Genomic DNA, 57,671 nt, shown 5'->3' with positions numbered 1-57,671 from the left:
TCCCCTCTCGAACTGCGTTGATAAAATCCCGACTGACCTGAGCATTGTTGTCCTGTTCGGACAGAACGGAATGCTCTTGCCCGCCAACTGACATAAATCCCTTTAAGATATCCAGGCGGTAAGAATCCCTATCAGTCACCGCGAAAACATCAAAGATCCTCTCGCGTGAGTAATAGGATCCCGTGCACACGATCGATTGATGCTCATCCGTTTCGACGATTGCAGCCAGTTCCATCGGAATACCCGTTTGAGGAAGCGGTGGCGGCATTATCGAGAAAGACCGCGAAATCCGGCTGGCGGCGGCTTCGGGATCGCCACCACCGCAAAGCCACAGTCCGACATCGACCAGATGGGCGCCGTGGTGCCAGAGGAGGTTGTCTGTCCAGGTTCTTCGAAGACCGGTTGAGCCGATATTTTCAAGGCGGTGGAGAAACAGCCGCGAGTGAACGTGGCGGATTCTTTCGGTGCCCTCAGCAACCCTTCTGCAGAGTTCAATATGCTCGCTTCGAAAACGCATGGGGTGCACGACGCCGAGTGCCAGTCCTTTTTGTTCAGCCTTGGCAACAACCGCTTCGGCGTCTTTGTAGTTCATGGCGAGCGGGATCTCTACGAGCACATGTTTTCCCGCGTCGAGCGCTTCAATAGCCATGGCGGCATGCGTTGCGCTCGGCCCTGCAATAATGACCACGTCGATATCAGAGGCGAGCGCTTCCGCGTAGTCCACGGTCCACTTTCGATAGCCAAACGTCTGCGCAAACTCCGCGGTGTCATCGGGTTCGCGCCCGACCAACGTATGGAGCACGCAATCCTCCTCCTTCAGGCTGTCGGAGTGCCACGTGCCCATCATGCCATGGCCAACCATACAAACCTTCATGGACACCCCTCGCGCTATCGACCTGCAATATATTGGAATATTGAAATATTGCTTATAGATGAGTCAAGTAGCCCACCGTCGAAAGAACAAGGCGAAATGTAAGATGCGAAAGAGAGGTGACGAAGCGGGTGCGGCTAAAGCGTTCGAGATCCGGTTCGAAGCAAGTGTCCCCGTCTTAGTTCAACTGACGATAAAGGCGACCGATATCATCCGCCGTCGAAGTAGGTCGTAAGCTTCTCCATCTGTCCATTGACCAGCATGACGAATGCACGAACCAGCGCCTTGTTCGGTTCGTTGATCGAGATGAAAAGCTACGGTCGACCCATCGATCATTGTGTCACCGCTGGCGTTAGGGACAGTCGGCGTGTCCTGCAGCCAGTTGAGCGCGGTATACGCTGGGTGTGCAGCCCTTGGCCGCAGTGAACATGGTGATGAAGGCCGACGGCGTACGGTAACCCAGAGCCTCTGATATTACGCGAACCGAACGGCCTTCTGACAGCATAGCAACAGCGCGTGACAGCCGCAGTTGCTGCCGCCAATCCTGAAACGTCATGCCCAGATCACGAAGGCATCTGCGCGCCAGGGTCCGCTCGGTGGCATTCACATGGCGCGCCCAGTCGGAAAGCGACCTCCTGTCGCCGGGATCGCAGATCAGGGCTTCGAGGACCAGCGACAGGAAACGATCTTCTGACAACGGAAGGAAATCGTCGCTTGCAGTCCCTTCACTCAACTGGTCGAGCAGCACGCGAAGGAGGCGCTCGTTCTGGGGCCTTCCAACATCAAAGCCTCCTCGCCTGCGCAATTCCTGGAATATAGCGTCGGCAATCGGACTGACCGAGATAGCCGTGGCAACTGTTGGCAGATTTTCACATAAGCTAGGGTCGACATCGATGAGGGCATAGGATGTTCCGGGCACGGCCCAGGCAAGATGCTCCGTCGCCTTGGGCAACCACAAACCGTAGTCAGGCGGCGCGGCGTATCTCCTTCCCTCCACCTTCAGCTCGATTGCTCCGGCATAGGCATACACGAACTGGCCCCATGGATGGCGCTCCATTGCGAAGGTCGTGACTTCGGATATTTCGACAAGCCTGGCGACGACGTCGCCCAGATCCAGGTCGGCACATTTGCAAAGTGAACGGGTCATAGCGCTTTTGTCCGATTGCAATGATCCAGTGTCCGGATTTCGATATCCGCTTTGCACTATAGACCATTGTGAAACTGCGCGACAGGAGGATTACATGTCTGCTTTGCATGCCCTTGAACAGGTTCCACGCCTCGATCTGCGGGGCTTCGTTTCTCCGGTCCAATATCTGGAGCGATTTAGTGCCGCCATCGGCGCCGAGGTCTGGTGCAAGCGCGATGACATCGGCTCAGTCGGGCTTGCCGGAAACAAGGTTCGTAAACTCGAAGTCGAACTGGCCCACGCGCTCTCTCAGGGGGCGACACATCTCGTGGCCGAAGGCTCACGTCTTTCCAACGCAACCCGCGCTGTGGCGGCGGCGAGCGCCGCGCTCGGGCTGAAATGCACCTTGGTGCTTTGCCATGACGATCCCAAACAACCCGTCGGCAACCTCATGCTCGACGGATTGTTGGGCGCCGAGCTCAGGTTCGTTGGAGATATCGATTGGCATGAACTCTCCAGGAGGGCGGCTGGCGTCGTCGAGGAGTTGGAGCGTTCTGGTGAGCGCGTCTACCGGTTACCGATAGGATGTGCGTCGGAGCGAAGCTGCCTCGGCTTTGCCATCGGATTCAACGAGCTCCGCGACCAGATGATCAAAGCCGGACGCCCGGCCGGAACCATCGTGCATGCCAGTTCGTCGGGGGGCACCCATGCGGGCCTGGTCCTTGGCAATGCGCTTCATGGATCTGAGTGGAATATTCGCGGGATCGTCGTCGCAGGGGAGGTTTACCCTGACGTCGTTGGGCAATATCTTGCTTTTGCGCGCGGCGGAGCAGACCTTATTGGCGCCCATTACGAACTTCGGCGAGAGGATATCAAGCTCACAGAGAAATATCTTGGTGAAGGGTACGGCCGTCCGTCGCCCCGTGTCTACGACGCGATCGATCTATTAGCAACCACAGAAGGGATACTCACCGACCCGGTTTACAGTGGGAAGGCGATTGCCGCCATCGTGGATCTTGCGTCGAGAAACGAACTGAAGGGGCCGATCGTGTTCTGGCATACCGGCGGATACCATGCGCTGTTCGATCCACATTACGCGAGGAATGTTTGGTCATCGGTCAATCGGTTGGCGCAGATAGAGTTGTAGCGCCGGGATAGCAGTCTGCGCCCTTTGCGCAGACTGCTCCTCTATAGCCCGAAATATGAGATCATCAGATCGATCTGAGCGTCCAGCATCCCCGCGCCGTATCGAACGTCGCACCCTGCGGAGACGGCCGCCTTCAGCAACGGGGTCTCTCTCGGTTTCATAACGATGTCGGCCACGATCATTCCAGGCCGAAGCAGGTCGGTATCCAGTGGAAGCGGATCAGTCTCAGGATGGAGGCCGCAGGGCGTTGCATTTACGACCAGATCGGCATCGGATAAAGCGTTGCCCGAGACCGCAACATCCAGATCTCCATATCGCCTGCTGATATCATCCACCAATGCCGCTGCTCTATCCCCGTTTACGTCTGTAATCCTCAATGAGGCACAACCGCTACCGGCAAGTGCGAATGAGATTGCCTTCCCGGCGCCTCCGGCGCCGATAACCAGGGTTTTGCGTCCCTTCGCGTCGTGGCCGCCATTCAACATGCCGCCAAGGAAACCGTCACCATCAAGGTTGGTCGCGACCATTTTTCCCGCGCCGGTCCGGCGCACGACATTCACAGCGCCAAGCGGGCGCGCCATCTCATCGACTTCGTCGGAAAGTTCGTATGCAAGCTCCTTGAAGGGAACGCTGACGACGATCCCACCCAGATTCTGAGTGCGCCTTATCGCCTCCCAACCGGTCTTGAAGTCCTCGGGTGTAAAATGGACTGGGACCATAATGGCGTCGATCCCTCGCGCTTCGAATACCGGATTGATAATCTCCGGTGTCCGGACGTGGTGGATCGGATGAGCGATCATGTAGAAAGTCTTCGTGCTGCCAGAGATCATTTTCGGCCTTCCCGATCTATCGACTTCCCCGCTACCCGCCTTGTTGGGCAATTGCTGCACTAACAGTTCACTGATCACCGGAAGCCCCAACAGCCCCATGGTCGTAAGCGATCAGTAGATCCTTCGCATCGATCTGGTCGCCCGGGCGCACGAGAACTTCCGCGATCTTGCCATCCCGCTCGGCGTGAAGCGCCGTTTCCATCTTCATCGCCTCGATGGAGAGCAACACATCGCCAGCCTTGACCTCCTGGCCTTGATTGACGAAGACGCGGCTGATGACACCCGGCATAGGTGCCCCGACATGCGACGCGTTGCCAGGTTCGGCCTTGCGGCGCACGGCAGAGCCGGAAGCACCATGCGTCCGATCCGGCACCTTGATACGGCGCGGCTGACCATTGATTTCGAAAAACACCGTCACCATGCCCTTGTCGTCAACGCCGGACGAAGCCTGATTGACGATGACCAGCGTCTTGCCGCGCTCGATATCGGCAAACAGTTCCTCGCCATCCTCCATTCCGTAGAAATAGGCATGGGTGGGAAGCACCGAGACCGGACCATAGGTTTCGGCGGTGAGCGCGAAATCCGTGAATACCTTCGGATACATCAGATAGGACGCGAACTCGAAATCATCGACCTTGCGCTCCAGCTTGGTCTCGATGGTCTTCCGTTCGGCATCGAGATCGGCATCCGCCAATAGTGAACCCGGACGAACGGTATAGGGCGCTTCGCCCTTCAACGCTTTTTTCTGCAGGGCTTCCGGCCAACCGCCGGGCGATTGTCCGAGATCGCCCTTCAGCATGGAAACCACGGACTCCGGGAAAGAGACCTCGCGCTCGGGATTCCGTACGTCGGCCACTGTCAGGTCCTGGCTGACGATCATCAGCGCCATGTCACCGACGACTTTCGAAGACGGCGTCACCTTGACGATATCGCCGAACATCCTGTTGGCATCGGCATAAGCCTGCGCCACTTCGTGCCAACGGCTTTCGAGACCCAGCGAACGCGCCTGCTCCTTGAGGTTGGTGAACTGACCACCCGGCATTTCGTGCAGATAGACTTCGGACGCCGGCCCCTTGAGATCGCTTTCGAAAGCCGCATACTGGTTGCGCACGGCCTCCCAATAGAAGGAAATGCGGCGAATCCATTCGGTATCAAGGCCCGTATCGCGTTCCGACCCGGCAAGCGCTTCCACGATCGAACCAAGGCACGGCTGCGACGTATTGCCAGAGAAGGCGTCCATCGCGGCATCGACCGCGTCGACGCCCGCATCCACGGCGGCAAGAACCGTCGCTGCCGCAATTCCTGACGTATCATGGGTGTGGAAATGGATCGGCAGACCCGTTTCTTCCCGCAGCGCCTTGAACAGAACCTTGGCGGCAGCCGGTTTCAGCAGGCCCGCCATATCCTTGACGGCAATAATATGCGCGCCCGCGCGTTCCAGTTCCTGGGCGAGATTGGTGTAATATTTCAGGTCGTATTTCGGACGCGCCGAATTGAGGATGTCTCCGGTGTAGCAGATGGCCGCTTCACAGAGCTTGTTTTCCTCCGAGATGGCATCCATCGAGACCCGCATATTCTCCACCCAGTTCAGGCAATCGAAGACACGGAAAAGATCAATGCCGCCCTTTGCGGCCTGACGGACAAAATACTTCACGACGTTATCCGGGTAGTTCTTGTACCCGACGCCGTTTGCCCCGCGCAGAAGCATCTGCAGCAGCAGGTTGGGAGCACCTTCGCGGATCAGCGCCAGACGCTCCCACGGGTCTTCTGTCAGGAAGCGCATGGAAACGTCGAATGTCGCACCGCCCCAGCACTCCAGCGACAGAAGCTGTGGCAGCGCCTTGGGATAGGCGCTGGCGACGCGGACGATATCATGGGTGCGGACGCGGGTCGCAAGCAGCGACTGATGTCCGTCGCGCATCGTCGTGTCCGTGACGAGTACCCGCTTTTCGTTGCGCATCCAGTCTGCGAAACCCTTCGGGCCGAGCTTGTCCAGCAACTGCTTGGTGCCGTCGGGCGTCGGCGCATCGATATAGGGCACGATGGGCTTTGCCGCCTTGTCCGAGGGCCTTGCGCGTCCCTTGGTTTCCGGGTGGCCGTTCACGGTCACATAGGCGAGATAGGTCAAAAGCTTGGTAGCGCGGTCCTGCCGTTTGACCTGGGCGAAAAGCTCGGGCGTCGAATCGATGAAGCGCGTCGTATAGGTATTGTTGCGGAAACTGTCATGGCCGATGATGGCCTCTAGGAATGTGAGGTTGGTCGCCACCCCGCGGATACGGAATTCGCGCAAAGCGCGATCCATACGGTTGATCGCCTCGTCAGGCCGCGGCGCCCAGGCCGTCACCTTCACAAGCAACGGATCGTAGTAGCGGGTGATGACAGCGCCAGTATAGGACGTGCCGCCATCCAGACGGATACCGAAGCCTGAAGCGGAGCGATAAGCGGTGATACGGCCATAATCCGGAATGAAGTTGTGTTCCGGGTCTTCCGTCGTAATGCGGCACTGGAGGGCGTGGCCATTCAGGCGGATATCCTCCTGCCTCGGCACCCCGGATTCCTGCGTGCCGATGGCCGCGCCTTCCAGAATGTGAATCTGCGCCTTGACGATATCGATACCGGTGACGACTTCCGTAACGGTATGTTCCACCTGAATGCGCGGATTGACCTCGATGAAGTAGAATTTGCCGGTATCGGCATCCATCAGATATTCGACCGTGCCCGCACCGATATAATTCGTGGCACCCGCAATCTTCAGGGAGTAGGAGGCGAGCTCCTGACGCTGTGCTTCGCTCAGATAGGGCGCGGGCGCACGCTCGACGACCTTTTGATTACGCCGCTGGATCGAACAATCACGCTCGAACAGATGCACGACATTGCCGTGCGTGTCGCCGAGAATCTGGCTTTCGACGTGACGCGCACGCTCGACCAGCTTTTCGAGATAGACTTCGTCCTTGCCGAAGGCGGCCTTGGCCTCGCGCTTGGCTTCCGTCACCTCGCGGGCTAGGTCTTCCTTTTTACGGATGGCGCGCATGCCACGGCCACCACCGCCCCAGGAGGCCTTGAGCATGACGGGATAACCGATCTCCTCCGCCATACGCTCCACTTCCGCCATGTCGCCCGGTAGTGGGTCGGTGGCGGGAACAACAGGAACGCCAACCGAAATCGCGAGATTGCGCGCTGCAACCTTGTTGCCGAGCTGGCGCATCGTATCCGCCGTCGGTCCGATGAAGGTGATGCCCGCCTTGTTGCAGGCCTCCACGAATTCGGGGCTTTCAGACAGAAGACCGTAACCGGGATGAATCGCGTCCGCTCCGGAGAGCTTCGCAACGCGGATAACCTCCTCGATCGAAAGATAGCTCTCGATCGGTCCCATATCCTTGGCGAGATGCGGCCCCCTGCCGACCTGATAGGACTCGTCCGCTTTGAAGCGGTGCAAAGACAGCTTGTCCTCTTCCGCCCAAATCGCAACGGTTTTTATCCCGAGCTCGTTGGCTGCCCGGAAAACGCGGATCGCAATTTCGGATCGGTTGGCAACAAGTATTTTTGTGATTGGCATGACGTCTCCTTGGAGGAACTCGTTGCCCGAAACGCATGTCACACCCCTCTCAACCTGCGCGGCCTCAGAGGTGATATCCGCAGGCTCCAATTCTTCAGTGGAGTAGATTGCGGCAAGTACACCTTTCATCTCGCGAAAGGCAAAGGAGTTCGCTCGTTGATACCTTTACCGGCTACTTTTCGAGTGTCGGGTCTTCCGCAAACACGCCGCCAACGGACCAGTTCTTGCGCTCAACGTCCATGAACACGATCTGGACATCGTCCGGTCCGCATTTGGCGATGCGGGCCAATTCCCGGGTAAACACCGAGGCAACTTCCTTCTTTTGCTCCTGGCTGCGGCCAGAAAGCCAATCGACACGTATGACGGGCATTTGCTTCTCCTTAAATCTACGATCCTGCAGCGAGACCGGTTCAGATACCGATAGCCTGATAAGCGTCGGCGATCTTCCTGATGGCGATGACATAAGCTGCCGTTCGGAAAGTCTTGATTTCCGCAGATGAGCGCTTCACCTCGGCAATCTTCTGGTAGGCGTTGCGCATCACGTCCTCCAGCCCCGACCTGACCAGATCGATTTCCGCGCCGCCCTCCAGGAATTCGTCGCGGATGTCGCTCGGAAATGACCGCTCAGTCATCGCTTCGAGAGCGTGTGTGATATGGAGATTCCTGCGCTCACGGCGCCGGCGCTCCATCAGCCCGAAAGGGATGTGTGTAATGTTTTTGACCCATTCGAAGTAGCTCACCGCTACACCGCCGGCATTCACGAAGAGGTCGGGCAGAACGACCACGCCGCGATCGGACAACTGTCGCTCAGCCTCGAAGCTGATGGGTCCATTTGCTGCTTCAGCGATGAACTTTGCTCGAATGCGGCCGACGTTTTCAAGCGTGATGGCGTTTTCCATAGCCGCTGGAATGAGGATGTCGCACGGAAGTTCGAGACCTGCGGCCCGGTCGGTATAGCTCTGCGCCCCCGGAAATCCAAGGATAGTCCCATGTTCACCGTGGAAGCGTTTGAGCTCTTCTATGGCCAGCCCGTCGGCATTGGTGACGTATCCATCGCGCTCAACGACCGCGATGATCCTGGCACCATCGTCTTCACTCAGGAATTTGGCTGCGTGGTACCCGACGTTGCCAAATCCCTGGACGACAACGGACATGGTCCGCAAATCCCGGCGCCCGTCTATGCCGTTTTCCTGGGCGTCGCGCAGGTAACTTTGGATAGCGTATTGAACCCCCCTGCCCGTCGCTTCGGTTCTTCCTGCGATCCCGCCACTGGCCAGTGGCTTGCCGGTAACGCAGGCGTTGGCATTCATGATGTCGGATGGACCAGTGCGCTTGTATTCATCCGCCATCCAGGCCATGGTCTGTTCACTTGTGCCCATGTCTGGCGCGGGGACGTTTCGGCCCGGGCATATGAGATTGCGCTTAGCGAGTTCCTGGGTAAATCGGCGCGTGATACGCTCCAGCTCATGGGCATCCCATTCGGTGGGATCAATTTTGAGCGCACCTTTCGACCCTCCGAACGGTACGTCGACGACCGCGCACTTCAGGCTCATGAGCGCAGCGAGCGCCTCGACTTCTTCCTGATCGGAGTGGATCGAGTATCGAATTCCGCCTTTTGCCGGCTCGACATGCTCACTGTGCACCGAGCGCCAGCCGGTAAAGCTAAACATTCTGCCGCGCAACCGGACGCCGAAACGGACTGTGTAGGTCGAGTTGCAAGCCTTGATCCGCTCGGCAAGCCCCTCGGTAAGGGACAGATGCGTCATAGCATTATCGATATAGGCCTCAACGCTCTGAAGAAATGGCGCGTCGATTTGATCGGGCTGAGGGATGGTTGCAGTATCCAATTGTACGGTCCTCGAGGTTGGGGTCGCGGAGCTGGCCAGGGACAAGCCCTTCCGCTCTGTTGAATTGCACGCGGGTTCGATCAGGTCGCCAGCCTCTGGCACCATAGGGAAAGAAGCGGCTGCGACGCGCACCGCATCGCAAACTCACGACCTGCGGCGCAGACAATCGGGGAACCGATCTGGTGGCTCTTCCACTCACCGCTGATCGATTTGTACTCTCCAGGCGAAAGAGGAAACATCACCCGCGGCAAGCGCAGGACGTAGTCCGGAAAGCGGGTGTATGGCGCCATGATTGTGATGCCCAGCAACACCTTGTCGCTACTATCTGTCTTGGGCGCCCCCAAAACGGCATGAGCGTGGTTTCGCTCGAAATTGAGGCTGGCAAACGGACCGCTCTTTGCCGAATACCAGACGAGGCCATCTTCAAGTTCATCCAGCGCTGCCGCCAGGAACTGAGAGTTCGGGCCTTCGTTAGCCAAACTGTTCAACGCGGTGTTAAATTCGCCGCGGAGCCGAAACTCGGGCTGCAAGCGTGGTCCGGACACGCTGCGAACGCCACTGGCCTGAAGAAGATTGAGCATCTTGCAGGCTGGCAAAGTGCCGGGTACGTCGGGATTTTGACCGAGAACACTGTTCTCCATGGCCCTGATGACATGTTTGAGAGCCTTGGGCCGCTTGCCCCGGGAACCTTCCTCAATATGTATCTCCGATATGGATGGACCGAAGAAATGATCCGTGCTGGTCGCTTGAACCGGGTCGGCCAACGAAAGCATGCGCGTTCCTCATCATGGCTTGTACATCGAGCGGCAGACCGGGCCCCGGACAGCGGATGCAAGGGCTGCACCGGGCGAACCTACGGACCCATCCGTTTGCCGGCCGCGTCGCCAGAAACGACGCGGCCGGCGCCTGATCAAGCGAGGGCGGGCTTGTCCCAGAGATTGAGGGACTGGCCGATGCCGTTCTTCTTGGCGTTCTCATACATTTCGAAGCCCCAGCTGATGTCGAAGACAGCCATGCCGCAAGCGATGAAGATGACCCGATCCTTGGCGCTTTCGCGGCCCGGCTTCTTGCCGTTGACCACGTCGCCAAGGCCGGTCGAGTCTTTGAGAGCCGGCAACTTGCCAGCGTCGATGAGACGGAAGAACGGACCGCCAATCACGCCGCCGTAGTAGGCATCCTTGTTGCCCGAGGCGATAGCGTCCTCGACATAGGCTTCCTGAAGCGGCGTGTGATCGTAGACGATCGTCGCCCCAGTGAGGAAGGACTCGTCCGTGTTGAACGGACCGGAAACGAGGATGGTCGCGCCTTCCTTGATCCACTCGTCCTTGAAGTAGAGCGGCTTGAGGCGCGAAGCCGCCACGGTGATGACGTCGATGTTGCGGAAGCCTGCCTCGGCCTCGTCGACGCCGACGGCCTTGACCTTGTAGGTCTCCGCGACCCAGCGCGCGAGTTCATTTGCCTTGTCCAGGAACACGTCGAAGCAGACGACTTTCTCGACGGCGGGAAGCTGGGTCATGATGGCGGTGAAGCAGGCCTTGTTGATCGGACCGCAACCGACAATGGAGACGATCTTAGCATCCTTGTTGGCGAGGTGCTTTGCCGCGACGCCCGGTACGGCGCCTGTGCGCGCGGCGCTGAGCAGGTTCGCTGACATCAGCGCCATCGGCGCGCCGGTTTCCTTGTCGTTCAGCATCATCGTTAGGATCGAGCGCGGAAGGCCCTTCTGGGTATTGGCATGGTTCGAGCCGTACCACTTGTTGCCGCAGACGTCGAAGCGGCCGCCGAGATAACCGGGCATGGCGGCGAAACGCCGGTCCGGGCCGGCGACGGGCATGTTCGGGAACTTCGTTTCCTTCGGAAAGACGATGTTGAGGCCATGGCTGTTGTGGTTGGCACCGCCCATGAGGTAGTCGCCCTCGCCCAGCAGGCTGAAAGTCTCCTCGCAGATTTCCACGCAACGCTTTGCGTCGTTGACACCGGCGGCGATCATGTCGGGTTCGGAAAGGTAGAGAAAGTCGATTTTCGTGGTCATAATGGAGCTCCCTATGGATGAAGGTTCGATCGGCTGATTTCTTGATCGTCAGAATTTTAGGAGAGGCTTGATGTCGTAAAGGCGGCATCCGGCGCTGCGGGCATTGGCACGCATCAGGAAGTTCAGCTTTTCGATGCGCTCGCCGGAACGAGGCGCGCCGTTCTTCTGAAACGGAACCTGAAGTCCGACCGAGAAATCCATCACGACATCGTCAACGACACCGCCGGAGCGCCCTGAGGGGACGGAAATTATGCCATGTTCGCTCGCGTAGCGGTGAGCGTCCATCGCTTCTGTGATCGTGCCGACCTGATTGGGCTTCAGGATAAAGCCGCCGACAGCTTTGGTTTCGAAAGCGCGCTTGAGGTATTGGAGCTTGGTTACCGTTAGGTCGTCACCAAGGATGATCGTCCGGTCAATCTCGCGGTTTGCTTTAACATAGCCATCCCAGTCGTTCTCATCGAGGAGGTCCTCGATAAAAACGAAGTCGTATTTTTCCGTCAGGCGCTTGGCGTAAGCGATCAGCTCGTCACTGGTCACGCGTTGCCCTTTCAGAAGATACGTACGGCTCTCAGCGTCGAAAAACTCGCTCGACGCGCAATCGAGAGCGAAAGCGATGCGCCCGGTGTAGCCGCAGGCGTCGATAGCCTGCTGCATGAGATCGAGAAGCACTTCCGGATCGTCCGAGGGCGCTGCGTAACCGTAAGAGCTAGCGACCTGCGGTTTGTGGCCGAGGTGTCTGGTGAGCACGTGCGAGAGCTCCTGGAAAACGGTAACCGCCATCTCGATCGAAACGTCGATACTGTCCGTACCGTAGGGAACGATCAGGAACTCGTTGAAGGACTGGATGAAACCGTCGTATTTTCCGCCATTGATGACGTTGAAGCAGGGAACAGGCACAGTCTTGATCGTACCGCCCGCAATGTGGTCATAGAGCGGAATGCGCAGCGCATCGGCCGCAGCACGGAAAGCCGCGATCGATACCGAATATATCGTGTTGCCGCCAAGGCTCCCCTTATCTGGCGTACCGTCGATCGCGATCATCTTCTCGTCAATGGCGCGCTGATCGAAGACGTCCATCCCGATGAGCGCTGGTGCGATGATCGTCTCGACCTTCTGGACCGCCTTGTGAACACTAAGGCCGCCATAGGTCGACTTGTCGCCGTCGCGCAGCACGAAGGCTTCGTGCATGCCGACCGAGCTCCCGGTCGGAGCCGCGCCGCGGCCGACAGCACCGCTTTCGGTGCGGATTTCCACCTCTACCGCTGGGCGGCATTTGCAGTCGATGATCTGCTGGGCGAAGATTGAGGCAATCCTGTCTTCCATGTTACTGGCCCTCCTTCAGGGCTGGTACGTAAAGAATGTTGAGGTCGCACAGGTTGGTGCCGGTGTTGCCGGTGAAGACAGCGGAGCCGATAGCGTCGAGCGCCTCGAAACAACTGTGCTCGCGCAGCGTCTGATGGAGATTGATGCCCTTTCCCGCAGCAGCCGCCAGACTGGCGGAATCGGTGATGCCGCCGGCCACCTTGGCCGTCCCGTCGGTTCCTTCGCTGTCAATCGACAGAAGGCACGCGCCCTTTGTTTTCGCGGCGGTGATCGCAAAGCTGATCGTCATCTCCTGGCCCGGTCCGCCGTGCCCGCGGATGACGCTGTTGTCGAGAATCTGAGTCGTGACCTCGCCAGAACTGAGCAGCACGCACGGCGCCTTGACCGGGTTGCCGTAAGTCTGGATCTCACGCGCCATCGAAGCGAAGAACGTGCCTGCGTCCTTGCTTTCACCTTCCAGGAAAGAAGAGACGATAATGGCAGGAATACCCATCTCCTCACAGATTTCCTTGGCGGAGATGCAGGAATCCGGCAGGGTGTTGAGCAAGAAATAGGTGTTGTTCGGAAAGGCCTTCGGCGTTTCCTTGTCCGGCCCGGCATTCATCAGGTAGTCGACGACGCTCTTTGGCAGGCGGTCGGCCACGTCATAATTGACGATGGTAGCGCGCGCATCATCCAGTGTCGTCGCATCGGGCCCAATGGGCGTGCTTTTATAGGCAGCGTAGGGGACGGCGATGTCACCGGTTGCCGGTGAGCCGACGGCATCGCTGATGCCGAAGCCGATCAGCTCCGCGCCCACGTCCTGAATGCGCTTGGCGAGCATGCCCCCGTTCAGCGCGGATATGTGCCGGCGCACCGCGTTGATTTCGTAGATTCCGGCGCCGGATTTCAGCAGTACGTCGGTCGTGTCGATCTCGTCCTGCAGCGAAATACCGTCGATTGGGCAGGACATCAAAGCGGAACTGCCACCGCTGATGACTCCGATAAAAAGGTCGTCCGGACCCGCCTGGTCGATGATCTCGATCATCTTCCTGGATGCCTGGTAGCCTGCCTCGTTCGGCAGAGGATGGCCGCCAACGTAAACCTCGGTCTTGTTGAAACGATCGGTTTCCTCGTGGATCTTCACGATGGCTATTCCGCGCGTGAGGCGGTCGCCAAGGACGTGATCCACCGCCATGGCCATGTGGTTGCAGGCCTTGCCCGCACCAAAGAGGTAGATGTTGCGCTTCTTCGACAGGTCCCACGACTTCGTGCCGATGTGCAGGATATCGCCCTCAAGTCGCATGATGCTGCGGATGCGCTTGTAGCTATCGAGCCGCTCAAGTGTCCGGTCCGCGATTTCAAGGACAATCTGGCGTGACGCCGCATCCCCGTGAGCGGCAATCTCGTCAGCGTTTCGAATTTTGTTCGCCCTGAACATCCGGACAGCTCCTCCGACTTGTTTTGAATTCGTAATTGCGATCAGGCCTTTTCTTGAGGCCGGCCATTTTCATACGCTCATAAATAGCCTAAAAGGCTATTGTCGACAATAGCCTTTGCGCGGGAATTCGATATAGTTCTCTTGTTCGCCCCTTGGGGGAGCGTTAATGTTGAATTTCAAGCAACTGTGGGCCGACGATGACGCAAATGAAGCTACCAAAAATCGAAAAAATGCCAGCGGACGTGCGAGCGCTTGGCGTATTGAGATCCCAAATCGTGGACGGATCGATCCGACCGGGATCGCGCTTGACAGAGGTCCAGCTTTCGGAGGGCATGGGTCTTTCCCGTGCCACTGTCCGCACGGCGCTGCATCAGCTTGGAAAAGAAGGGCTCGTCAGTCTCGTTCCCTACACGGGTTGGACGGTCGTTGAACTCACCCATCAGGATGTTTGGGAGCTCTACACGCTACGAGGTGCTATCGAACGTCTGGCGGCACAGTTTGCTGCGACCAATGCCGACAATGAGGCGATGTCGCGTATTGAGGCCGCATTTGACCGGCTGAAAAATACAGTGACGGAGAGCTCTGAAACAATTGCTGAGGCCGATTTCGGTTTTCACAAATCGATCATCGACGAGTCCGGGCATAGCCGCCTAAAACAACAATATAAGCTGATAGAGCAGCAAATCCGCGTGTTCATCCGATCAAGCAATCTTCTGATAGAAGATCCCTTGGAGATTATCGTCCAGCATGAACCGATCTGGAATGCTATCCGTGAACGGGATTCGGTTCTTGCTGGGACGTTGGCTGAGCAACACAACATTACAGAAGGTCAAAAGCTCACCGGTTCGTTATCACGTCCCGACGGCGACTGAGAACGCCGCTATTCCCGGACGCGCGGGAGTAGCGGCGCTGCTTAATAGTGATCAGGATTAGAACGGTCGTCTCGTCGGAGCTTCGTTCCCGCTTCGCCCCACCAGGAAATCAAAATCGAGCCCCTTATCAGCCTGCAAGACATGCTCAACAAAGAGGCGCTCGTAACCGCGCTTATGGCTGATGGGCGCAAAGGAGGCTTGCGACCGCCGCAGTTCAAGTTCGTCATCGGTGAGATTGACCGACAATGTGCCCGCCTCGACGTCCAGCGAAATCAGGTCACCATCACGGATCAGAGCCAGCGGACCACCGATCGAGGATTCGGGCGCAACGTGAAGCACGACCGTACCATAAGCCGTGCCACTCATGCGGCCGTCCGAAATCCTGACCATATCGGTGACGCCCTTTTCGAGAATATGCTTGGGCAAACGGATATTTCCAAGTTCCGGCATGCCCGGATAACCTCTGGGGCCAATCCCCTTCAGAACGAGTACGCAGGTCTCGTCGATATTCAGAGACGGATCATCGATGCGCTTGTCGAGATCTTCCACGGATTCGAACACGACGGCACGGCCCGTATGTTTCATCAGGTGCGGACTTGCGGCTGATGGTTTCATCACAGCACCGTTTGGTGCAATGTTGCCCCTGATGATGCGCAGCGCGTTCTGCGGCTTGATCGGTTTGTCGAACGGCGCGATGACGTCGTGGTCAAGGCTTTCGACGCCAGCGAGTTCCTCCCGCAGCGTCGTTCCGCCTGCGGTACGCGCATCAAGGTTGAGCCTCTCCCCAAGCGATGCCATGACGGCCGGCAATCCACCCGCGGAGAAGAATTCCTCGACGAGGTACTTGCCGTTCGGAAGGATGTTGGCAAGAAGCGGGATTGACCGGCTGTTTTCTTCGAAGTCGGCAAGGGTCAGTTCAATCTCCAGGCGCCCCGCCAAAGCCAGCAAATGAATGATTGCATTCGTGCTCCCGCCGAGGGCAGCGTTGACTCGGATTGCATTCTCAAGCGCCGATCGATCGACGATCTTAGAGAACGCCAGATCTTCTCTGACCATCTCGACGATTCGCCGACCAGACAACTGCGCGGAGCCCTTCCGACGCCCATCAACCGCGGGAATGGCAGCAGATCCCGTGAGACTGAGGCCGAGGGCTTCTGCGATACAGCCCATCGTCGTTGCCGTCCCCATCGTGTTACAGGCGCCGTTACTGCGCGACATTCCGTATTCCGACGCAAGGAAAGCGTCCTTCGTCATACGCCCTGCCTTGTATTCGCCGTGCATACGAAAAATGTCGGAACCCGAACCTACCTGCCGCATCCCAACGCGACCGCTCAGCATCGTCCCACCGTGCACGACGATGGTCGGGAGATCGACGCTGGCTGCCCCCATCATGTAGGCGGGCGCCGTATTGTCGCATCCTGTTAGCAAAACCACGCCGTCGAGCGGGTTTGCGCGAAGTGTCGCCTCGAGCTCCATACTCATCATATTGCGGAAAAGCATTCCGCTCGGACGCATGATGGAGTCGCCGATCGACATAGTGGAAAACACAAGCGGGAAGCCGCCAGCTTCGAGCACACCGCGAGCAACCCATTCCGCCAGTTCCGTGAGATGGGCGTTGCAGGGGACCAGATCGGATGCCGAGTTGGCAATGCCGATTACGGGTTTGCCCTCGAACATATCTGGTAGCGCACCACGCGCCTTGAGGTGGGTGCGGTGCTCATACCCGGTATTGTCAATGCGCTTGAACCATGCCTCGCTACGGAGAGGTTTTTTGTCGACGGTCATCATGTTCTCCATTCGAAGCACCCCTCCCCGCCATCTTCGAGAGCGATGGGTTGCATTCACTATTCGTCGGAACGGTATTGGCGAGACGCCGCAGATTGCAGCGCCTCGCCAGACTGTCGCTATTTCTTGATTTCGCCCGCGAGCTTGTCGATGTATCCGCTCGCGATGCGGTCGACTTCGCCGATCGCGGTCTGCTCCTGGATGAAGAAGTTCAGCGACTGGATATCCGAATACGAAGCATCACGACGCAGGCCAAACGCGATGCCCTGCTTCGAGATAGCAGGCTCGGGGTTAAGCGTCACCCAGCGATCCTTGCCCGTCGCTGAAAACAGCGTGTTGCTGTCGCTGTCATCGACGAGGATGTCGCCTCTCCGTGAAGAGAGCGCCAGGCGAGTGGCGTCGATATCGGGCAGGCGCAGGATCGTTGCATTCTTGATCTGGCGCGTAAGTGTTCCGTCGATTGCCGTGCCCGACATGATGATGATCGTCACGCCGGCGACGTCGAGATCTGCGATAGACTTCGGTGCCGTGGAAAACTTCGGATTTGCCTTGTCGTAAACGCCGGAAACTTCGTACTGAACGACCGGCTGACTGAAGGCGATCGCCATAGCCCGCTTGGGATTCTGGTTCAAAGCCATGGACAGGTCCCAGCGATTGGCCTGCAAGCCGGCAACGATGTTGTCCCAGGTCGTGTCGACGATTTCAGCTTTTACGCCAAGGGCGTCCTGAGCAAACTTCTTGCAGAGGTCGACGAATGTACCGCTGTATTCGCCGCTTTGAGGATCGCGAATAACGTGCGGGGGCGCGACTGCCGCGCCGCAACGGAGCGTTCCGCGCTTCTGGATTTCCTGCCAGTAACCTTCGGCAGACTGGGCATTGGCCTGACCTGCTCCAGCGAGAACTGTTGCGCCGAGGATCAACCCGGTGATGAGCTTCGTAAGTTTCATTTTAACACTCCCAATTGTTGCTGCTGTTCCGTTGATTGCTTTTATTCGCATGCATCTGTTCGGTGGGTTCTGCTGGGTTGGTTTCCTTTCTATCGTGTCCAATCGGCGCTCGGCCTGGCTAAAAGCGATCTTGGCACCGATTGCAATTGTCGACAATAGCCCTTTAGGTGTTGCGGGCAGAATTTTTTCCGTGCAATGCTCTGCACTAGAGACCCGGCCGGCTCCCGTGATGTGTCGGGACGCCGGTTGCTACCTGCTGTGTTAGTCCGCTGGTCGCGCGGCCGCGCTCATATAGGACGTATAGACCAGCCAGCCCGCATCGATCGGCATGGTGATCCCAGTGATGGCGGACGCGGACGGAGAGCACAGGAAGAGGATTGCATCTGCAACCTCCCTCGGCTCGACGAACCGTCGCAGCGCGGACCTGGAAATGACAACAGAGGGGTCGCGTTCGCCGCGATCGATGCGGCTCTTCATCGCTTCGGTCATCGTATATCCAGGCGCTACCGCATTGACACGGACACCCTGCGGACCAAGTTCGGCGGCCATGATTTCGGTCAGCATCTTCAGCGCCGACTTGCTCATGGCATATGCCGGCTGTGGCCAGGGCTGGAAAGTGGTCAGCGAGCAGAGGTTCACAATCGATCCGCCGCCCGATTGCGCCATCTCTTCGCCGAAGGCGCGCGCAGTGAGCATCGTTCCGCGAAGGTTGACGTCGATGATGCGATCGAACTCTTCGACCGGCATCTTCGTCACCTTGGTGGCGTTCTGCAAAATGCCGCCAGAGTTCACAAGTGCCGACACAAGTCCATGCTCTGCATAGACCGCCTCTTTGAATTGCCTCACCGCCTGCTCGTCGGACACATCAAGATGACGGTAGCTGACCGCGGCACCCAATTCGGCAGCGATTGCCTTTCCCCGTTCGTCGTTGATGTCTGCGATAACAACCCGCCAGCCGGCAGACACGAAGCCGCGCACACTGGCCTCGCCAATCCCGCTTGCGCCGCCGGTGACAACCGCGAGCGGCGAAGAGGTTTGTTCATTTGTACTTGCCATTGCTGATCTCCTTAAAAATCTTTTTTCATGTCACGCTATGCGTGAAGGTGGGTGGCTTAACGGAGGGCCCGTTTGCCTTGAGGGTTCACACTGCCATTTTGACGAGCAGGCGCGTTTCCGCGGCATTGACCAGTCGCGTGAGCACCCAGCCGATAACAAAGTAGACGAGAGCCGCGGTGGTCAGTACCTCGACAGGTCTCGCAGTCACGTTCGATATGTTTTGAGCCGTGTACATAAGTTCGACCACGCCGACTGCCGAAACGAGCGCACTCTCCTTGAACAGGCTCACCAGGTTCGACATCAGGTTGGGAATGGCGCGTACGATTGTCTGTGGCGCGACCACATACATCATCTTCGAAAAACGGCTCAGACCAAGCGCTTTGCAAGCATCGTGCTGATCTTGCCCGATCGATCCCAAGGCAGCCCGAAAGGACTCGCTGGTGATCGCCGATGTATAGAGTGTCAGGGCAATCACGGCCGAGATGAAGGGACTGAGCTCAACGTCGAGAATGATCGGGAAACAGAAGAAGACCCAGAACAAGGTAATCAGGACCGGCGTACCGCGCAGCACCTCGACATAGAGAGAGCAGGCCCAGCGGACCGGTCGAACGTTGGACTTGCGTCCAACACCGATGAGAAAGCCGAACACAACGCTTGCCAGTCCGCAAAGCACCGTAATCTGGAGGGTCAGAACGAGCCCTTTGAGCAACGCCGGACCGTATTGCAGAACAACAGAGAAATCGAGATCTTGCATGATCTTACACCTTGTTCATACGCTCCAGCCGGTGTTCAAAGAACGCGGCTAGACGACCAAAGGGGATCGCGACAACCAGATAAAACGCCGCGAGGAAGGTAAACGTCTCGATTGGGCGGTAGGTCTGGGTCGAGAGCTGCTTGCCCTGATACATCAGGTCGGCAACACCCACGAGTGCAACAAGCGAGCTTTGCTGAAAGATACCAATCGCATTTGTGATCAGGACCGGCGTCGCAGTCCTGATTGCCTGGGGTAGCACGATGTATCTGGTGTAGTTCCAACGGCCGAGGCCAAGTGCGACACCAGCATCCCTTTGCGCTGCGGGAATGGATTGGATGGCAGCCCTGAATGCTTCACCGTTGAACGCCGTCTGGTTCATTCCGAGGATGAGGACCCCCATGAATACCGGCGACCACCACACCTCGAAGATCATCGGTATACAGAAGAAGAACCACACGACCTGAACGAGGACGGGCGTACACCGAAACAGGTCGATATAGAAGCGCGCGATCCACCGTATCGGTGCGATGCGGGCATTCGAGAGCAGGGCTAGAGGAAACCCGGCAACAAGCCCGATGATGTTTGCCCACACCGTGAGCTGGAGGGTGATTTTTAATCCCTCCAGAAGCGCGGGCCAGGCATTGAGGACGAAAAAGAAATCGATGTTTTGCATGGTCGTTCGTCCATCTCAGCGATCTGCATGCAGCACGTTGTGGATGAAGTCACGCGCCCTGGCGGTCTTCGGCGCACGGAAGAATTCGTCAGGTGGAGCGTCATCGGCAACGACACCGCCATCGCAGAAGACCACTCTAGTTGCGATCTTCTTTGCGAACCACATATCGTGCGTGACAATCATCATCGGCATGCCGCCGTCCGCGAGCTCGGTCACCATGCTAATCACTTCGTTCACGAGTTCCGGATCGAGTGCCGATGTCACTTCATCGAACAGCATCAGTTTCGGGTCGAGCATCAACGCCCTTGCGATCGCGACGCGCTGTTTTTGACCGCCGGAAAGAGCAGCCGGATAGGCCTTGGCCTTGGCCTTGAGCCCAAACCGGTTGAGCAATTCGAGTGCGCGCGCTTCTGCCTCATCACGCCTCACGCCACGTGACCTAACGGGCGCAAGAGTGAGGTTACCAAGCACGGTGAGGTGAGGAAAGAGCGTGTAACTCTGAAAAACCATGCCGATCTGCTTTTGCATTTCGGCGTTAATGGTCGTTTTTTTCGGCGCGCCGGCGATATAGTTTTTGCCGTCGACTTTGATCTCACCGCCCTGGACATCCTCGAGCCCCATGACGCAGCGGAGAAGCGTACTTTTTCCTCCGCCGCTGGGACCGATTACAAGCAAGCGGTCAGTTTTCTGCATGTCGAGGTTCAAGCCATTCAGGACTTTAATCTGTCCCTGCGCATAGCTTTTTTGCAGGTTTCGTATCGAAATGAAGCTTTGGTCTGTCATCAGGGTCTCCTGAATCGAAGCCTGATCCAACAGGCGGTTAGGGAACGTCCGACCCACAAGCTCGCGGGCCAGACGCGATATTAGCGCGGGCCTACGAATGGGCCACAACGCTCGATGGCGATACGCACAGTCTCTTCTGGATCCCGTTCCCACCAGTCCAGTTCAGAGAAAAGTTCCAGCTCGAACGGACCGTCGTAACCGATGTCATCAAGCCATCCCCGAATGGTAGCGAAATCAATCACCCCATCGCCCACCATGCCACGATCACGGAGGTTCCGCGTCGGGACTAGCCAGTCGCAATAGTGGAACGTGTGGATGCGGTCTTTCCCGGCACGGCGAAGCTCTCGCTCAAATGCGGGGTCCCACCAGCAATGATAGACGTCCGCGACCAGGCTGGCAGCTTTGTCACCTAACTCGTCGATAAGATCATTGGCATCCGTGATCAGGTTGAGTGCGCTGCGATCGCCACAATACATCGGATGCAGCGGCTCAAGTCCGAGTTTTACCCCTGAGGCCGCCGCGTAAGGCGCGAGTTCGGCAAAAGCATCGTGAATGCGCCTGCGCTGGGCGGGCAAGTCTTTGTCACCCTGCGGCAAGCCGCCGATTACCATGACGACGCAGGGGGCGCCGATGGCAGCCGCCTGGTCGATGATCCGGCGGTTCTCATCGATCTTGGCTCGGTAAGCTGCCGGATCGGTTTCGCTGACCCATGCACTCGTGCAGAGCGAAGCAACCCACATCTGTGCGTCGCGCAGGTGCTTGGCGGTTTGTTCGACGCCATAATCGTCGAGGAAGTTCCGCCACACCGCTATACCTCTGATTCCTTGGCGCGAATAGCCTTCGATCGCCTGAGGCATGGTCCATGTGGGGGTCGTGATCTGATTGATCGCAAAGCGCGTAAGATCGTACTGGGTCACGCGAAAGCCTCCTGTGCGCGTCGTGCGCCGGTTGCTGCTGCATTGATGGTGATACCGTCTTCTTCGAACACGATGCCGTGGTGTTCACGGGCAAAGGCGGCAGTGATTTTGCCATTCGAGAGATCGTCGGCGATGAGCTCGAGCGAGCGCTTTAGCGGATCCCCGTAGCCGCCGCCGCCAGCCTGTTCGTGGCGGATCACGACATCGCGGCCGATGGTGCGGGTGATCTTGGCGGGAAGGCGAGTGTTTTCGCCCTCCGGATCAAGGATATTGACGCAAGGTGCTGCCGGCTTGCCGCCGAACAGGCCGTAGGGCGCATGATCATGCCGGTCCGCGCGAATCTGCAAAACGGCTTCCTCGGCGAGGAGGCGGTAAGTGCGGATCAGGCCGAGGCCCCCGCGATACTCTCCGGCTCCGCATGAATCGGGGCGCAGGCTGTATTCGTCCATCATAAGCGGATAACGGACCTCTAGCGTTTCCACCGGCAGGTTCGACATGTTCTGCGAGGGGTTGGTGACGCCCTCGACCCCATCCTTGTTCCAGCGGCCGCCCCAGGCGCCGTTGATCATGTCGACCAGAACGAATGGTTCGCGGGTTTCTTTATCCCAGCCGCCGAAGGCCAGAACTGTGTTGCCGCCCTCGCCCGCCGCCATGACCTTTTTGGGTGCGATCTGCGACAACGCTCCCAGGACGGTGTCAACCACGCGATAGCCGGTTAGAGCCCGGGCTGCCACCGGCGCCGGCATCTGCGGGTTGAGGATCGAACCTCCCGGCGCGGTGATAGTGATGGCGCGATACACGCCAGCATTGTTCGGCACCTCCGCGTCGAGCGCGCAGCGCACGGACAGATAAGTTGCCGACTTGACGAAGGATAGCGTCGAGTTGATCGCGCCCTTAACCTGCGGCGAAGACCCCGCGAAATCGACATCGAGGTGATCACCCTTGACGGTGAGCTTGACCTTGATCGGGATTGCGTCCGTTGAAAACCCGTCGCCGTCGATGAAATCCTCGAAATAGTAGTCGCCATCCGGCCACGAGCGGATAGCGGCACGCGTGAGCTGCTCGCCGTAGTCGATCAGGTCGTCGAAATAGCTGTCCAGCTCATCCGCACCATAACGCTCGATCAGGCGGAGCAACTCACGCTCGCCGAGATTGCAGGTGGCGAACTGCGCTTCGAGGTCGCCGAGGACCAGTTCCGGCAGACGCACGTTCTTGGTGATGATGCGTATCAGCGTATCGTTGAGAACGCCCTTGTCGTAAAGCTTCATCGGCGCAATACGAAGACCTTCCTGGTAGATCTCGGTCGAGTCCGCTGCATTCGAGCCGGGGACGCGGCCGCCGACGTCACAATGATGCGCAATGACCACCGAGAATCCACGAAGCGTATCGGCGTGGAAGATGGGCCGGATCATGAAGATGTCCGGAAGATGCATGCCCCCTTCATACGGGTCGTTGAAAACGATCACGTCGCCGGGAGCCAGGTTGTCGGCGTACTTTGCCATGATGACGTCCATTGCATCCGGCACGGCGCCAAGATGCAACGCGACCGTTTTTGCCTGCGACAGGATGCGCCCATGCTTGTCGCAAAGCGTGACGGAGTAATCGAGAACGTCCCGGACGATCGGGGAGCGTGCGGTGCGCATGACGGCGAAGGCCATGTCGTCGACGATGGTGTCGAGCGCATTTTTGATGACAGCGAAGGTGATCGGATCGTTGGTTTTCTGGGCCATGAGGCTGTTCCTTCCGAAAGACTCAAGCAAGTGTGGCGACAACGTTGCCGAAGGCGTCGAGGTCAGCGGTGGCACGCGGAGGTATGACGATGGTGGTGTCCGGGCTCTGAATGATGAGCGGTCCCTGCACGCCACCCTTGAAGGTGCTGCGCTCGTAGATCGGCGTATCCACCCAGCCGTCCGTGCGAGAATGATAGATCTTGCGGCTCGTGGCTTCTGCTGTGGCAGTGTCCGGCGCATGCGGAACGAAGCTCAGCCGATTGCCCTGATTGCCGCTCGCGTTCAGACGAATGTTGACGATCTCAACCCTATCGTCCGAGGCATAGCCGTAGATCCCCTTGTAGGCCTCAAGGAACGCCGCACGAAGCAGATCGCGATCGCGCTCTGTGACCGTTTCCGGCAGAGCAATCGGGAGTTCGAAATCCTGGCCCTTGAAGCGAAGATCGGCCTCGAAGCCGCATTCGATTTGTTCGGGGCTGTAGCCTTCTTCGGCAAGCGAGGCTACGGCCTCCGCACGCATGTCCCTGAGCAGGCTGTTGACTTGGTCGATCGGAAGCTGGTCCAGCATGCCGTTCAGGCTGCGCAGGAAGTAGCGCTCCACCTTGGCGGCCAGCATACCGGTCGCCGTGAAGACGCCGGGAGATTTCGGAAATATGACGCGGGAGATGTTGAGCGTACGTGCTAGGTCGCAGGCGTGCACCGGGCCAGATCCGCCGAAGGCAAGGATCGCGAAGTCGCGTGGATCAACGCCGCGTTCTACTGTGACTGCCTTGATCGTGCGAGCCATGTTGATGTTGACCACTTCACGGATGCCGAAAGCCGCGTCCTCGATCGACAGGCCCAGCCTGTCGGCGAGGTCGCGCTTTATGGCCGCGCGAGCACCTTCAACGTCAAGTTTCATGCTGCCGCCGGCGAGCGCTGAAGGCAGAAAACCGAGGACGACGTTGGCGTCCGTGACGGTCGGCGACTGCCCGCCGATACCGTAGCAGACAGGGCCAGGATCGGCGCCAGCCGACAGCGGGCCCACGTGCATGAGGCCCCCTTCGTCGATGCTTGCGATGGAGCCCGCACCGCTGCCAACTTCGGCAACGTCGACGGTCGGCACGCGCATGAGATAGCCGCCGGCCTTGATGAAGCGGCTCGGCGTCGAAATACCGGCGCGGAACTCGTATTCGTTGGCACGCGACAGTTCGCCCTTGTGGATTAGCGAGGCGGAAGCGGTTGTTCCGCCCATATCGAAGACCACGAGATCCTTTTCACCCATGGCCTCGCCGAGACGGCCAGCGCCAACCACACCGGCGGAGCGGCCCGAGGAAATGAAGAAGACCGGCTTTTCCTGCGCCATCTTAGCGCTTGAAAGGCCGCCGTTGGAGTTGCTGATCAGGAGGGGCGCCGAGACGCCGATTTCCCGCAGTCCGTTTTCGAGACGTTCGAAGTAGGCGCGCAGCGACGGCAGGACGTAAGCGTTAACCGCCGTCGTGGAGGTGCGCTCGTATTCGCGGATTTCCGGCAAAACGGAAACGGACGCGGTCACCCACATGTTCGGGAAGTGCTTGTTCATCACCTCGAGCGCGCGCGTCTCGTTTTCCGGATTGCGGTAGGAGTTCAGGAAGCAGATAGCGACGGATTCAACGCCCTCGCTTTCGAAGAAGCGGCCGATCTCGATAACTTCCTGCTCGTTGAGCGGCTTGAGCACACGACCGTCGGCGGTCGAACGCTCGTCAACTTCCAGGCGGTAGCGGCGCGCAATCAGGGGCACGGCCTTTTCCCAGCTCAGATCGAACATGGTCGGCGTGCGAACGCGGCCGATTTCTAAGACGTCGCGAAAGCCCTTGGTCGTGATGAGGCCCGTCTTGGCCCCGACCTTTTGCAGAAGCGTATTTGAACCGACTGTCGTGCCATGAACGACTTCAGCCACCTTGCTAACGTCCAGGCCGGCCGTCTCCGTGATTTGACGAATACCGGTCAGGACAGCCTGTTCAGGCTTGGCGGGTGTCGAGGGGACCTTCGTGAAAAAGGTTTCGCCAGCGTCACCAAATAGCACCAAGTCGGTGAAAGTTCCGCCAATATCAACGCCAATGCGTGCGTTGTCCATCGTTTGCCTCCTGCGCATCCGCGCCGTTTATCGGGTCAAGTTCTCCCGCAGCCGGGGTAAACCCCGTCCGTTGGGTGGTTTGTAGGTGAATTTTCTTGGTCAGTGAGAGCGGACTGACGTATGCCAAGGGATCGACAGCCGCTCTATCCCTTCCATGATGTTGAACAACAGCGATCCCATTGCGATGAGGAGCGCCAGACTGACGAACAGGCCGGGCGTGTCGAATTGCCCTTGTGCCGAGAGAATTGCGAATCCGAGCCCTGAGGAGCCGCCGACAAACTCACCGATGATTGCGCCGATCAGCGCTAGCGAGATCGCCACCTTCAGCCCGGCGAACATGCTCGGCAAAGCACAGGGAAGCCGGATTTTCGTGAGAATTTGCCACTTGCTGGCGCGGCCGACGCGCGCCAGATTGATCATGTCGGGGTCGACGGATCGAAGGCCAAGTACCGTGTCGATTACGATGGCGAAGATCGCAAGCATGACCGCAATGGCGATTTTCGGTTCCGGTCCTATACCCATCCAGACCACAAAAAGCGGTGCCAGTGCGACTTTAGGCACTGAGTTCAGGGCCACGAGGAAAGAAAATACTGGTCGTTCAAGCGTCTTCGACGATACGATGACGATTGCCAGTAGAACCCCGAAAACTGTCGCAAGAAGAAAACCAATCACGGTTACGGCCAAGGTCACCCCTGCATTGTACAAAAAGAATGATGGCATTCTCCAGAACTCCGCCCAAACCGCCGAGGGGGACGGGAGCAGGATCGGCGAAATCGCAAAGAACCTTACGGACAGCTCCCAGACAGCCAGTGCGGAAACCAGCATAACGAAGCCGGGAAGTAAGCGGGCGGCGATTGATGTCTTGTCACGCATTCTTGAAAATCCCCAGCTTCGTGAACACCTGGCGGATGTGACCGCTATAACGACCAAATTCCGGGGTCTCCCGCACTGACAGTTCGCGCGGACGTGGGAGGTCGATATCGAGGATTTCGACGATCCGCCCGGGATGCCGATCAAGGATCACCACGCGATCCGAGAGGAAAACTGCTTCGCTGATGCTGTGCGTGATGAAGAGGATCGTCTTGTGCGTCTCCTGCCAGATGCGCGCCACCTCCACGTTGAGGTCGTCACGTGTCATGGCGTCAAGCGCTCCGAACGGTTCATCCATCAGGAGAATGTCGGGATCTGTCAGGAGGGCTCTACAGATTGACGCTCTCTGGCGCATACCACCTGACAATTCCCATGGCCGTTTATTTTCATATCCACCAAGGCCGAAGCGAGCGAGTTGCGCGCTGGCACGCGCCTTCATCTCAGCAGTTACCTTGCCCTTGATTTCGACCGTGAAAAGAACGTTTTCGAGTATCGTGCGCCAATCGAGGAGCATGTCCCGCTGAAACACCATTCCAAGACCGTGCGGCGGACCATTGATGGCCTGCCCCCGCGTGGATATGCCGCCTCCGGAAATTGGTTCCAGCCCCGCGATACACTTGAGCAAGGTGCTTTTGCCGCAGCCGCTGGGACCGAGGATACTGACGAATTCACCCTTCTTAATGTCGAGGTTTATGTTCTCTAGAACGAGCAAACCCTCGTTGCCGCCATAGCGCTTGTCGACGTCGGCAACCTGGATGTAGTTGTCTCTGACCTGATCAAGCATCGTGGCTTCACCCGATGAATTCGTTGGTGAAAATGTCGGAGAGCGCGAGGCCCGATGGGATTGCGCTTGCCTTTTCCATTGTGCCGAGAGCGGCCTGCCAGTCTTCCTCGGCCTGCCAGCCGATCAGCTTGCCTTTGGTGGCTTCGGTATTGAAGGTCTCGATGGTCATATCGATCTGACGGATAAGGACGTCCTTGATCAATTTTGCATTCGGACGCTGCTGTATCATAGCTTCAGCGCCTTCCGCCGCGTTTCCATCGCGTAGATACGCCCAGGCCTTCTGCTGGGATGCCACAAGCGCCTTGAGGGCATCACCTCGCTTTGAAATCGTCGCGTCGCTTGCAATCAGGCCATAGCTCGGAAAGTTCACGCCCGCATCGCTGGCCAGGATGCCTCTCGACGGTCGCACGGCTTCCGCTGGAGGGATGATCGACGGTCCGGTTGAGAGGATCACATCCGCGCGGCGTGTCGTATAGGTGCTCCAGAGCGCGGCCGGATCAACCAGAAGCAATTCCACGGTGGAGCGATCCAAGCCGCCCTGCGCGAGCCAGAAATCAATGAAGGGCGCCCATGGGCTTGCAGCAAAACAGACGATGCTCTTGCCTTTGAAATCGGCGACCGTTTTGTAGTCGGAATCCCGGTCGACAACCGCGGCTAGGTCAGTGGCGCGACCAAATCCGGCAATCCCTTTTACTAGCGCACTCTTGACGCGCGCTTGCGGAACGAGGCCCAACTGTACCTGTCCGACATCGACCTGGCCTGCATTTACCAGCTGCAGCGTGTTGCCCGAACCTCGGCCGTCCTGCACATCGACCTCAAGGCCGACATCCTTGAACCAGCCCTTAACCTGACAGAGATGCATGGCCGCCTGAACGCCCCAGGGGGCGAAGTCCATGCGCGCCGACAACGGCTGAAGGCCTTGCGGACGACCGATAGCAGGCGCAGCGACCATTCCGATGGAAAATCCGAGAAAGGCCCTGCGCGATATCTTCAATGGATTCCCACCCAGTTTCATTGACGCACCCATTTTTGTTCGTTATAGAACTATTTAGTTTATTAACGAGAGAGCTAGTCCCTTTGTCGAAATGAGTCAACAGAATTTTTTTGGAGGGCATGAATTTAGTTCGTTTATGTTGCGATATCAGCAACTTAACTGACGAAACGGCGATAATCACGCGCAGGATCTAGCGATTTGCGTGGCGGCTTGGTTTCGGATTAATTGTTTGTTTCGAAGCCCTGTTCACGGGGCATTCACAACGTATTGGATCAGGGAATGCGTATCGAGACCGAGGTGGGAGCCAAAAAGAAGAGAATTCGCGATCCGCGCCGGACGCAACAGCACATAATTGAGTGCGCTATCGACGAGTTTACCGAGCGGGGATTTGATGGGGCGCGCATTGACGCGATTGCCGAGCAATCTCAAACGAACAAAAGCCTCATCTACAAATACTTCACAAGCAAGGATGAGCTATACATAGCAAGCCTGTCACATACATATGAGCGGCTTCGTGCATCCCAGCACGAGATCGACCTCGATGAGAACGACCCCGTCAATTCCATGCGGAAACTTGTCGAATCGACCTTCAATACGTTTGCCAATAACCCGCAGATCGTAAGGATGATGACTCACGAGAACGTACAGAATGCACGTTTTTTGAAGCAAGCCCTCAGCATCAAACTTCTGTATACACCACTCCTGGAAAAGCTCAGCAACGTTATTAGAATTGGCCAACAACAGGGTTTGTTCAGAGAAAACGTCGATCTAAAACATCTATACGTCTCGATTTCGGCTTTGGGGTATTTCTATTTTTCGAACACGCATACGCTTTCGATTGTATTGGACGAGGATTTTCAGAGTTCGAAACATATTGTCGGCCAACGCGAGCAAGCGGTAGACATGGTGCTCGCGTACTTGCGCCGTTAATGCGAGCGCGTGTCAGAGCGCACCGCGGGTCGGCGAACTATACATGCGCCCCGTTGCCAGCCTAAGGCGGAGTTGCCGCTACGCAATGCCGTCTGCGAAGCGCTAGGGCATATAAGCGCGAAACCACAGCCTGATTGAGGCAAGTTGGGATCATATCCACCGCGACCGCGTCATAGGAGGGAGAGGCAGCTTGGAGAAGTGCGCCGTCGATCAGATCGCGATCGTGCTAAGCCCTTTGCTGAAGCAAATGCGAGATTTTGGAGGACGGCCACGTCGCACCGTGGGGCTCTCGGCAGCAGCACCCTTACATGCCGTTCAGCACGCGCCAATTAAAGACGCGTGCGATAGACCTGGGCGTGTGGATAGTAATGACTGGATCACGCACCACTCGAAGCAATCAGGTCATATCGGCTCTATCGATTCTGAATCAAAATTCGGCGCAATATGAAACTTTACGCTAAGGTACCTCCATAGCGCGTCATAACCATACTGTCTGGTTTAATGGCGTTCATGAAAGCCGAAGCGGCCGCCGCATAAGAGAACGAAGACATAGAAGCCTCCGAATCCGCCACGGGCGCCCAGTCCACGATAACAAGCCAAGTCCCGCTCTCTCCCGGAGCAGATTCCCGCGAGATAAAGCCTGGCTGCAAAGCAACATGTTCTCGCTCCACGGTCTGATCCAGAGTCGAAAACTGCTCAATCGAGAGGCCGTCGCGAATGGTCAGGGTTACAACTTCGATAACCGATGTCGTTGTCATGGTGCTTCTCCAAAAATCTGGGCATGGGACTCCTAGAGATTAGATCCGGACCTCGGTGGAATTGCTTCTGACATGTCCCAATGTTCGACAATCTTGCCTTTCTCGACGCGGAACAGTCATAGAGGAGATCGCCTTATGCGATTGGCATGACATAGGCACATACATATGTATCCGTCTCAGTCACACATATATCTAGATCTCATGCAAGCTCCTGTAAAGTAAGCGGTGTTTTGCACCCACCTTTCGGATCACGGCGTGATTGACGATGTTGAGCCCGAAAGAGGGCTTGGACATATGTCGATTTCAGAGCTTACGCTTACATCCAGCGATAAAGAGCCGGTGCGCCGGTTTGAGGTTTTCACGGGAAGCGGCCGACGGCGGGAGTGGAGCGACGAGCGCAAGGCGCAGATCGTCGCCGAGAGTTATGAGCCGGGCGTGACGGTTTGCGCAGTGGCGCGGCGTCATGGATTGACCCCGCAGCAATTGTTCACGTGGCGTCGGCTCGCCCGCAAGCCGCTCGAAGCTGTGCCGGTCGTCGAGGTCGTTCCGATGTTTGCGCCAGCGATCCTTGACGTGCCTACGAAGCCTGAAGCGAAAGAGCCGGAACCGGCGCGTGCCTCGAGAAAGAAGTCGAGCAGCGGCGCAATCGAATTGGAGATCGGCGGGGCGATCGTCAGGATCGCCTCCGGTGCGGACGCCGCCACGATTGCCGCGGTGATTCAGGCCGTGAAGGCGCAGTCGTGATCGGGCCTTCCGGAGCGGTGAAGGTCATGGTCGCCACCCGACCTGTCGACTTCCGCAAAGGTGCGGAGGGCCTGGCGGCGCTGGTCAAGGCCGAGATGGGTGCCGACCCGTTCTCCGGCACGATCTACGTGTTCCGAGCCAAGCGCGCGGATCGGATCAAGCTGGTCTTTTGGGACGGCAGCGGCGTCTGCCTGGTGTCCAAGCGGCTTGAGGATGGCGAGTTCCATTGGCCCAAAATGCAGGACGGTGCGATGCGCCTGACGGCCGCCCAGTTCTCGGCCTTGTTCGAGGGGCTGGACTGGAAGCGCGTTCATGCGCCGATCGAGGCGCGTGTCCCGCAGACGGCTGGATAGCCGCCGCGACCAATTGAATCAGCCTCATCCACGCCCTCGTTTTGGTTGGCCGATTATGCTGTTGTCATTCCATGACGATGACGGCCGACGAGCTTCCCGACGACCTGAACGCGCTCAAGGCCATGGTGCTTTCGCGCGAGGCGGAGAATGCCCGGCTGCGCCAGATCATCAAGGAATTGCAGCGTCATCGCTTTGGCCGTCGCGCCGAGACGCTTCCAGAGGATCAGCTTCTCCTTGGGCTCGAGGAAGCCGAGCAGGTCGAGGCGGACGGTCTGGAAGACAAGGAGCACGCATCGAGCGATCTGCGCCGGGAGCGGGTTGCCAAGCGGCGGACAAACCGTGGTGCCCTTCCTGCCCATCTGCCGCGCATCGATGTGGTCATCGACATCGAGAGCCATGACTGCCCCTGCTGCGGCAAAGGCCTGCATCGGATCGGCGAAGACGTCAGCGAGAAGCTCGACATCGTGCCAGCCCAGTTCCGCGTTCTGGTAACGCGTCGTCCCAAATATGCATGCCGGGCCTGCGAGGAAGTCGTCGTCCAGGCGGCAGCTCCCGCGCGGTTGATCGAAGGTGGCATTCCGACTGAAGCGACCGTCGCCCAGGTGCTGGTTTCCAAATACGCCGATCACCTGCCGCTCTACAGACAGGCGCAAATCTACAAGCGCCAGAGGATCGACCTCGACCGCTCGACACTTGCCGACTGGGTCGGTCGCGCTGCCTGGCACCTGCGCCCGGTTCATCAAAGGTTGCTCGAGCATCTGAAGGCCTCGTCCAAGCTCTTCGCCGACGAGACGACCGCCCCGGTGCTCGATCCGGGTCGGGGAAGGACGAAGACCGGGCAGCTATGGGCATACGCTCGCGATGACCGACCATGGCAGGGAGCCGATCCGCCCGGCGTCGTCTATGTCTATGCGCCTGATCGCAAGAGCGAACGCCCAATGGCGCATCTCAATGGCTTCGTCGGCGTCCTGCAGGTGGACGGATACGTGGGCTATCGAGCGCTCGCCGCCGGCAACAGCGTGTCTCTGGCATTCTGCTGGAGCCATGTGCGACGGCGATTTTATGAGTTGTCGGCCGCCGGTCCTGCGCCCATCGCCAGCGAAGCGCTCAGGCGTATCGCCGAGCTCTACAAGATCGAGGACGATATCCGCGGCAGGACGCACGAGGAACGCCGCGCCGTCCGGCAGGACAAGAGCCGCCCGATCGTTGACGACCTCGCGCCTTGGCTGACCGAGCAGCTCGCCCTCATCAGCCAGAAGACCAAGCTCGCCGAAGCCATCCGCTACACGCTCTCACGTTCTGACGGGCTGACCCGCTTCATCGATGTCGGCCGTATCGAGATCGACTCCAACACCGTAGAGCGTTCCATCAGGCCTATAGCCCTCAATCGGAAAAATGCGTTGTTCGCTGGTTCTGATGCGGGCGCTGAGCACTGGGCGACCATCGCCTCGCTCATCGAAACCGCCAAGCTCAATGACGTCGAGCCCATGGCCTATCTTACCGACGTGATCACGAGGGTCGTCAACGGCCATCCCAACGGCCGGATCGATGACCTTATGCCCTGGGCTTATGCCGAGAAGCCGATCCTCAAGGCCGTGGTCTGAGAACACCGCTTACCCTGTAAAGAGTCGAACCGGACATTTTAGGCCGCCTGGGTCGCGCCGGCTTGTCCAGGGCTGGGACATCCTCCACCTGTCGGGGCGCTGACGGGGTCCTCGCACTTAGTTCGGCGCGTAAATTTCAGTGATGATGTTTTTTGTGGTCTCGATATACCCAGCGATATCTTCCTCCGTCATAGGAAGCGTAAGGCCGAGTTGTCCGCGATGGACGGGAAAATAGCCGCGCGTCGCCATCTCCAACGCATAGATCGTCATCTTTTCGTCATCGATCTTGTTCCAGTAATCCCTGTGCGTCTTAATCGTCTGACCGGGCTCCTTGGTGAAGGCGTAGCCGAGGACCGAAAAGCCACCGAACACGACAAAGGGATAGCGTTTCTCCTTCGACCACGAATTCAGCTCATCACGGACCGAGTTCGCCATCGCGTTGAGCTTCTGGTAGGCGTCACGGTCCATGACCTTCATGGTTGCAAGACCGGCCGCACAGGCCATCGGATGGCCATGGTGAGTACCTGACATCATGACCTGGTTTTCTTCGACGACACGGAATATCTGGCGCGAACCCCCGACAGCGCCGATCGGAAGGCCGCCACCAATCATTTTGCCCATGACTGTCAGATCCGGCTTGGTCTCGTAGAGGCTCTGCAGACCGCCGTAGGCGGCACGCAGCGTGATCGTTTCGTCGAATATCAGCAGGATGCCGAGTTCCTTCGCGAGATCGCCAAACTTGCGCACAAACTCCTTGTCGAGGGAGACGATACCGCCGGCGCAAGACTGAAGTTCCATGATGATGCACGCGATGTCGCCGGCGTGCCGTTTCAGAATGCTCTCGCACGCCCTATAGTCATTTTGAACCAAAGTGATGACATTATCGATCTTGTACCCAGGAATGCCGTCGGAGTCCGGGACCGACCTCGGACTGAAGTCGGGACCGGGAAAGTTGGTCGGGCTTGGATGCGTGGAGATGGCGAGGTCATCGGTAAAGCCATGATAGCCGCCTTCGAACTTGGCGATCTTCTTCCTGCCTGTATACCCCCTCGCAATGCGGATCGCGCCGAGGCAGGCCTCGCTGGCGGAACAAAAGAACTTTACTTGCTCGACCGACTCAATGCGATCGCAAAGCAATTCCGCAAGCTCGAGCTCGTGGCCAGTTGGGTTGCCAAACGAGAACCCGGAAGAAAGAAGCTCCTCGATAGCCCTAATGACCGCGGGGTGATTGTGGCCTAGGACATTAGTGGAGAAATTGTTGTTGAGGTCGAGAAGCTTCTGTCCGTCGATCGTATGGATGTACTGCCCCTCGCCGCGCTCGGCGAAAACCGCATGAGGACCATAATTGAAGGTTCGTCTGCTGAAGCCGCCGGGAACGAAGTCTCTGCCCTTCCGTGTCTCGATTTTGGAAAGATGGAATGTCTCCGAAAAGTTCTGGAGAGACGTCTCATAGTCGAGTTTCATTTTTTGCTCCGTTCATTTCAGGGCACGAACTCAGTCCATCCCGGAATGGGTCATTGTCTTACGTGGGCTCCGATGCTCGGCTGGGTGGTTACCGGCCGAAGCAACGGCTCAGGTCTCGGCCGTCGCCTCGGCGAAGGTGCGGTCGAGCCGGTCGTATAGGGCGGGGTTGGTGCGTCGGATGTGCAGGGCGATAAGAATGCCAGCCACCGCGATGAGGATTACGCATATTGGAAAGGAGGTCACGATCGGGCTCTCGCTGCCGGTGAGCAGCGGCAGGTTTCTCGAGACCTGAAAGAAGGCGGCAGCAAGGGCCATGCCTGAGACAGCCGGAGCGATCACCACGCGCATAGTCGAGAAGCCGCGTCGTTCCGTCCGGAAGAAGGAGACAATGGAGATCGATACCAGGACTTGGACAGCCAGAATGCCGATACCTGCGAAGGCCAAAGTCCAGGCATAGACGACCGCGTAGGGATCAGCGCCGATGAGGGAAAAGCCTATGAGGACAGCGGCGACAAGAATAGACTGAACGCGGCCGGCTACATTCGGCGAGCCATTCGCGTGGTGGACGGACGAGAGCCCGGTCCACAAGAGGCCATCCCGACCGAGCGCATAGAAATACCGGTTGAGCGTATTGTGGAACGAGAGCAAGCAAGCAAAAAGGCTTGTCAGCAGCAGGATGTTCACGGCCACGGTGGACCAGCCGCCGAGCACTCCGGCGATCGCGCCGATATAAAAGTTCTCCATCGATTCGCCCGCCTTGGCGGCAACGGCGGAGAACCCATAATACTGAATGACTGCCCAACTGACGAATGCGTAGAACACGGTGATGATAATGACGGCCGCGACGGTTGCTCGTGGAATTGCCTGGTCCGGATGAGCGGCCTCTTCCCCGAATATGGCAGTCGCCTCGAAACCAATGAAAGCGCTAACGACAAATATCAGCGTCACACCAAGTCCCGGCGCAAAGACGTCGGACGGTTGTAGGCCCGAGGCGGTCAAGCCTTCGCTGCCACCACCGGACAGGACCACGCCAAGTGCGAACAGCGACAAGATCAGCAGCTCCGCTATCATGCAGATGCCGAGGAGCCGCCCGGAGAAAACGATATGCCGCTGGCCGCACCAGAGGACCGCCGCCAGTACGAGAAGCGACCAGGACCACCAAGGCAGACCGATCCCCAATGGCTCCAGGGCTGCACGAGCGAAGACACCGACTTGGGCGTAGACCCCGATCTGGATGGCAAAGTAGGTCACCATCGCGAGGAATGCGCCCGCCACGCCGAATGGTCGGCCGAGTCCCTTAGAAATGTAGGCATAGAATCCGCCCGCGCTGCTCACATGGCGTGCCATAGCCGTGAAGCCAGCGGAGAAGATAAGGTATAGTAGCCCCACCAAAATGAACGCGCCGGGAACGCCAATGTTACCGAAGACAAAGGCAGGAGGTGTGGCACCGACTACCGCAGCCATGGGCGCCGCAGCGGCCACGACAAAGAAAACAATATGCGCCACTCCGACTGAGTTGGCTGCGAGGCTTCGTTTCCCAAATTTAGATACTTCGTTATCTGACATGTGGTTCCCCTGCAAGTTTGCTTGATTTTTGTTAGTGTATGATGCGCGCGCTGTGCGCCGGGTCCATTACAGAGCATGCCAGGAAGATGACAATTCACGACAATTCGCGAAACGGAGGACACATGGCGCCTAACACCACGCACCGAACCGCATCCATCCGGGTGTTCGTTTTGCAGGCGATTATCCAGAACCTTCCAAGCGCTGGCATCCACCTGAAAGAATTGCTCACGCGTCACGGCCTTTCGGATGCGCGCATCGGCGATCCGAATGCACGTGTCGACATGCGTGATTACCTTGAGTTTTTTGAAGACGCCGCGAGGACGTTTGAAGACCCAGTGCTGGGCGCTCGACTCGGGTTCGCGTTGCGCCCGGGAGATCTCTGGCCGATCGGATTGCTGCTAATGCAAGCAAGTTCAATCGGATCGGCTCTGAGTTACTATGCACGTTACGCCACAGCGTTTCAGACGGCCACAACATTTTCGGTCCAGGTCTCCCCGGAAGGTTTGATGTGCAGTTATAAAATCCACGATGACATAAGGCCAAGGAACCTTCTGCGACAGGACACGGAATTCACTCTCGCGTGCATATGCAGTCAACTCCGAACCGCCTTTGACGGCAACTGGAGGCCCCTAGAGGTCCATTTCGAGCACGGGTCTGTTGGCCAAGAAGCCGCGCTGCAGCGCATCTTCGGTGCGCCGATTCAATTCACCCAGAATAGGAACTGCATAATTATCGACCCTTCTGACGCCGATCGACAGTACAGGGTTGAGGACCGAGAGTTCATTAACATCCTAAACCAGCATATGGCCTCTGTCATAGCGGCGAGCAACCAGGAGATGTCTGCTACCGAGCAAGTTAAGGCACTGATAAGCGTTCGATTGGGAATCTCGTCTGTCGAATTGGCCGACCTTGCCTCGGAAATGGGAATCACCCCGCGCACTCTCCAACGACGCCTTTCGGACGAGGGGACGTCGTTGCGTGCGATTTTGAGGGTTTATCGCGAGCAGATGGCGACTGCATATTTGGCGCAGGGCAATGTATCAATGGAAGAGATTTCAGCGGCGCTTGGCTACGCCGAATCGACTGTGTTCTCACGGGCTTTCAAGGGCTGGACCGGCAGCAGCCCTGCCCGCAGATCCAAAGTTGAAGAATTGTAGCAGTGGCCCCTCAGGTGAGCGGCCAAGGAGGAACGTGCTTCGGTCGGTCGGGTCGGAGAGGAACGGACCATTGGATAGTCGGTCAACGGCCGCGCCAGATAAGAGCAGTTGTCAGCCATTCTACATGCCCTCCGTGGTCATCGAGGATATGAGAGCAATGTCTTCATGGTGGCCCATGCGCAGACAGGACCGGAGTCAGTAAATCACCAAGCCGCAAGCAGACGCGTTCCGCTTTCGGTGCAAACGCCCGAGCGGCAGCGCAACATTCTCGAAGCCTCCCGGCCCGTCGCCCGTACGGAAAAGACGATCACAGACATGGACGCCTTGCTCGTCGAAATCGGGGTGACCGCCCATCGCGGTTATGCGCTGATCAATCAGGAAGTCGAAATCGGGCTTCGCTCCATCGCCGTGCCGCTGAAAAACGTGCGTGGTCAGACGATCGCCGCTCTCAATGTCGGGCTCGCCGCCTCGATGGCCACGATGGGGGATCTTGTGGAGCGATATTTGCCCGCACTCGTTGCCGTTCAGCGGGAACTGGCGAGAATGCTGGCCTGAAGCGGCGTCTGCCGCGCGCCGGTATCGCCCATCTTGCGCTGCTCGGCGAGCCGCCAGGCGCGCGGCGTCATGCCGGTTTCCCGCCTGAAGAAGCGGTTGAAATAAGCGGGATCGGCAAATCCAAGACCCTCGGCGATCATCTGTACGCTGGAGACGGTGAAGACCAGTTCCTGCTGGGCGATCTCGATCTGGCGCTTGGCAATCAGCCGCTGCAGGCTGAGCCCGGAAACCGAACGGACAAGCCGGTTGAGGTGCGTTTCCGAAAGGCCGAGCTTCCTCGCATAAAAACCGGCTTTCTGCGGCTCGCGGATATGGCGGGCGATCAGCGACAGCAACCGTTCGAAACGCTGCTCCGCCAGGCCCTCACCGCTGGTTTCCAGAAGCGGCCGCGCCGCCCGTGAAAGAAGCGCGACGACGGTCGCAAGCTGACCTTCGATCATCGCGTCGCGACCGAGCTCGCGGGCCTCATATTCCGCGGAAATCCGTTCGAACCCGCTTCGCACTCCTTCTCCATCGGCAAAATACTGCAAGGGCAGAAGCACCGGTTGGGAGAAATTCCGCAGCAGAAGCGCCTGCACCGATGCCGGCAGCGCCCCCTGCAGCATTGTGACGATCACGCCGCCAATATCGCGGGAAAAACGGAAGCCGTGTTCGAAACCGGGTGGCACGATGATGGCGACCGGCGGGCGGATCGGCTCGATGCGGCCATCCAGCAAGGCATCGCCCTCGCCGCCAAAAATGTACAAGATTTGCAAAAAAGCAGAGTGGCGATGCAGGCCGATTTCAAAGCGGTGCAGGCTGCTCCGCGAAAAAAGCGTCTCGCAATGGAAGCGAAAATCGCTGCCCTGTGCAGCTTCTTCGCCATAGAGCCCTTCATTGGCAGTCACCCGCAACTCCGCTCCCTCCTGCGCCTGATGGTCGGATTGTGCAATTTACGGACCGGAAAGTCCATTGAGCTTCCCGCATCGCTTGGTCAATTTCTTGACCGGAGACAAGTTCGGGAGGAAACAATGCGTACACAGGTCGTCATCATCGGCTCCGGTCCATCTGGGCTGTTGCTTGGCCAGCTTCTGGCGAAAGCCGACGTCGAGACCGTCATTCTCGACCGGGTCAGCAAGGATTACATTCTCGGCCGTGTCCGCGCCGGCGTGCTGGAAGAAGGCACGGTGCAACTCATGGAAAAGGTCGGCGCGGATAAACGCCTGCGCCGGGAAGGCCTGCCGCATGACGGTTTTTCGCTGACCTTTGACGGTCGCGACCACCGTATCGATCTCTTCGACCTGACCGGCGGCAAACGCGTGATGGTCTATGGCCAGACCGAAGTGACCCACGACCTGATGGATGTACGCGAAGCGGCCGGCCTCTCAACCATCTACGATGCATCTGATGTCGAGCCGCATGATTTCGATGGCGAAAGCCCTTATGTCACTTATCAGAAAGAGGGCGTAACCCATCGGATCGATTGCGATTTCATCGCCGGCTGCGATGGTTTCCACGGGGTGAGCCGCAAATCCGTGCCTCAAGGCGCGATCAAGGAATTCGAGAAGGTCTACCCCTTCGGCTGGCTTGGCATTCTGGCTGACGTGCCGCCCGTCAACCATGAACTGATCTATGCCAATCACCCGCGCGGTTTTGCCCTCTGCTCCATGCGGTCGCGCACGCGCAGCCGTTATTACATTCAATGTTCGCTGGAGGACCGGCCGGAAGACTGGAGCGATGAGCGTTTCTGGGATGAAATCCGCCGCCGCCTGCCGGAAAACCAGGCGGATGCCATGGTGACCGGCCCCTCCTTTGAAAAATCCATAGCGCCGCTCCGCTCCTTCGTCAGCGAACCCATGCGGTTCGGCCGTCTGTTTCTGGCCGGCGACGCCGCCCATATCGTACCGCCGACGGGCGCCAAGGGCCTCAACCTCGCCGCCAGCGACGTGCATTATCTGAGCGAGGCGCTGATCGAGTTTTATCGCGACAGGTCTGAAGCCGGCATCGATGCCTATTCGCAGAAGGCGCTTTCCCGCGTCTGGAAGGCGGTGCGCTTCTCCTGGTGGATGACGACGATGATGCATCGTTTTCCCGACACGGAGGATTTCGGCCAGCGCGTTCAGGAAGCGGAGCTGGATTACCTAGTGCAATCGCGCGCCGCTTCCACCGCGCTTGCGGAGAATTATGTCGGGCTTCCTTACTGAGAGGCAGCCTCCGTCCTCCCCTCCAGTAACTCGCCCGCCGCCTCGCGCACTGCCTGCATCAGAAGCGAGGGCCGCGTAACGGCCTCCACCGGGCCACTGGTAATCGCCAGTCTCGACAGGCAGGATTGGTGCCTGTCTTAGAGACGCCCTGCGTCGATGATCTGCTTAAGGAATGCGCGCGTGCGTTCCTGGGTAGGGGATCCGAAGATCTGGGCCGGCGGCCCGGCCTCGAGGAGTCGGCCCTGTTCCAGGAAGACGACGAGGTTCGAGACCTCTTTTGCGAACTGCATTTCGTGGGTAGCGAGGATCATTGTCATTCCCTGCCCTGCCAGATCACGAAGAATATCGAGGACCTCTGCGACAAGTTCTGGATCGAGTGCAGACGTGATCTCGTCCAGTAAAAGGGCTTGGCGTTCGACGCAGCAAACTTCTTCTTCCATTCATACAGGGAATGTTGGCTCACGCCGAGGCGCTGCGAAACCTCCGCAACCGGATAACCTCGCTCGGTGATCTGGCGAACAGCGTCGCGCTTAAATTCTTCGGTGAAATTCGTTTTGCTCATGATGCTCTTCCTGCCTCAAAATTAGGAAAGAAGGCGTCTACAAATCTAGGGGCTTCTGTGGTTGCCGCCCGTGATGCAAGAAGTTTCTGAGCCATTGAGGTGTGATCGAGTGCGGTCTTCTGTCAGGCCTTCAAATGCGGCACTTTGGAAGCCGCTGGCCGATATGGTGATCAGCGGATCAGGTCCAAATCTATTCAGCGAGCTGAATGGCTCCTAGCCCCGAACTGGTTTTCCTGATCCAGATCTGTTCGATCATTTTGCCCATATGGGTCATCGACGTTCTCACACCTCCGTCATCGACACTAAACTGCCCCGCATTGCACCTCCGTCATGCAGCAGCAGCCTGCGCCGGATTGTGATAGTCCTCCTCCTTCGTCAGCATGGCCCAGATCGCTCGCGCCATCTTGTTTGCCAGCGCAATGGCCACAAGCATCCTCGGCTTCCTAGCCAACATCCGGGACAGCCACGATCTTTCCGAGATCGTCTTTCGCCCGAGCCAGTTCAAACGAGACATTGCTCCCATGATCAGCAACCGCCTGATGTCGGCTTGTCCGGCCTTCGATATGCGCCCAAGCCGCTCTTTTCCTCCGGACGAGTGCTGCCGCGGCACCAAGCCCAACCACGCTGCGAAGTCTCGCCCGCGTCGAAAGCTCTCCATTGGCGGTGCGAAAGCCTCGACGGCCAACGCGCTCATCGGTCCGATGCCCGGCATCGTTTGCAGCCGACGCGCGGTGTCAGTCTGTGCTGCCAGAGCGCCGATCTGTTTGGTCCTGGTCTCAATTCGCTGCGTCTTCTCGGCGACCTGCAGCAGAAGATCAAGGCACTCCTCGCGAACCAGTACTGGCAGATCGCTGTTCTCGGCTTCGACGATCGCCTCAATCTGCTTCAAATGCCCGATGCCCTGCGGAGTCGGATGCCCGAACTCGTAAAGGATTGAGCGCAGCGCGTTCACTAGCTCCGTACGCTGACGCACAAGTCGCTCTCTTCCGCGGAACAGAAGCGCTTGCGCTTGCTGTTCCTCTGCCTTCGGCGTGATGAAGCGCATCTCAGGTCGCTGCGCGGCGATAACGATCGCTTCGGCATCCGCGGCATCGTTCTTCTGGCGCTTCACTAATCACGAGGTCGTCGTAATGCGGAGGAGCGCGGCCTGATCGGCGGATTTTCGCCGTTCTTGTCGATGTTCCTCCGCATTATTTCAGAGTGTGTCGAGCCAGGCGAGCACGCTGGCATCGCGCTTCCAGGATGGCTGGCTGCCGGGTGTGGCTGGAACGGCGACCTTTTCCAGGGCTTTCCGCTTCGTTTCCAGATTGGCCCTGGCATAGTGGTTGGTCGTGTCGAGGCTGACATGACCGAGCCAGCTTCGGATGACCGTAATGTCGACGCCGGCCGAGATGAGGTGCACGGCGGTGGCGTGCCGGAAGGCGTGTGGCGTTACGTGCTTGGCACGCAGCGTTGGCATGGTTTCGGCCGCCGCCTTCACGTAGGCGGCGAGCTTGAACCGGACCCCGGAGGCGCTGAGCGGCTCGCCATAGCGGTTGACGAACAGCCGCTGGTCGGGCGCCCGTGGTTGCCGTTCAAGCAGTTTCCGCAGCAACATCACGGTTTCTGGCCAGAGCGGACAGATACGTTCCTTCCGTCCCTTACCGGTCAAACGCACGCAACTCGGGCTTTCGAACCGGATTGCTTCTGGGCAAAGGTCGAGCGCTTCCTGTATTCGTGCGCCGCTGTTGTAGAGGAACGAGAGCAGCGCATGATCCCGCATGCCCTCAATGGTCGAACGATCTGGCTGAGCGAGGATCGCCGTCACTTCCGCCGGATCCAGATAGCTCGGTTCCGACACCGGAGCGCGCTTGATCGGTATGTTGAGGATTTCCACGCATTGCGCGATCGATCCAGGATCCCTTGTGGCCACGAAGTGGAAGAAGCTGCGGATCGCCGCAAGCCGGCAGTTGCGCGTGCCGATCGTACCGCCACGGTCATGTTCGGCGTGACTGAGGAACGCGGCGACCTCGCTGGCGGCCAGATCGGCCAGCGTGATCATAGCCACCTTCTTCCCAGTACGCTGGGCGACGAACCGGAGCAACAACCGCCAGGTATCGCGGTATGATCGGACTGTATGGATGGATGCGTTGCGCTGCTCGACCAGCCATTCGTAGAAGAACGCGCGCAGCAGGGCCGGGAACCGGTCAACCTTGCTCATGGCCGCATCTCCTGCCCCATGCTGAGGCACGGTGCGCCAACTGCCCGGAACCGCTCATTCGCGTAATGCAGCAGCTCCTGCGTGACGGTGATGTAGACCAATGTAGAGTTGATATCCCTATGGCCGAGATAGGTCGCGAGGAACGGCAGGCGATCCTGCGGGTTGATGCCCGTCCGGTACCATTCCAGGATTCTGTTCACGACCATCGAGTGGCGCAGGTCATGAACGCGAGGGCCCGCTTTTCCTCGCAATGGCTTCAACCCAGCGCGACGTATGACGTCAGAGAGCAACCACGTGATCATTTCCGGCGTGTAGTGACCGTCGCCTCGCTCGTGCCAGAACAAGCCGGAGCGCGCGTCCTGTGATCCACCGGCACGACGCCGTGCATCGACGTAGGCGCGAAGCTCGACTACAACGCTGTCGGGAAGCGGCAGTATCCGAGTCTTGAAGAACTTGGTCTGCCGGACGGTTACCGTACCGTCCCGCAGGTCAACGTCACCAAGATCGAGCCGGGCAAGCTCGCCGCGCCGCAAGCCTGCGCAATAGGCCAGCAGCAGCATTGTGTACATGCTCAGCGGCCGAAGCGGCACCCGTGGAGACGGATAGGTGCGGGCAACCTCGAGCATCCGCCGCACGTCGGCAGGCGAGTAGATATGAGCCTTTCGCCATTGCCTGGCCGCCTCCTTCCTCGGTCTCGGGTCCGGTCGCCGCACAGGTATCGACGGGTCGCGGTGACGAAGGATTTTCGCAAAGACGCGTTTGAGCTTTTCGCATTCCTCCACTTGGTGACGCGTGACATTCGTTGCCGCCCATCGATCAACCATGGCGCTCAGCGGTTCGGCCTCCGGTCCCGGATGCAGCTGCAGGAACCGGTCGAACCGCAAGAGCAACAGGGGCTGCGAAGTGTATTTGTATCCTCTGCGCCGCATCATCGCGACATGCTCAGCCATCATTTCGCCCAGCACGCTGCCGAACGGCCTGGGCTGGCGCAGTTCGGCGAGAGCCTGTTCCGGATCCCGCGACGCCAATGCCCGCCAGATGGGCATGCACTGCTTGATATTGCACGCATCTCGCAGAGCGGTGACGGGATTGCGTTCGATCGCGCCGATTTCCACCAGGCGTTCGAGGAACCGGTCAATGATGCGGGTGCGGTGTAGCCGCGTCGTCGCTGCCCAGCATTCGGCCGATTTACGCAGCCACGCAATCAGCACTTCCTGACCGAGTGCATCGTAACGTTCGGCCACATCCTGGAAGCCATGCAGGACCTGCCGATAACAGGCTCGGCTTTTCATGCTGTGCAGATCAAGGATCGCGACATGGCGGTCAATGATCGCGCGGTCGGGATCGGGCCAGCGGGCGGTCATGCCAGCACCTCCATTCCCGGCACGTCAAGCGCAATGGCCCTGAGGTCCTCGGTGGCGAGCTTGAGGTAGGGAGCCGTCGATCCCGTCGAACGGTGCCCCAGCACGTCGCCGATGACCTTTTGAGGCACCGCGACCCGCAACATCTCAACAGCGCGCGCATGGCGGAAGATATGGGGTCCACACTTACCAGGCGGTTGGACACCAGCGTCACGGAGCCACCGGCGAACCACGCTGTAAAGCTTGTCGAGCTTGCGATAGGGCGCGCGCGTGCGGAGGAAGATTTCCCTGGCGTCCGTCACGGGCCGCCCGGAACGCAGATAAGCAAGCAACGCTTCACCGACCGGCTCCATCAGGGGCAGCGATGTGCTGGCCCGCGTCTTGTGGTGGCGAACATGGATGGCTTCCGTCCGCCAGTCGATGTCCTCGATCCGCAGATTGCGGATCTCTCCAGACCGTAGCCCATATGTTGCAAGGAGTTGCAGGATTGCATGGTCCCGCAGCCCCGCTGGCGTCTTGTCCGCCCTCGCGGTTTCCAGCACCGCGGCGATCTGGTCTCGCTCCAGGATTGAGGGCACTCCTTCATATGCATAAAGCGTCGGAGCTATCACATGCCCTGACAGGTCCGTTGTGACGCGACCCGTGATGTGGAGATATCGCAGCAGCGAGCGAAGCCGCTCTGCGACAGACTTCAGCGAGCAGCGCGTCAGTTTCGGCGCGCGCAGATCCATGTAACGGTCTACGTCAACGACGCTCAGCCCCGCCAAGCCGCCGCTTCCGTAATCGATCTGCCAGGCAAGAAAGTTCCGGGCTTCCCACATCAGCGCTGCGACGCTGGAGCGAGCCAACCCGCGTTCCTCACGCAGCCAGATTTCGTATTCGTCACAAACTGCAAATCGGGCCACATCGGCCGCGCAGATAGGCTCGATTGCTGGCGGCCATTGACCGTGAGCAAGTCGCAACAGCGCATGAATTCCGGAGCGCGGAACCTCGTGCCAGCGTGCGCCGGGACGTCGACCACGCTCCTTTTCGAACTTTACGATCGCGTGCCGCAGGTATTGCTCTACCTGCACGTCGATCACGTCTGCGACCAGGATGCCCCGCTGTCCCAGATAATCGAGAAATCCAGATGCGTAGGTGCAGTAATTCCTCACCACGACCGGGCTGTATCGCTGACTGATAAGGGAGGAATTGAGTGCGGCAATTAGTTCGTGACGGATATAGGGCATTGGCGAGTCCTCTGTTGGTCGATTGACCCGCAGAGGTTCGGCACCGAATAATGCAAAGCAAGCCGATCGGAAAACAGCGAAAATCCGCCGATCAGGCCGCGCTCCTCCGCATTACGACGACCTCGTGATTAGTCAAGCGGCAGAAGAATGACGCGGCAGATGCTGCGGCAATTGCTGAAGCGGTATTGCGCCCGAACATGCATTGTGTTGCTGTGAAGAGCGCCGAGCATCAAGCGCGCGCTGTAGTTTTCCGAACCCACCAGTGCTTTGTTCGCCAGCGTACGCAACTGATCAATGCGCTGCGGGGTCACTTAGCCGAGTTCGGTCTGGTCTTTCCGCAAGGGCCAACCCATCTCAAGCAAGCAGCGGCCCTGCTGGAGGACGAGACCATCCAGATCCCGGACAGCGTCAGGGAGATGGCCCAACTTTACCTTGATCAGATTGCCCTGCTTACGGCCAAGATCGATGGCCTGACCCTCAGGCTGAGAGGCGCTATAAAAGAAACCCTTGAGATGCGGCGTCTCTGCACGGTGCCAGGTGTGGGACCAGTGACGGCCGGTGCAGTAATGGCGTTTGCTCCGGATCTGCGCACGTTTTCCAGCGGCAGGAACTTTGCCGCCTGGCTCGGCATAGTGCCACGGCAGAGGTCTACGGGTGGCAAGCAACGTCATGGCGGGGTGAGTAAAATGGGCCAGTCCGATATCCGAAAACTGCTGATTATCGGCGCTATGAGCCGGATTCGCTGGATCATCCGAAAGGGCATTTTGCCAGACAACTGGCTTGGACAGCTTGTCGGGCGCAAACCTCGCATGGTTGCGGCTGTTGCCTTGGCCAACAAGATGGCCCGGATCATATGGGCGATCATGACAAGAGAGCAAGATTATCGAATGGCGTGAACCGTCACCTCCTACAGGAGGTAGCGGCGAACGTCTCGGGGTCGTTTGATCCCGGCAAGGAAATCGACTGACGACCTATGCGGCAAGGACTTCAATGTTCAGGACGGGGTAAACCAGTCCCGGGGCTCGAGCACAAAGCTCTTTGAACCGATGTGGCCCCTGTTCTTCGAACTGCATACCGGCCCCGTGGCGCAGGCCACGATCAGAGGCCTGACACACGACCGATAGAAGCAACATGCTGCAAAAGAAATCGGAAGAAAACCCTTGCAAAGTCGGGGGCATCCACACACGCCCCACCCCGATCAGTGCCACAGATCTGAAAGCTTCGTTTGGCGAGGTCAATTGCCAAAATATGCACGTTAGACATGGTCTCCTCCTTCAAATGCGCCACCCTGGCGCGGATGACATCATACGATGCCAGGCGAAGGGGCATCCACCGCATCAGTTCAGTATCGCTTCTGCCATCCTCGCGGGAATCAATCGGCGCTCCAAAACTCAGTTTAGCGGATTAGGGCAACAGTGCTTGACTAGATCGTAATATGTCTTATCAATTGCAAAAAACAAACGGGAATGACCGCATGAAATTTTTGGGAGTTACGGCATGAAAAGCCAGAATATACGAGAGTTTCAGTCCTTTCTGTCGATTCGATCGGTAGCAAAGACGTATGACGGACAAAGCTACGTCCTTCGGGATGTGGAGGCTGAAATCAAGCAGGGGGAGTTTTTTACTCTCCTCGGCCCGTCTGGTTCTGGCAAGACGACGCTTCTGATGATTATTGCGGGTTTCGAAGACGCCAGCGGTGGACGGTTGAGCTTTAAGGGCGGCGACCTGGGTTCCGTCCCAGCATATCGACGCAACTTCGGCATGGTGTTTCAGAATTATGCGCTGTTTCCGCATATGACGGTTGCGCAGAACATCGCTTATCCGCTGCGTCAGCGAGGTTTGAACCGACATGAGATCGGCGAGAAAGTTCGCGACGCGATGGCGATGGTGAAACTGGAAGCTCTTGGCGACCGCAATCCTCGGCAACTTTCCGGGGGCCAGCAACAGCGTGTAGCGCTTGCCCGCGCCCTTGTCTTTTCTCCGGAAGTTGTCTTGTTCGACGAGCCTTTGGGCGCTTTGGACCGGCGGTTACGGGAACACATGCAGTTGGAGATCCGACGTCTTCATCAAGAACTCGGCATCACGATGATCTACGTGACGCACGATCAGGAGGAAGCCTTAGTGTTGTCGGACCGGATTGCCGTGTTCAATCAAGGCAAGATCCAGCAGGTGGACCATCCGAGCGCAATCTACGAGCGACCGACCAGTTCCTTCGTCGCCAACTTTATCGGTGAAAACAACCGGTTGGATGGCGTTGTCGTGCAGATTTCCGGCAGCGAGTGCGCTGTCGACTTAAGCGACGGGACCCGTCTGATAGCGCAATGCGTGGCGGATCTTGCTCCGGGCAGGGCGACGAGCGTGGCCGTCCGCCCGGAGCAGATACGTATTTCTGCCCCAGGCGCGGCGGCAACCGCGGGGCGCAACGCGTATAAGGCGGATATCCTAGAGATGATCTACGTCGGTTCGAGAATAAGATTGCAGTGCCGGCTGGCTGGCGGCGATGTCGTTACCGCAGAAGCGCTACCAGACGACATTTCCGGGCTATCTCCGGGAATGGGCGTTGACCTCAGTTGGCGTGCAATTGATTGCCGGGCGCTGGACCCTATCGAGACTGGGATCGGTGGGGGACAGGCATGAACGCGATCAGCCTTTCGGCCAACGCCGATCAGTCCCGCGAACTTAAGACATCGTTGAGGGCGGCACAACGCCGGGTGCAATGGCGTGCCACTTTTCTAATTCTTCCGCTATTTCTGTTCATGGTGGTGGCGTTCGTGATGCCGCTCGGCATGCTGCTGTTCACGAGCGTTTACAGTCCGGAAGTGCGGGATGGTTTGCCGCGGACCACGATCGCGCTTTCCCAATGGCGCGGGAAAGAGCTTCCCGACGATGCCACCTATCAAGCTTTGGTCGACGATCTCACGCACGTCGCTAATAAGGAGGTGATGACGGCCGTCGCCGCGCTCAACCTTCGCAAATCCGGATTCCGGTCACTGCTGCTGAAAACTAAAAACACGACGCAACTGCAGTCCGTAGCCGGTACTAGGGACGATCTTGTTGCGATCGACAAACGATGGGGAGATGTATCCTACTGGCAGACAATCAGCGACATGACGGGGGCATTTACGTCCGCGCAGCTTCTCGCAACCGTGGATTTGAGCTACGGCGACAAGGGGGACATCGTAGCTGCGGATGAGGCGGTTTACGGGCCTTTGATTGCGCGCACGGTTTGGATCGCCTTTATCGTGCTCTCCTGGTGCGTGCTACTGGGCTATCCCATCTCATGGACCATCGCTCAGGTGCCGGATCGATATAAGAATCTTCTGTTGCTTCTCGTTCTCGTGCCATTGTGGACCTCATTGTTGGCACGCACCGCCGCTTGGCTTCTTCTTTTTCAGAAAGACGGAAAACTCAATGAGGTACTTGTAGGTCTTGGGATCTTCGACGCCGCTCAGCAACTGCTATACACGCGCGGTGCCGTTTATGTCGCAATGGTGCATATTATGCTGCCTCTGATGGTGCTGCCAATCTATGCCATCATGAAGACAATCGGGCCCGAGCAGGTCCGGGCGGCGAAGTCACTGGGCGCGAGTCCATCAGCGGCATTCTTCCAGGTCTATCTGCCCCAGACGCTCCCTGGTGTTACAGCCGGCAGCGTGGTCGTCTTCGTCATGTCGCTGGGTTTCTATATTACCCCAACATTGATCGGTGGCGGAAGGGACGTCATGTTGAGCACAGTGATAGCCCAATTGGCTCTGAAGAGCGCGGATTGGCCGCTCGCGAGCGCCTTGGCGCTCGTCATGCTGATCGGCGTTGCTGCGATACTCATGGCCTTCAGGATCATCTTCAAGACTAGGAGCGTGTTCAATGCTTGATCACGGCAAGGAAATCATTGGGAAAAGCGGTCGCCTCTTGGCCTGGACAGTGAGCCTCGGCGGGTTCTTGTTCTTGATTGGTCCAATTCTCTTCATTATACCGCTATCCTTTAGCAGTTCTCCAAGCTTGAAGTATCCGGTCGAGGGCTTCACGTTCGATTGGTACAGAACGGTGCTCCAGCCTCACCCTTGGATGTCGTCGCTCAAGAACAGTCTGCTGATTGCCATTCCCGTCACGCTGATATCCAGCACGCTTGGGACAGCCGCGGCTTACGGACTGCATCTTTCGAAATCCAGGTCTGTGGTTCTTTATACCGGGATATTCCTGGCTCCGCTGGTTGTGCCTTCGGTCATTATTGCCCTTGCTCTCTATTTCTTGATGTCCAAGGCAGGTCTCATCGGTACGTTCCTCGGCGTCATTATCGGCCACGTTGTGGTCTGCGTGCCCTTTGTTGTGCTGATGGTTTCCGTTTCAATCAGAAATCTCGATCCGGTGCTCGTCCGAGCCGCGCTCAATCTCGGCGCTTCTCCGTGGAATGCGTTTCGCACAATAACATTGCCACTGATCTCTCCCGGACTGGTGGCCGGAGCGCTCCTGGCGTTTATCCATTCTTTCGACGAGGTAATCCTGGCCGTGTTCCTGGCCGGGCCATCCCAATACACGCTGCCCAGGCAGCTCTTTTCGGCACTCGAGTATCAACTCGATCCGTCAGTCATCGCAGTCTCGACCCTGCTCGTATTAGTCACCGGCTTGCTATTCGGTGCTGTTGAGTGGCTCCGAGCGCGACAGCGCAGATAGATAATTTCACGTCTTATGAATTCTTGAGGCTATCTTCCGGTTAGGCTGGAAAGCCCTTGTTGCAACGAGTAAGTTGACACAAAAATAGAACGACGTATGATGATTATACCGGATCAAACGCCTCTTTTTTACAACTGATGAGGACTAATGATGAGCGCGCAATCCATGGACAATGGACGACAGAGCCCTCCGCTTAAGGGTTTTTGGTCCCAAAGCGATGAGTTGCCCGAGACAGCCGATGTCGTTGTGATTGGCGCCGGTATCGTTGGCGTCTCGCTCGCGCTTTTCTTGGCGAAGAGTGGATGTACGACTGTTCTGCTCGAGAAGGGGCGCATAGGCGGCGAGCAATCTGGGCGAAATCTCGGCTGGTGCAGGGCTAGCGGCAGGTCGGACGCAGAGACTCCCCTCGGAGTCCTAAGTATGAGCCTATGGGACGATTTTGCCACAACGCTTGAAAGCGACACCGGATTTCGGAGGTGCGGCCGCCTGTTCCTATGCAGGAGTGCTGAAGAAATTGCCGAACAGGATCGTAGAGCTGAGATCACCCGCAGGTACGGTATCTACACGGCCCGGCTCGTTTCGTCAGAGCTCAAACAATTTCTGCCGAATGCATCTCGTAGTTGGCCAGCCGCCTATTACGTGCCGGAGGACGGAAAGGCCGAGCCGGAGCTGACGGTTCCGGTCATCGCTGCGGGGGCGCAGACCGCCGGTGCAAAAGTCTATCCTTGGTGCGCGGTCCGGAAGTTGGAGATCGCGGGTGGGCGCGTTACAGGCGTAATCACCGAGAAGGGCAGGATCTCCTGCAGCAGAGCGGTGGTAACCGCCGGTGCATGGTCAAGCCTTTTTCTGCGGTCTGCGGGCCTTCGGTTGCCGATCATACAAATCGCGGCAAGCGTGCTGCGAACAGCGCCGGTCGAAGGGGCAAGCGGCCCGTGCATCGGGACAGCCGATTTCGGGTTTCGCAGCCATCTGGACGGTTCGTACAGTGTCTCGCCGTTTGGCGGCGCGGTCTCACTTACGCCTGATACGCTTCGTTTCGCTTGGAAATTTTTGCCCGCTCTCCGACAACGAGGAGGTGCGGTAAGTTTCAGGTTCGACCGGGGGGCTCGCGAGGCCTGGTTGCGGGCCATTCCGGGCAGTCGTCGACGCCAACTCTGGTACGAACAGGAACGGGAAATCGACCGTGATCCGTCCGACGGCAGGCTATCGCAGGCGTTCCAAAGCTTTCTGGAAGCGAGGCCAGACTGTGCGGGCGCATCGGTCATTCATCGATGGGCAGGGGTCATCGATGCCAGTCCGGATTCCGTGCCGACCATAGATGCCGCGCCAGAGATCACCGGACTGTGGTTTGCCACAGGATTTTCGGGACATGGGTTCGGTTTGGGGCCGGGGGCCGGACGGCTATTGGCAGACATGGTGACGGATGCAAAGCCTTCTGTCGATCCGGCGCCGTTCAGATTTAGGCGCTGAAGGTCGGAACTCAGAAATAGCTGCCCAAAGGCATCCCCGGCATTGCCGGGGGTAGGCAGTAATTAGTCCAGGCCGCGGCGGAGAGCGTCTCGAAAGCATAGGAGGCACATCACTAAACACGACTTCTAACGGCAAGGCAGTAAATCCAATGGGAACCAACAAACAAGGGAGTATGTACATGACACGCTTTGTAACGGCAATTTTGCTCGGTGGAGCCCTCGCGGGCTTCCCGGCCAACGGTTTTTCGCGAGATTTCACCGTCAACACCGCTGGCGGTGTTTATTCGGACATGCTGCACAAGCACTTCTTCGAACCCTTCGGCCAACAGAACGGCCTTTCGAAAGTGCTCGACAACAAGGGTGAAGCGCGTTGGGGCGGTCTCAAGGCGATGATTGACACCAACCAGCGTCCTTATGACGTCGTCGAAACCGAGATCTATGAGCAGATGCGCGCGTGTGACGAGGGGCTCTTCGTCAAGCTCGATTTGGTCAAACTTGGTATCGCCGACAAACTCAATCCCGACAGCATCTTCCCGTGTGGCGTTGGCGTCGGCATAACGGCCGTCACCGTTGTTTCGAGGGAAGGAACATTTCCGGAAAAGCCGAAAACTATCGAGGATTTCTTCAACCTTGCAAAATTTCCTGGAAAGCGGGGCCTCCGGGCTACGGCTCAGTTTTCCTTGGAGCTGGCCTTATTGGCGGACGGCGTCGAACCCAGCGAGCTGTACGCTGTGATGGCCACTACTGAAGGTCTGGATCGGGCGTTCGCGAAACTCGGTACGATCAAGCAACAACTGGTCTTTTGGGAATCCGGAGCCCAGTCAGTTCAGTTGTTGACTGGGGGGGATGTGGCCATGTCGACAGGCTACAGCCACCGCGTGGCGGCGGCAAACCTGAACGGCGAGAAGCTCGATATGACCTGGGACCGAGCTTTTCTCAACCATGACGCGTTCGCTATTCTAGACGGGGCAGAACACGCCGACCTCGCAGTGAAATTCCTGCAGTTTTATGCGGATCCGAAGCGTGAGGCGGAATTCATCAAGGAAATGCCGATGGGACCTGCCATGAAGGAGACGATCAACTACCTTTCGCCCGACCTGATCAAGCTTCTCCCGGTTGGTGACAACATCAAGACCGCGCTCGATGCCAGCAGTCCCGAGGCACTTGCTTTCTGGCTGGACAACGGCGACCGCATCACCAGGCGCTGGACCGCCTGGAAGACAAGCAAGTAACGCAAAAACGACCGTTGGCTGGCATCCTTGCCGGTGCCGGCCAACGCGTGATTCCGGTAATGGAGACTATCCAAATGAATGACATACCGTTTTCTCATAACCCGAGCCTCAATGCTAACGCATCGCGTTTCTGGCACCCGATGCAAAGCCCCTTTGAGCTCGCGGAACAGCCTCCTCTCGAGATCGTTGAAGGTCAGGGAGTCCACGTGGTCGATTCAAGGGGGAGACGCCTGCTGGATGCGACGGCCGGCGGATTGTCTAACGTCACACTCGGCTACAGCGCCGCTCCGATTAAGGAGGCAATTGCCAGACAACTTGAGAAGCTGCCATATTTCTCGTCATTTCGAGGGAACACGAACAAGCCCGCGGAGGAGTTAGCAGGCAAGCTGATTGACGAGTGGTTCCGTGACGACGGCATGGCGCGCGTCTTCTTCACCTCGGGAGGATCCGACGCGGTAGATACCGCCATGCGGCTCAGCAGGCAATATTGGAAGATCACGGGAGCGGGCGACCGCTACAAATTCATCGCAATGCGTAACGGATACCATGGAACTCACTTTGGTGGTGCTTCCCTCAACAGCAGGCCGGCGATTCGCCGCGCCTATGAGCCGCTTCTGGCAGGCTGCTTCCACATTCCGGTACCACTACCCTTCAGGAACCCTTTCGGGGAGGCAGATCCAGAGAGACTAACCACCCTTTGCATCTCCATGCTAGAAGAAGAGATTCAGTTCCAGGGAGGCGATACGGTAGCGGCAATCATCGTCGAACCCGTCTCCGGTGCCGGCGGCCTAGTCGTTCCTCCACCACGGTTCTGGCCCGAGCTTCGGCGCGTGTGCGACAAGTACGGCATTCTGCTAGTTGCCGACGAGGTGATTACCGGATTCGGAAGGACGGGTGACGATAGTGGATCGCGGGGATGGGGGGTCAAGCCGGACATCATGTGCTTGGCAAAGGCGATCTCGAGCGGCTATTTCCCGCTTGGCGCCGCGCTCGTCAACGACCGTATCGCCTCTGCCTTCGAGCAGGACAATGGTCCGATCGGCATCGTCGGTCACGGCTACACGTATTCAGGCTCTCCGGTTGGTTGCGCGGCTGCCATTGCGACGCTCGACATGTATAGGAACCTCGGAACCACACAGCTTTCCCGCGAAAATGGGCAAGCCTTGGTCGCCGGCCTAGAGGCTCTAAAGCCCGTCTGCCCTTGGATTGGGGATGTGCGAGGAAAGGGACTGATGGCCTGTGTCGAAATGGTTGCTGAGCCTGGAACAAATATGAACGCTAATCCGCACATGATGATGGCGATTGGCGATGCGACTGCTGAAGCCGGCGTGCTCATCCGCGTAAATGGGTCCCAGTTGCTTATAACGCCTCCGCTTATCGTCACACGAGAAGAGGTCGAAACTATCGTCGACGCCGTCCGCCAAGCGCTGGCGCAAATCTCCAACTGATCGTCCAGCTTCGCGCGGCCAAATTCTCGATCTACGAAGAGACGCCTGACAGACCTCTGAAAAACATCCCGGCACATCAGCGTCTTGCTGCAATTTTCACGTTTGGCTTTCGATGAGGCAGCAGGCGTCACGGTTCATGAAAGAAGACCCATGTCGAACACAGTAATAAACATATCGGCTCTAGATCCCAGACTCCTGATCAACGGGGAGTGGTTCGGAACAGAGGGGCGCCAGTCGACGGTCATGATCAACCCGGCTACCGGCGAGGAGATTGCGAGGCTTCCGCACGCGACCCCAGCCGATCTGGACGCCGCTCTAAATGCGGCACAGCGCGCTTACCGCCCGTGGCGAGATACACATCCTAAGGAGCGTGGTCGAATCCTCAAGAAGGCCGCAGACCTGCTGCGTGCGCGTGTGGAGGAAATTGCTCCCATAATGACGATCGAGATGGGCAAGCCCCTCGCTGAAGCCCGCATCGAAGTTGCAGCCGCCGCCGACGAGTTGGAATGGTATGCCGAAGAAGGACGCCGCGTTTATGGTCGGGTCATTCCGGGTCGAGTGGGCAACACGCGCTTTCAGGTCGTCAGGGAGCCGGTCGGCCCGAGTGCTGCATTTGCTGCCTGGAATTTCCCGATCGTCAACGCGGTGAGAAAGGTCGGCGCATCGCTCGCCGCTGGCTGCCCCTGCATCTACAAGCCCGGCGAAGAGGTCGCTTCGAGTTCCCTCTCTGTCGCGCGTGCATTGCTAGATGCAGGTCTTCCCCCAGGCCTGATCGCCTTTGTCTTCGGCGTTCCGAGCGACATTTCGAGCTATCTGATCGCTTCACCAGTTATCCGCAAAATTTCTTTCACCGGCTCGGTCAGCGTCGGCAAACATCTCACCAAGCTCGCTGCCGAAAGCTTGAAGCGGACGACGATGGAACTTGGCGGCCACGCGCCGGTCCTCGTGTTTAAGGATGCTCCCCTCGAGCAGACGCTCGATCTCTCGGTGCAACGGAAGTTCCGCAATGCCGGGCAGGTTTGCGTATCACCGACGCGGTTTTACGTCGAGGATAGCGTTTATGACGACTTCTGCGCGGGCTTCGCTCAAAGAGCCAAGGCCATCAAGGTCGGCAACGGCTTGCAGGACGGTGTTCAGATGGGGCCGCTGGTCCATCGTCGACGACTGGAAGTCGTCGAGCGTTTCGTCCAGGACGCGGTCGCACACGGTGGCCGTATTCTGGCAGGTGGCGAGCGCATCGGTAACGAGGGGAATTTTTGGGCTCCAACGGTGATCGCCGATGTTCCTGAGACAGCAATGGCAATGAACGAGGAACCGTTCGGACCGATCGCGCTTATCAACCGCTTTTCCACCGCCGAAGAAGCGCTGGAGAAGGCCAATCGCCTGCCTTTCGGTTTGGCGGCCTATGCTTTCACCACCTCGTCATCTGCCGCAATGCGTGTCGCTGACGAATTGCAGGCCGGCATGGTAGCGATCAATTCGTTCAACGTGGCGACGCCCGAGGCGCCTTTTGGAGGGATTAAGGAAAGCGGCAACGGCTCTGAACTCGGTACTGAAGGGCTGGATGCCTACTTCGAAACGAAGATGATCAGCCTCACCTGAGGCGAACCGATCGCTGCGTCGTGTCCGCCCTATAGGACGGACACGACGCGTGGCAGAAAGACGTATGGAGTTTCGCATGGCCGCGCGTGACGCTCAATCGCCGATGCTCCCGCTGGTGGTTCCGCTAGCCTCCTGCACGTGCTGGGCCCTGCAGACCGAACTCTTCTTGCTTACTCCGAAATAAAATAGTTTTTCCTGAGTCTTTTGCGGACGTCCCACACCCCTACGAAACCCTTGGGAAGAGCAAATGAGTCCCCCGGCCCGAAAACCTGCTCATTGCCGTTGGCATCCGTCACCAGTAACTCGCCAGCAGTGATGGTGCAGTATTCGTCGTAAGGATGGCTCTTGATGGCGAAAGGGCCGGTCTCGCCTTCCCATATACCTGCCCGAACATTGTCCCTCCTGTAGAATTCTATGATGCGGATCTGTCTTCCAGAGGCGCCCTGCTGCCACTCGGCCTCGTCTAGCGCGGAATTGTCAAAAATGAGCAGCGACTGGTTATTGGCTTCCGATTTCATGAGATTGTTTTCCTTTTTTCAAATTGGAACTCGCCGGGACACATCCGGGAGTCTCTAATCATGGCGGCCGATCGGCTTTCGAGGCGATGCCGGTGCTATTCGATCAACCCGCCAGGCGGATCATGGTCGCACAACGCTCTAGCCGCAGGTGAGCGGACAGTCGCGGAGGACAACGATGTTCCTGATAAATATGATCATACGTCTGCGTAATAAGCAAGTCCGATTACGACGTTGTTTCCGGGCTACGCTTATCTAAATTCAGGTTTCCGCCAGAGTTCACGCCTATCCGGCACGACGTCGATGCGCAGCATGAATGATCCAGCGTCAGCACTTCAAGACCTAATACGCCGCCTCGCTGACCTCGACTCTTTGGCCTTCCCAAAGCGCGGTGAATCTGAATCTCTGGTGCAAACCGGAGGTCTGCGATGCGATCAGGGATTTTATTACGGGCGGATTTTGATGGAGACGATCTGCGGCGGCTGGCGCGGCAGACGAAGGATGCCGCTCAGGCGCGCCGTCTGTTGGCACTCGCCTCGATCTACGATGGAGGCTCGCGTTCCGATGCCGCGCGCCTCGGCAACGTCACGCTCCAAATTGTCCGGGACTGGGTCATGCGGTTCAACGAACACGGTCCCCAAGGCCTGATCAATGGCAAGGCTCCTGGTCCGCAGTCGCGGTTGAACGATCAGCAGCGTGCGGCCTTGGCGCAAGCAATCGAGCGTGGGCCGACACCCTATCTCGACGGCGTTGTTCGTTGGCGTCTGTGCGATCTGGCACAATGGCTTTGGGAAGAGTTTCGCGTTTCGGTGAGCGAGCAAACGTTGAGCCGTGAAGTACGGGCCATGGGCTATCGCAAGCTGGCTGTCCGGCCCAAACATCACGCGCAAGACCCTCAAGCCATTGAGGATTTTAAAAAAGCTTCCCCGCCGCAGTGGCAGAGATTGCCGCTGGAGCGGCCCGAGGAAAACGCATAGAGATTTGGTTTCAGGATGAGGCCCGTATCGGGCAAAAGAACAAGATCACCCGCCGGTGGGCCAGGCGAGGAACACGGCCTTCAGCACCGCACGATCAGCGCACAAGGTCGGCCTACATCTTCGGCGCAATCTGCCCGAAGCTCGGCAAGGCGGCGGCGCTGGTCATGCCATGGTGCGACACCTACGCAATGACCCAGCATCTGGCCGAAATCGCCCGGCACGTCGATGCCGACGCGCACGCTATCCTCATCATGGATCAGGCAGGCTGGCACATGTCCAACAATCTCGTCGTGCCCGAAAACATCACCATTCTGCCACTCCCGCCGAAATCGCCGGAGCTGAACCCGGTCGAAAACCTCTGGCATTTCATGCGCGACAACTGGTTATCAAACCGCGTGTTCAAATCATACGACGACATCGTCGATCATTGCTGCGATGCCTGGCGGAAGCTCGAAAGCCAGCCCTGGCGCATCATGTCGATCGGGCGCAGAGAATGGGCCAATGGGTTTTGATCAGTGAGGGGCCGTATAAGCCCCCGCGGTGCAGGACTCTTCACCTGCCTGGGGCCCACGACGTCGTGTCCGGATGTCGGCCTCAGTTGTCTCCACTCAGCAGCTTTGGTCGTTCGCGCGGTTAGCTATACACGACAGCAAAGCAGTAAAATTGAAACGATGTCTTA

47 protein-coding genes and 4 pseudogenes (1 of these 51 only partly in view) are annotated in these 57,671 nt (G+C 58.2%); 18 read left to right on the top strand and 33 right to left on the bottom strand.

The window, feature by feature from the left end:
* Together ACVTFQ_RS32570 and ACVTFQ_RS32565 are read right to left on the bottom strand one after the other, a co-directional pair.
* On the bottom strand, positions 1-874 hold the 5' portion of the coding sequence (locus ACVTFQ_RS32570) for a Gfo/Idh/MocA family protein (RefSeq protein ID WP_142859669.1). The gene continues 107 nt to the left of window position 1, outside the view; 874 of the gene's 981 nt are visible here — the first part of the coding sequence; the start codon lies at positions 872-874; the stop codon falls past the left edge of the window.
* 349 nt (positions 875-1,223) lie between these two features.
* Positions 1,224-2,018: a helix-turn-helix domain-containing protein gene (locus ACVTFQ_RS32565; protein ID WP_142859670.1), complete on the bottom strand. Its 795-nt coding sequence runs from the start codon at positions 2,016-2,018 to the stop codon at positions 1,224-1,226.
* Positions 2,019-2,112: 94 nt separating this feature from the next.
* On the opposite strand from ACVTFQ_RS32565, the gene ACVTFQ_RS32560 reads away from it, so the two are divergent.
* Entirely contained in the window at positions 2,113-3,144 is a 1,032-nt protein-coding gene (locus ACVTFQ_RS32560) for a 1-aminocyclopropane-1-carboxylate deaminase/D-cysteine desulfhydrase (protein ID WP_142859671.1), read from the top strand.
* A 41-nt stretch (positions 3,145-3,185) separates the two neighbouring features.
* Here ACVTFQ_RS32560 and ACVTFQ_RS32555 read toward each other — a convergent pair whose 3' ends face one another.
* The 8 genes from ACVTFQ_RS32555 to ACVTFQ_RS32520 all read right to left on the bottom strand — a co-directional run bounded on the left by ACVTFQ_RS32555 (position 3,186) and on the right by ACVTFQ_RS32520 (position 14,017).
* Positions 3,186-4,052: a shikimate dehydrogenase family protein gene (locus tag ACVTFQ_RS32555; protein WP_236774491.1), complete on the bottom strand. Its 867-nt coding sequence runs from the start codon at positions 4,050-4,052 to the stop codon at positions 3,186-3,188.
* A complete protein-coding gene (pyc, locus tag ACVTFQ_RS32550; RefSeq protein ID WP_142859673.1) occupies positions 4,042-7,530 on the bottom strand; it encodes a pyruvate carboxylase in 3,489 nt (1,162 codons plus the stop codon). The genes ACVTFQ_RS32555 and pyc overlap by 11 nt, the downstream gene beginning before the upstream one ends.
* Before the next feature lie 172 nt (positions 7,531-7,702).
* Complete coding sequence (locus ACVTFQ_RS32545; protein ID WP_142859675.1) at positions 7,703-7,993, bottom strand: tautomerase family protein; 291 nt, start codon at positions 7,991-7,993, stop codon at positions 7,703-7,705.
* Positions 7,941-9,296: a Glu/Leu/Phe/Val family dehydrogenase gene (locus tag ACVTFQ_RS32540; RefSeq protein ID WP_161991868.1), complete on the bottom strand. Its 1,356-nt coding sequence runs from the start codon at positions 9,294-9,296 to the stop codon at positions 7,941-7,943. Before ACVTFQ_RS32540 ends, ACVTFQ_RS32545 begins: the two co-directional genes overlap by 53 nt.
* A 161-nt stretch (positions 9,297-9,457) precedes the next feature.
* A complete protein-coding gene (locus tag ACVTFQ_RS32535; RefSeq protein ID WP_142859677.1) occupies positions 9,458-10,150 on the bottom strand; it encodes a dimethylsulfonioproprionate lyase family protein in 693 nt (230 codons plus the stop codon).
* A gap of 137 nt (positions 10,151-10,287) precedes the next feature.
* Positions 10,288-11,409 carry a tyramine oxidase subunit B gene (locus tag ACVTFQ_RS32530; protein WP_269703596.1) on the bottom strand — a complete coding sequence of 374 codons (1,122 nt, stop codon included), beginning with the start codon at positions 11,407-11,409 and terminating at the stop codon, positions 10,288-10,290.
* Positions 11,410-11,457: 48 nt separating this feature from the next.
* Positions 11,458-12,732, bottom strand: coding sequence for a phosphopyruvate hydratase (gene eno / locus ACVTFQ_RS32525; RefSeq protein ID WP_142859681.1), 1,275 nt, complete (start codon positions 12,730-12,732; stop codon positions 11,458-11,460).
* A 1-nt stretch (position 12,733) separates the two neighbouring features.
* A complete protein-coding gene (locus tag ACVTFQ_RS32520) occupies positions 12,734-14,017 on the bottom strand; it encodes a glycerate kinase type-2 family protein (protein ID WP_470424652.1) in 1,284 nt (427 codons plus the stop codon).
* 332 nt (positions 14,018-14,349) lie between these two features.
* On the opposite strand from ACVTFQ_RS32520, the gene ACVTFQ_RS32515 reads away from it, so the two are divergent.
* Entirely contained in the window at positions 14,350-15,024 is a 675-nt protein-coding gene (locus ACVTFQ_RS32515; RefSeq protein WP_011982822.1) for a GntR family transcriptional regulator, read from the top strand.
* Positions 15,025-15,081: 57 nt separating this feature from the next.
* Here the strand turns inward: ACVTFQ_RS32515 and ACVTFQ_RS32510 are convergent, their stop codons facing one another.
* The 12 genes from ACVTFQ_RS32510 to ACVTFQ_RS32455 all read right to left on the bottom strand — a co-directional run bounded on the left by ACVTFQ_RS32510 (position 15,082) and on the right by ACVTFQ_RS32455 (position 28,370).
* Positions 15,082-16,809, bottom strand: coding sequence for a dihydroxy-acid dehydratase (locus ACVTFQ_RS32510; RefSeq protein WP_236774501.1), 1,728 nt, complete (start codon positions 16,807-16,809; stop codon positions 15,082-15,084).
* A gap of 119 nt (positions 16,810-16,928) precedes the next feature.
* Positions 16,929-17,756: a substrate-binding periplasmic protein gene (locus tag ACVTFQ_RS32505; protein WP_142859889.1), complete on the bottom strand. Its 828-nt coding sequence runs from the start codon at positions 17,754-17,756 to the stop codon at positions 16,929-16,931.
* A 261-nt stretch (positions 17,757-18,017) separates the two neighbouring features.
* On the bottom strand, positions 18,018-18,812 hold the full coding sequence (locus ACVTFQ_RS32500) for an SDR family NAD(P)-dependent oxidoreductase (RefSeq protein WP_142859687.1): 795 nt from the start codon (positions 18,810-18,812) through the stop codon (positions 18,018-18,020).
* 85 nt (positions 18,813-18,897) lie between these two features.
* The gene (locus ACVTFQ_RS32495; protein ID WP_142859689.1) at positions 18,898-19,566 is read right to left on the bottom strand and encodes an amino acid ABC transporter permease; all 669 of its coding nucleotides are present in this window, start codon (positions 19,564-19,566) and stop codon (positions 18,898-18,900) included.
* A 4-nt stretch (positions 19,567-19,570) separates the two neighbouring features.
* Positions 19,571-20,239 (bottom strand): amino acid ABC transporter permease, encoded by a 669-nt coding sequence (locus ACVTFQ_RS32490; RefSeq protein ID WP_011982827.1) that lies wholly within the window; start codon positions 20,237-20,239, stop codon positions 19,571-19,573.
* Positions 20,240-20,254: 15 nt separating this feature from the next.
* A complete protein-coding gene (locus tag ACVTFQ_RS32485; RefSeq protein ID WP_142859691.1) occupies positions 20,255-21,022 on the bottom strand; it encodes an amino acid ABC transporter ATP-binding protein in 768 nt (255 codons plus the stop codon).
* An 80-nt stretch (positions 21,023-21,102) separates the two neighbouring features.
* Entirely contained in the window at positions 21,103-21,939 is an 837-nt protein-coding gene (locus ACVTFQ_RS32480) for a sugar phosphate isomerase/epimerase family protein (RefSeq protein ID WP_142859693.1), read from the bottom strand.
* Complete coding sequence (locus ACVTFQ_RS32475) at positions 21,936-23,669, bottom strand: hydantoinase B/oxoprolinase family protein (protein WP_142859695.1); 1,734 nt, start codon at positions 23,667-23,669, stop codon at positions 21,936-21,938. The genes ACVTFQ_RS32480 and ACVTFQ_RS32475 overlap by 4 nt, the downstream gene beginning before the upstream one ends.
* Before the next feature lie 22 nt (positions 23,670-23,691).
* Positions 23,692-25,764: a hydantoinase/oxoprolinase family protein gene (locus ACVTFQ_RS32470; RefSeq protein ID WP_142859697.1), complete on the bottom strand. Its 2,073-nt coding sequence runs from the start codon at positions 25,762-25,764 to the stop codon at positions 23,692-23,694.
* Positions 25,765-25,863: 99 nt separating this feature from the next.
* Positions 25,864-26,637, bottom strand: a complete 774-nt coding sequence (locus tag ACVTFQ_RS32465; RefSeq protein ID WP_142859699.1) for an ABC transporter permease — start codon at positions 26,635-26,637, stop codon at positions 25,864-25,866.
* Complete coding sequence (locus ACVTFQ_RS32460; protein WP_142859701.1) at positions 26,630-27,418, bottom strand: ABC transporter ATP-binding protein; 789 nt, start codon at positions 27,416-27,418, stop codon at positions 26,630-26,632. Before ACVTFQ_RS32460 ends, ACVTFQ_RS32465 begins: the two co-directional genes overlap by 8 nt.
* 7 nt (positions 27,419-27,425) lie before the next feature.
* The gene (locus tag ACVTFQ_RS32455; protein ID WP_236774507.1) at positions 27,426-28,370 is read right to left on the bottom strand and encodes an ABC transporter substrate-binding protein; all 945 of its coding nucleotides are present in this window, start codon (positions 28,368-28,370) and stop codon (positions 27,426-27,428) included.
* A gap of 321 nt (positions 28,371-28,691) precedes the next feature.
* On the opposite strand from ACVTFQ_RS32455, the gene ACVTFQ_RS32450 reads away from it, so the two are divergent.
* On the top strand, positions 28,692-29,342 hold the full coding sequence (locus ACVTFQ_RS32450; RefSeq protein ID WP_236774510.1) for a TetR/AcrR family transcriptional regulator: 651 nt from the start codon (positions 28,692-28,694) through the stop codon (positions 29,340-29,342).
* Positions 29,343-29,794: 452 nt separating this feature from the next.
* Here the strand turns inward: ACVTFQ_RS32450 and ACVTFQ_RS32445 are convergent, their stop codons facing one another.
* Entirely contained in the window at positions 29,795-30,100 is a 306-nt protein-coding gene (locus ACVTFQ_RS32445; RefSeq protein WP_142859707.1) for a hypothetical protein, read from the bottom strand.
* A gap of 255 nt (positions 30,101-30,355) precedes the next feature.
* Here ACVTFQ_RS32445 and tnpA point away from each other — a divergent pair, with 255 nt between their 5' ends.
* The 3 genes from tnpA (at position 30,356) to tnpC (ending at position 32,801) form a co-directional block, all read left to right on the top strand.
* Entirely contained in the window at positions 30,356-30,844 is a 489-nt protein-coding gene (tnpA, locus tag ACVTFQ_RS32440) for an IS66-like element accessory protein TnpA (RefSeq protein ID WP_206666272.1), read from the top strand.
* A complete protein-coding gene (gene tnpB, locus ACVTFQ_RS32435) occupies positions 30,841-31,197 on the top strand; it encodes an IS66 family insertion sequence element accessory protein TnpB (protein WP_133675562.1) in 357 nt (118 codons plus the stop codon). The genes tnpA and tnpB overlap by 4 nt, the downstream gene beginning before the upstream one ends.
* Before the next feature lie 71 nt (positions 31,198-31,268).
* Positions 31,269-32,801, top strand: coding sequence for an IS66 family transposase (gene tnpC, locus ACVTFQ_RS32430; protein ID WP_269703576.1), 1,533 nt, complete (start codon positions 31,269-31,271; stop codon positions 32,799-32,801).
* Positions 32,802-32,918: 117 nt separating this feature from the next.
* Here the strand turns inward: tnpC and ACVTFQ_RS32425 are convergent, their stop codons facing one another.
* Together ACVTFQ_RS32425 and ACVTFQ_RS32420 are read right to left on the bottom strand one after the other, a co-directional pair.
* Positions 32,919-34,265, bottom strand: coding sequence for an aspartate aminotransferase family protein (locus ACVTFQ_RS32425; protein WP_142859710.1), 1,347 nt, complete (start codon positions 34,263-34,265; stop codon positions 32,919-32,921).
* Positions 34,266-34,373: 108 nt separating this feature from the next.
* Positions 34,374-35,831, bottom strand: a complete 1,458-nt coding sequence (locus ACVTFQ_RS32420) for an APC family permease (protein ID WP_142859712.1) — start codon at positions 35,829-35,831, stop codon at positions 34,374-34,376.
* 122 nt (positions 35,832-35,953) lie between these two features.
* Between ACVTFQ_RS32420 and ACVTFQ_RS32415 the strand changes: the two genes are divergently transcribed.
* Complete coding sequence (locus ACVTFQ_RS32415; RefSeq protein ID WP_269703573.1) at positions 35,954-36,988, top strand: AraC family transcriptional regulator; 1,035 nt, start codon at positions 35,954-35,956, stop codon at positions 36,986-36,988.
* Positions 36,989-37,153: 165 nt separating this feature from the next.
* A complete protein-coding gene (locus ACVTFQ_RS32410) occupies positions 37,154-37,543 on the top strand; it encodes an IclR family transcriptional regulator domain-containing protein (RefSeq protein ID WP_305765334.1) in 390 nt (129 codons plus the stop codon).
* Here the strand turns inward: ACVTFQ_RS32410 and ACVTFQ_RS32405 are convergent.
* Entirely contained in the window at positions 37,513-38,436 is a 924-nt protein-coding gene (locus tag ACVTFQ_RS32405) for a helix-turn-helix domain-containing protein (protein WP_305765333.1), read from the bottom strand. The genes ACVTFQ_RS32410 and ACVTFQ_RS32405 overlap by 31 nt on opposite strands.
* 117 nt (positions 38,437-38,553) lie before the next feature.
* Here ACVTFQ_RS32405 and pobA point away from each other — a divergent pair, with 117 nt between their 5' ends.
* Positions 38,554-39,726: a 4-hydroxybenzoate 3-monooxygenase gene (gene pobA / locus ACVTFQ_RS32400; RefSeq protein WP_269703567.1), complete on the top strand. Its 1,173-nt coding sequence runs from the start codon at positions 38,554-38,556 to the stop codon at positions 39,724-39,726.
* A gap of 137 nt (positions 39,727-39,863) precedes the next feature.
* Here pobA and ACVTFQ_RS32395 read toward each other — a convergent pair.
* From ACVTFQ_RS32395 to ACVTFQ_RS32370, 6 genes and pseudogenes are all read right to left on the bottom strand, one after another.
* Positions 39,864-40,145: pseudogene (locus tag ACVTFQ_RS32395) on the bottom strand (ATP-binding cassette domain-containing protein); the annotation flags it as partial.
* Positions 40,136-40,288: pseudogene (locus tag ACVTFQ_RS32390) on the bottom strand (transposase); the annotation flags it as partial. The pseudogenes ACVTFQ_RS32395 and ACVTFQ_RS32390, both read right to left, overlap by 10 nt.
* Positions 40,289-40,616: 328 nt before the next feature.
* Positions 40,617-41,399 (bottom strand): annotated as a pseudogene (locus ACVTFQ_RS32385) (IS110 family RNA-guided transposase); the annotation flags it as partial.
* Between the two features lie 84 nt (positions 41,400-41,483).
* A complete protein-coding gene (locus ACVTFQ_RS32380) occupies positions 41,484-42,488 on the bottom strand; it encodes a site-specific integrase (protein ID WP_269704331.1) in 1,005 nt (334 codons plus the stop codon).
* The gene (locus ACVTFQ_RS32375; protein ID WP_269704329.1) at positions 42,485-43,852 is read right to left on the bottom strand and encodes a tyrosine-type recombinase/integrase; all 1,368 of its coding nucleotides are present in this window, start codon (positions 43,850-43,852) and stop codon (positions 42,485-42,487) included. The genes ACVTFQ_RS32380 and ACVTFQ_RS32375 overlap by 4 nt, the downstream gene beginning before the upstream one ends.
* Complete coding sequence (locus tag ACVTFQ_RS32370) at positions 43,849-45,078, bottom strand: site-specific integrase (protein WP_269704327.1); 1,230 nt, start codon at positions 45,076-45,078, stop codon at positions 43,849-43,851. The genes ACVTFQ_RS32375 and ACVTFQ_RS32370 overlap by 4 nt, the downstream gene beginning before the upstream one ends.
* Positions 45,079-45,227: 149 nt before the next feature.
* Between ACVTFQ_RS32370 and ACVTFQ_RS32365 the strand changes: the two are divergent.
* The 8 genes and pseudogenes from ACVTFQ_RS32365 to ACVTFQ_RS32330 form a co-directional block, all read left to right on the top strand.
* A pseudogene (locus tag ACVTFQ_RS32365) lies at positions 45,228-45,974 on the top strand (IS110 family RNA-guided transposase); the annotation flags it as partial.
* A 601-nt stretch (positions 45,975-46,575) separates the two neighbouring features.
* Complete coding sequence (locus ACVTFQ_RS32360; RefSeq protein ID WP_269704243.1) at positions 46,576-47,715, top strand: ABC transporter ATP-binding protein; 1,140 nt, start codon at positions 46,576-46,578, stop codon at positions 47,713-47,715.
* Entirely contained in the window at positions 47,712-48,950 is a 1,239-nt protein-coding gene (locus tag ACVTFQ_RS32355) for an ABC transporter permease (protein ID WP_269704240.1), read from the top strand. Before ACVTFQ_RS32360 ends, ACVTFQ_RS32355 begins: the two co-directional genes overlap by 4 nt.
* Positions 48,943-49,749 (top strand): ABC transporter permease, encoded by an 807-nt coding sequence (locus tag ACVTFQ_RS32350; RefSeq protein WP_269704238.1) that lies wholly within the window; start codon positions 48,943-48,945, stop codon positions 49,747-49,749. Before ACVTFQ_RS32355 ends, ACVTFQ_RS32350 begins: the two co-directional genes overlap by 8 nt.
* Positions 49,750-49,896: 147 nt before the next feature.
* Positions 49,897-51,219 (top strand): NAD(P)/FAD-dependent oxidoreductase, encoded by a 1,323-nt coding sequence (locus ACVTFQ_RS32345; RefSeq protein WP_309568477.1) that lies wholly within the window; start codon positions 49,897-49,899, stop codon positions 51,217-51,219.
* 178 nt (positions 51,220-51,397) lie between these two features.
* Complete coding sequence (locus ACVTFQ_RS32340; protein ID WP_269704236.1) at positions 51,398-52,450, top strand: extracellular solute-binding protein; 1,053 nt, start codon at positions 51,398-51,400, stop codon at positions 52,448-52,450.
* A gap of 74 nt (positions 52,451-52,524) precedes the next feature.
* Positions 52,525-53,898 carry an aminotransferase class III-fold pyridoxal phosphate-dependent enzyme gene (locus ACVTFQ_RS32335; RefSeq protein ID WP_269704234.1) on the top strand — a complete coding sequence of 458 codons (1,374 nt, stop codon included), beginning with the start codon at positions 52,525-52,527 and terminating at the stop codon, positions 53,896-53,898.
* Between the two features lie 150 nt (positions 53,899-54,048).
* Positions 54,049-55,500, top strand: a complete 1,452-nt coding sequence (locus tag ACVTFQ_RS32330) for an NAD-dependent succinate-semialdehyde dehydrogenase (RefSeq protein ID WP_269704233.1) — start codon at positions 54,049-54,051, stop codon at positions 55,498-55,500.
* A 170-nt stretch (positions 55,501-55,670) separates the two neighbouring features.
* On the opposite strand, the gene ACVTFQ_RS32325 is transcribed toward ACVTFQ_RS32330, so the two are convergent.
* Positions 55,671-56,018, bottom strand: coding sequence for a cupin domain-containing protein (locus ACVTFQ_RS32325; protein ID WP_269704231.1), 348 nt, complete (start codon positions 56,016-56,018; stop codon positions 55,671-55,673).
* Positions 56,019-56,443: 425 nt separating this feature from the next.
* Between ACVTFQ_RS32325 and ACVTFQ_RS32320 the strand changes: the two genes are divergently transcribed.
* Positions 56,444-57,504, top strand: a protein-coding gene (locus tag ACVTFQ_RS32320) for an IS630 family transposase (RefSeq protein ID WP_371338345.1) whose coding sequence is annotated in 2 segments (ribosomal slippage) — positions 56,444-56,962 and positions 56,965-57,504 — 1,059 coding nt in all. Because the reading frame shifts where the segments join, the coding sequence is not laid out codon by codon here.
* Positions 57,505-57,671 lie beyond the last annotated feature (167 nt).

It is taken from the genome of Rhizobium sp. O111, from assembly GCF_055616315.1.
This window is presented reverse-complemented; position numbering and strand designations above follow the sequence as displayed.

Bases quoted from the DNA above. Each gene is read 5' to 3' on its own strand.
- ACVTFQ_RS32565 (WP_142859670.1), bottom strand. From the start codon at position 2,018: ATGACCCGTTCACTTTGCAAATGTGCCGACCTGGATCTGGGCGACGTC.
- ACVTFQ_RS32560 (WP_142859671.1), top strand. From the start codon at position 2,113: ATGTCTGCTTTGCATGCCCTTGAACAGGTTCCACGCCTCGATCTGCGG.
- pyc (WP_142859673.1), bottom strand. From the start codon at position 7,530: ATGCCAATCACAAAAATACTTGTTGCCAACCGATCCGAAATTGCGATC.
- ACVTFQ_RS32545 (WP_142859675.1), bottom strand. From the start codon at position 7,993: ATGTCATCGCCATCAGGAAGATCGCCGACGCTTATCAGGCTATCGGTA.
- ACVTFQ_RS32540 (WP_161991868.1), bottom strand. From the start codon at position 9,296: ATGACGCATCTGTCCCTTACCGAGGGGCTTGCCGAGCGGATCAAGGCT.
- ACVTFQ_RS32535 (WP_142859677.1), bottom strand. From the start codon at position 10,150: ATGCTTTCGTTGGCCGACCCGGTTCAAGCGACCAGCACGGATCATTTC.
- ACVTFQ_RS32530 (WP_269703596.1), bottom strand. From the start codon at position 11,409: ATGACCACGAAAATCGACTTTCTCTACCTTTCCGAACCCGACATGATC.
- eno (WP_142859681.1), bottom strand. From the start codon at position 12,732: ATGGAAGACAGGATTGCCTCAATCTTCGCCCAGCAGATCATCGACTGC.
- ACVTFQ_RS32520 (WP_470424652.1), bottom strand. From the start codon at position 14,017: ATGCGACTTGAGGGCGATATCCTGCACATCGGCACGAAGTCGTGGGAC.
- ACVTFQ_RS32515 (WP_011982822.1), top strand. From the start codon at position 14,350: ATGACGCAAATGAAGCTACCAAAAATCGAAAAAATGCCAGCGGACGTG.
- ACVTFQ_RS32510 (WP_236774501.1), bottom strand. From the start codon at position 16,809: ATGACCGTCGACAAAAAACCTCTCCGTAGCGAGGCATGGTTCAAGCGC.
- ACVTFQ_RS32505 (WP_142859889.1), bottom strand. From the start codon at position 17,756: ATGAAACTTACGAAGCTCATCACCGGGTTGATCCTCGGCGCAACAGTT.
- ACVTFQ_RS32500 (WP_142859687.1), bottom strand. From the start codon at position 18,812: ATGGCAAGTACAAATGAACAAACCTCTTCGCCGCTCGCGGTTGTCACC.
- ACVTFQ_RS32495 (WP_142859689.1), bottom strand. From the start codon at position 19,566: ATGCAAGATCTCGATTTCTCTGTTGTTCTGCAATACGGTCCGGCGTTG.
- ACVTFQ_RS32490 (WP_011982827.1), bottom strand. From the start codon at position 20,239: ATGCAAAACATCGATTTCTTTTTCGTCCTCAATGCCTGGCCCGCGCTT.
- ACVTFQ_RS32485 (WP_142859691.1), bottom strand. From the start codon at position 21,022: ATGACAGACCAAAGCTTCATTTCGATACGAAACCTGCAAAAAAGCTAT.
- ACVTFQ_RS32475 (WP_142859695.1), bottom strand. From the start codon at position 23,669: ATGGCCCAGAAAACCAACGATCCGATCACCTTCGCTGTCATCAAAAAT.
- ACVTFQ_RS32470 (WP_142859697.1), bottom strand. From the start codon at position 25,764: ATGGACAACGCACGCATTGGCGTTGATATTGGCGGAACTTTCACCGAC.
- ACVTFQ_RS32465 (WP_142859699.1), bottom strand. From the start codon at position 26,637: ATGCGTGACAAGACATCAATCGCCGCCCGCTTACTTCCCGGCTTCGTT.
- ACVTFQ_RS32460 (WP_142859701.1), bottom strand. From the start codon at position 27,418: ATGCTTGATCAGGTCAGAGACAACTACATCCAGGTTGCCGACGTCGAC.
- ACVTFQ_RS32455 (WP_236774507.1), bottom strand. From the start codon at position 28,370: ATGGTCGCTGCGCCTGCTATCGGTCGTCCGCAAGGCCTTCAGCCGTTG.
- ACVTFQ_RS32450 (WP_236774510.1), top strand. From the start codon at position 28,692: ATGCGTATCGAGACCGAGGTGGGAGCCAAAAAGAAGAGAATTCGCGAT.
- ACVTFQ_RS32445 (WP_142859707.1), bottom strand. From the start codon at position 30,100: ATGACAACGACATCGGTTATCGAAGTTGTAACCCTGACCATTCGCGAC.
- tnpC (WP_269703576.1), top strand. From the start codon at position 31,269: ATGACGATGACGGCCGACGAGCTTCCCGACGACCTGAACGCGCTCAAG.
- ACVTFQ_RS32425 (WP_142859710.1), bottom strand. From the start codon at position 34,265: ATGAAACTCGACTATGAGACGTCTCTCCAGAACTTTTCGGAGACATTC.
- ACVTFQ_RS32420 (WP_142859712.1), bottom strand. From the start codon at position 35,831: ATGTCAGATAACGAAGTATCTAAATTTGGGAAACGAAGCCTCGCAGCC.
- ACVTFQ_RS32415 (WP_269703573.1), top strand. From the start codon at position 35,954: ATGGCGCCTAACACCACGCACCGAACCGCATCCATCCGGGTGTTCGTT.
- ACVTFQ_RS32410 (WP_305765334.1), top strand. From the start codon at position 37,154: ATGGTGGCCCATGCGCAGACAGGACCGGAGTCAGTAAATCACCAAGCC.
- pobA (WP_269703567.1), top strand. From the start codon at position 38,554: ATGCGTACACAGGTCGTCATCATCGGCTCCGGTCCATCTGGGCTGTTG.
- ACVTFQ_RS32380 (WP_269704331.1), bottom strand. From the start codon at position 42,488: ATGAGCAAGGTTGACCGGTTCCCGGCCCTGCTGCGCGCGTTCTTCTAC.
- ACVTFQ_RS32375 (WP_269704329.1), bottom strand. From the start codon at position 43,852: ATGACCGCCCGCTGGCCCGATCCCGACCGCGCGATCATTGACCGCCAT.
- ACVTFQ_RS32370 (WP_269704327.1), bottom strand. From the start codon at position 45,078: ATGCCCTATATCCGTCACGAACTAATTGCCGCACTCAATTCCTCCCTT.
- ACVTFQ_RS32360 (WP_269704243.1), top strand. From the start codon at position 46,576: ATGAAAAGCCAGAATATACGAGAGTTTCAGTCCTTTCTGTCGATTCGA.
- ACVTFQ_RS32355 (WP_269704240.1), top strand. From the start codon at position 47,712: ATGAACGCGATCAGCCTTTCGGCCAACGCCGATCAGTCCCGCGAACTT.
- ACVTFQ_RS32350 (WP_269704238.1), top strand. From the start codon at position 48,943: ATGCTTGATCACGGCAAGGAAATCATTGGGAAAAGCGGTCGCCTCTTG.
- ACVTFQ_RS32345 (WP_309568477.1), top strand. From the start codon at position 49,897: ATGATGAGCGCGCAATCCATGGACAATGGACGACAGAGCCCTCCGCTT.
- ACVTFQ_RS32340 (WP_269704236.1), top strand. From the start codon at position 51,398: ATGACACGCTTTGTAACGGCAATTTTGCTCGGTGGAGCCCTCGCGGGC.
- ACVTFQ_RS32335 (WP_269704234.1), top strand. From the start codon at position 52,525: ATGAATGACATACCGTTTTCTCATAACCCGAGCCTCAATGCTAACGCA.
- ACVTFQ_RS32330 (WP_269704233.1), top strand. From the start codon at position 54,049: ATGTCGAACACAGTAATAAACATATCGGCTCTAGATCCCAGACTCCTG.
- ACVTFQ_RS32325 (WP_269704231.1), bottom strand. From the start codon at position 56,018: ATGAAATCGGAAGCCAATAACCAGTCGCTGCTCATTTTTGACAATTCC.